General features: G+C 42.8%; 59 protein-coding genes and 2 pseudogenes (1 of these 61 running past the window's edge). 21 read left to right on the top strand and 40 right to left on the bottom strand.

From position 1 onward, the window contains the following. From AC6R05_RS24555 to AC6R05_RS24465, 19 genes and pseudogenes are all read right to left on the bottom strand, one after another. A pseudogene (locus AC6R05_RS24555) lies at positions 1-272 on the bottom strand (D-2-hydroxyacid dehydrogenase family protein); the annotation flags it as partial. Positions 273-288: 16 nt separating this feature from the next. Further along, positions 289-1,083, bottom strand: a complete 795-nt coding sequence (locus tag AC6R05_RS24550) for a phosphotransferase family protein (protein WP_500649024.1) — start codon at positions 1,081-1,083, stop codon at positions 289-291. 61 nt (positions 1,084-1,144) lie between these two features. Further along, entirely contained in the window at positions 1,145-1,570 is a 426-nt protein-coding gene (locus tag AC6R05_RS24545; RefSeq protein ID WP_500649023.1) for a bifunctional diaminohydroxyphosphoribosylaminopyrimidine deaminase/5-amino-6-(5-phosphoribosylamino)uracil reductase RibD, read from the bottom strand. A gap of 115 nt (positions 1,571-1,685) precedes the next feature. Next, positions 1,686-2,183, bottom strand: coding sequence for a GNAT family N-acetyltransferase (locus AC6R05_RS24540; RefSeq protein ID WP_500649022.1), 498 nt, complete (start codon positions 2,181-2,183; stop codon positions 1,686-1,688). Positions 2,184-2,252: 69 nt separating this feature from the next. Next, a complete protein-coding gene (locus AC6R05_RS24535; protein ID WP_500649021.1) occupies positions 2,253-2,624 on the bottom strand; it encodes a VOC family protein in 372 nt (123 codons plus the stop codon). A gap of 81 nt (positions 2,625-2,705) precedes the next feature. Then, positions 2,706-3,242, bottom strand: a complete 537-nt coding sequence (locus tag AC6R05_RS24530; protein ID WP_500649020.1) for a GNAT family N-acetyltransferase — start codon at positions 3,240-3,242, stop codon at positions 2,706-2,708. Then, entirely contained in the window at positions 3,235-3,798 is a 564-nt protein-coding gene (locus AC6R05_RS24525; RefSeq protein WP_500649035.1) for a nucleotidyltransferase family protein, read from the bottom strand. The genes AC6R05_RS24530 and AC6R05_RS24525 overlap by 8 nt, the downstream gene beginning before the upstream one ends. Before the next feature lie 39 nt (positions 3,799-3,837). Continuing rightward, positions 3,838-4,431 carry a class I SAM-dependent methyltransferase gene (locus AC6R05_RS24520; protein WP_500649019.1) on the bottom strand — a complete coding sequence of 198 codons (594 nt, stop codon included), beginning with the start codon at positions 4,429-4,431 and terminating at the stop codon, positions 3,838-3,840. A 5-nt stretch (positions 4,432-4,436) separates the two neighbouring features. Then, positions 4,437-4,835, bottom strand: coding sequence for an ACT domain-containing protein (locus AC6R05_RS24515; RefSeq protein WP_500649018.1), 399 nt, complete (start codon positions 4,833-4,835; stop codon positions 4,437-4,439). Between the two features lie 28 nt (positions 4,836-4,863). Beyond that, the gene (gene cutA / locus AC6R05_RS24510) at positions 4,864-5,187 is read right to left on the bottom strand and encodes a divalent cation tolerance protein CutA (RefSeq protein WP_500649017.1); all 324 of its coding nucleotides are present in this window, start codon (positions 5,185-5,187) and stop codon (positions 4,864-4,866) included. A gap of 64 nt (positions 5,188-5,251) precedes the next feature. Next, positions 5,252-5,767 carry a P-loop NTPase family protein gene (locus AC6R05_RS24505; protein WP_500649016.1) on the bottom strand — a complete coding sequence of 172 codons (516 nt, stop codon included), beginning with the start codon at positions 5,765-5,767 and terminating at the stop codon, positions 5,252-5,254. A 241-nt stretch (positions 5,768-6,008) separates the two neighbouring features. Continuing rightward, positions 6,009-6,458: a YHS domain-containing (seleno)protein gene (locus AC6R05_RS24500; RefSeq protein ID WP_500649015.1), complete on the bottom strand. Its 450-nt coding sequence runs from the start codon at positions 6,456-6,458 to the stop codon at positions 6,009-6,011. Positions 6,459-6,533: 75 nt separating this feature from the next. Beyond that, on the bottom strand, positions 6,534-6,956 hold the full coding sequence (locus tag AC6R05_RS24495; protein ID WP_500649014.1) for a lysozyme inhibitor LprI family protein: 423 nt from the start codon (positions 6,954-6,956) through the stop codon (positions 6,534-6,536). An 18-nt stretch (positions 6,957-6,974) separates the two neighbouring features. Continuing rightward, positions 6,975-7,454: a GNAT family N-acetyltransferase gene (locus tag AC6R05_RS24490; protein WP_500649013.1), complete on the bottom strand. Its 480-nt coding sequence runs from the start codon at positions 7,452-7,454 to the stop codon at positions 6,975-6,977. 35 nt (positions 7,455-7,489) lie between these two features. Further along, positions 7,490-7,903: a VOC family protein gene (locus AC6R05_RS24485; protein WP_152471061.1), complete on the bottom strand. Its 414-nt coding sequence runs from the start codon at positions 7,901-7,903 to the stop codon at positions 7,490-7,492. A 112-nt stretch (positions 7,904-8,015) separates the two neighbouring features. Continuing rightward, complete coding sequence (locus tag AC6R05_RS24480; protein WP_500649034.1) at positions 8,016-8,597, bottom strand: HD domain-containing protein; 582 nt, start codon at positions 8,595-8,597, stop codon at positions 8,016-8,018. A gap of 71 nt (positions 8,598-8,668) precedes the next feature. After that, complete coding sequence (locus AC6R05_RS24475; protein WP_500649012.1) at positions 8,669-9,433, bottom strand: carbon-nitrogen hydrolase family protein; 765 nt, start codon at positions 9,431-9,433, stop codon at positions 8,669-8,671. 69 nt (positions 9,434-9,502) lie between these two features. Next, positions 9,503-9,898, bottom strand: a complete 396-nt coding sequence (locus AC6R05_RS24470; RefSeq protein WP_500649011.1) for a DUF3465 domain-containing protein — start codon at positions 9,896-9,898, stop codon at positions 9,503-9,505. A gap of 127 nt (positions 9,899-10,025) precedes the next feature. Then, positions 10,026-10,793 carry a nucleotidyltransferase domain-containing protein gene (locus AC6R05_RS24465; protein WP_500649010.1) on the bottom strand — a complete coding sequence of 256 codons (768 nt, stop codon included), beginning with the start codon at positions 10,791-10,793 and terminating at the stop codon, positions 10,026-10,028. A gap of 216 nt (positions 10,794-11,009) precedes the next feature. Between AC6R05_RS24465 and AC6R05_RS24460 the strand changes: the two genes are divergently transcribed. From AC6R05_RS24460 to AC6R05_RS24435, 6 genes and pseudogenes are all read left to right on the top strand, one after another. Continuing rightward, complete coding sequence (locus tag AC6R05_RS24460; protein ID WP_500649009.1) at positions 11,010-11,393, top strand: LysR family transcriptional regulator; 384 nt, start codon at positions 11,010-11,012, stop codon at positions 11,391-11,393. Positions 11,394-11,486: 93 nt separating this feature from the next. Then, positions 11,487-11,660: a hypothetical protein gene (locus AC6R05_RS24455; RefSeq protein WP_500649008.1), complete on the top strand. Its 174-nt coding sequence runs from the start codon at positions 11,487-11,489 to the stop codon at positions 11,658-11,660. 12 nt (positions 11,661-11,672) lie between these two features. After that, positions 11,673-11,909, top strand: a pseudogene (locus tag AC6R05_RS24450) (LysR substrate-binding domain-containing protein); the annotation flags it as partial. A 306-nt stretch (positions 11,910-12,215) separates the two neighbouring features. After that, positions 12,216-12,962, top strand: a complete 747-nt coding sequence (locus AC6R05_RS24445) for a DUF4272 domain-containing protein (protein ID WP_500649007.1) — start codon at positions 12,216-12,218, stop codon at positions 12,960-12,962. Between the two features lie 400 nt (positions 12,963-13,362). Next, positions 13,363-13,779 (top strand): Imm70 family immunity protein, encoded by a 417-nt coding sequence (locus AC6R05_RS24440; RefSeq protein ID WP_500649006.1) that lies wholly within the window; start codon positions 13,363-13,365, stop codon positions 13,777-13,779. A 107-nt stretch (positions 13,780-13,886) separates the two neighbouring features. After that, positions 13,887-14,831, top strand: coding sequence for a hypothetical protein (locus tag AC6R05_RS24435; RefSeq protein WP_500649005.1), 945 nt, complete (start codon positions 13,887-13,889; stop codon positions 14,829-14,831). 566 nt (positions 14,832-15,397) lie between these two features. Here the strand turns inward: AC6R05_RS24435 and AC6R05_RS24430 are convergent. Beyond that, a complete protein-coding gene (locus AC6R05_RS24430; RefSeq protein ID WP_500649004.1) occupies positions 15,398-16,210 on the bottom strand; it encodes a tetratricopeptide repeat protein in 813 nt (270 codons plus the stop codon). Positions 16,211-17,475: 1,265 nt separating this feature from the next. Between AC6R05_RS24430 and AC6R05_RS24425 the strand changes: the two genes are divergently transcribed. From AC6R05_RS24425 to AC6R05_RS24415, 3 genes are all read left to right on the top strand, one after another. Continuing rightward, on the top strand, positions 17,476-17,700 hold the full coding sequence (locus AC6R05_RS24425; RefSeq protein ID WP_500649003.1) for a hypothetical protein: 225 nt from the start codon (positions 17,476-17,478) through the stop codon (positions 17,698-17,700). 78 nt (positions 17,701-17,778) lie between these two features. Further along, positions 17,779-18,651, top strand: a complete 873-nt coding sequence (locus AC6R05_RS24420) for a protein-ADP-ribose hydrolase (protein WP_500649002.1) — start codon at positions 17,779-17,781, stop codon at positions 18,649-18,651. After that, positions 18,648-19,136 (top strand): SIR2 family NAD-dependent protein deacylase, encoded by a 489-nt coding sequence (locus tag AC6R05_RS24415; RefSeq protein WP_500649001.1) that lies wholly within the window; start codon positions 18,648-18,650, stop codon positions 19,134-19,136. The genes AC6R05_RS24420 and AC6R05_RS24415 overlap by 4 nt, the downstream gene beginning before the upstream one ends. 190 nt (positions 19,137-19,326) lie before the next feature. On the opposite strand, the gene AC6R05_RS24410 is transcribed toward AC6R05_RS24415, so the two are convergent. Both AC6R05_RS24410 and AC6R05_RS24405 read right to left on the bottom strand, forming a co-directional pair. Next, a complete protein-coding gene (locus tag AC6R05_RS24410) occupies positions 19,327-19,764 on the bottom strand; it encodes a hypothetical protein (RefSeq protein WP_500649000.1) in 438 nt (145 codons plus the stop codon). A gap of 342 nt (positions 19,765-20,106) precedes the next feature. Next, complete coding sequence (locus AC6R05_RS24405) at positions 20,107-21,012, bottom strand: LysR family transcriptional regulator (protein ID WP_500648999.1); 906 nt, start codon at positions 21,010-21,012, stop codon at positions 20,107-20,109. A gap of 140 nt (positions 21,013-21,152) precedes the next feature. Here AC6R05_RS24405 and AC6R05_RS24400 point away from each other — a divergent pair, with 140 nt between their 5' ends. From AC6R05_RS24400 to AC6R05_RS24380, 5 genes are all read left to right on the top strand, one after another. Next, on the top strand, positions 21,153-21,449 hold the full coding sequence (locus AC6R05_RS24400) for a putative quinol monooxygenase (RefSeq protein WP_500648998.1): 297 nt from the start codon (positions 21,153-21,155) through the stop codon (positions 21,447-21,449). A gap of 8 nt (positions 21,450-21,457) precedes the next feature. Beyond that, positions 21,458-21,889, top strand: a complete 432-nt coding sequence (locus AC6R05_RS24395) for a lipocalin-like domain-containing protein (RefSeq protein WP_500648997.1) — start codon at positions 21,458-21,460, stop codon at positions 21,887-21,889. A 429-nt stretch (positions 21,890-22,318) separates the two neighbouring features. Continuing rightward, positions 22,319-24,205: a methyl-accepting chemotaxis protein gene (locus AC6R05_RS24390; protein ID WP_500648996.1), complete on the top strand. Its 1,887-nt coding sequence runs from the start codon at positions 22,319-22,321 to the stop codon at positions 24,203-24,205. A 390-nt stretch (positions 24,206-24,595) separates the two neighbouring features. After that, positions 24,596-24,745 carry a hypothetical protein gene (locus tag AC6R05_RS24385; RefSeq protein WP_500648995.1) on the top strand — a complete coding sequence of 50 codons (150 nt, stop codon included), beginning with the start codon at positions 24,596-24,598 and terminating at the stop codon, positions 24,743-24,745. A gap of 223 nt (positions 24,746-24,968) precedes the next feature. Next, positions 24,969-25,337 carry a Cif family virulence factor gene (locus AC6R05_RS24380; RefSeq protein WP_500648994.1) on the top strand — a complete coding sequence of 123 codons (369 nt, stop codon included), beginning with the start codon at positions 24,969-24,971 and terminating at the stop codon, positions 25,335-25,337. 153 nt (positions 25,338-25,490) lie between these two features. Here AC6R05_RS24380 and AC6R05_RS24375 read toward each other — a convergent pair whose 3' ends face one another. Together AC6R05_RS24375 and AC6R05_RS24370 are read right to left on the bottom strand one after the other, a co-directional pair. Beyond that, positions 25,491-26,183, bottom strand: a complete 693-nt coding sequence (locus tag AC6R05_RS24375; RefSeq protein WP_500648993.1) for an SDR family NAD(P)-dependent oxidoreductase — start codon at positions 26,181-26,183, stop codon at positions 25,491-25,493. 94 nt (positions 26,184-26,277) lie between these two features. After that, the gene (locus AC6R05_RS24370; protein WP_500648992.1) at positions 26,278-26,844 is read right to left on the bottom strand and encodes a nuclear transport factor 2 family protein; all 567 of its coding nucleotides are present in this window, start codon (positions 26,842-26,844) and stop codon (positions 26,278-26,280) included. Between the two features lie 263 nt (positions 26,845-27,107). On the opposite strand from AC6R05_RS24370, the gene AC6R05_RS24365 reads away from it, so the two are divergent. Then, the gene (locus AC6R05_RS24365; RefSeq protein ID WP_500648991.1) at positions 27,108-28,022 is read left to right on the top strand and encodes a LysR substrate-binding domain-containing protein; all 915 of its coding nucleotides are present in this window, start codon (positions 27,108-27,110) and stop codon (positions 28,020-28,022) included. A gap of 76 nt (positions 28,023-28,098) precedes the next feature. On the opposite strand, the gene AC6R05_RS24360 is transcribed toward AC6R05_RS24365, so the two are convergent. From AC6R05_RS24360 to AC6R05_RS24345, 4 genes are read right to left on the bottom strand one after another with little or no spacing between them, the layout of a single operon-like run. Next, positions 28,099-28,686 carry a nucleotidyltransferase family protein gene (locus tag AC6R05_RS24360; RefSeq protein ID WP_500648990.1) on the bottom strand — a complete coding sequence of 196 codons (588 nt, stop codon included), beginning with the start codon at positions 28,684-28,686 and terminating at the stop codon, positions 28,099-28,101. Between the two features lie 3 nt (positions 28,687-28,689). Further along, complete coding sequence (locus AC6R05_RS24355; protein WP_500648989.1) at positions 28,690-29,730, bottom strand: XdhC family protein; 1,041 nt, start codon at positions 29,728-29,730, stop codon at positions 28,690-28,692. A gap of 47 nt (positions 29,731-29,777) precedes the next feature. Beyond that, positions 29,778-31,967, bottom strand: a complete 2,190-nt coding sequence (locus tag AC6R05_RS24350) for a xanthine dehydrogenase family protein molybdopterin-binding subunit (protein WP_500648988.1) — start codon at positions 31,965-31,967, stop codon at positions 29,778-29,780. A 16-nt stretch (positions 31,968-31,983) separates the two neighbouring features. Continuing rightward, positions 31,984-32,442, bottom strand: coding sequence for a (2Fe-2S)-binding protein (locus AC6R05_RS24345; protein WP_150873198.1), 459 nt, complete (start codon positions 32,440-32,442; stop codon positions 31,984-31,986). Between the two features lie 222 nt (positions 32,443-32,664). On the opposite strand from AC6R05_RS24345, the gene AC6R05_RS24340 reads away from it, so the two are divergent. Next, positions 32,665-33,831, top strand: coding sequence for a hypothetical protein (locus AC6R05_RS24340; protein ID WP_500648987.1), 1,167 nt, complete (start codon positions 32,665-32,667; stop codon positions 33,829-33,831). A gap of 33 nt (positions 33,832-33,864) precedes the next feature. Here AC6R05_RS24340 and zigA read toward each other — a convergent pair whose 3' ends face one another. After that, complete coding sequence (zigA, locus tag AC6R05_RS24335) at positions 33,865-35,073, bottom strand: zinc metallochaperone GTPase ZigA (RefSeq protein ID WP_500648986.1); 1,209 nt, start codon at positions 35,071-35,073, stop codon at positions 33,865-33,867. A gap of 122 nt (positions 35,074-35,195) precedes the next feature. Between zigA and AC6R05_RS24330 the strand changes: the two genes are divergently transcribed. Continuing rightward, a complete protein-coding gene (locus AC6R05_RS24330; RefSeq protein ID WP_500648985.1) occupies positions 35,196-35,621 on the top strand; it encodes a TraR/DksA C4-type zinc finger protein in 426 nt (141 codons plus the stop codon). A 62-nt stretch (positions 35,622-35,683) separates the two neighbouring features. On the opposite strand, the gene AC6R05_RS24325 is transcribed toward AC6R05_RS24330, so the two are convergent. Next, entirely contained in the window at positions 35,684-36,529 is an 846-nt protein-coding gene (locus AC6R05_RS24325) for an enoyl-CoA hydratase/isomerase family protein (protein ID WP_500648984.1), read from the bottom strand. Between the two features lie 213 nt (positions 36,530-36,742). Here AC6R05_RS24325 and AC6R05_RS24320 point away from each other — a divergent pair, with 213 nt between their 5' ends. Continuing rightward, positions 36,743-37,633, top strand: coding sequence for a LysR family transcriptional regulator (locus tag AC6R05_RS24320; protein WP_500648983.1), 891 nt, complete (start codon positions 36,743-36,745; stop codon positions 37,631-37,633). A 122-nt stretch (positions 37,634-37,755) separates the two neighbouring features. Here the strand turns inward: AC6R05_RS24320 and AC6R05_RS24315 are convergent, their stop codons facing one another. Then, the gene (locus AC6R05_RS24315) at positions 37,756-38,979 is read right to left on the bottom strand and encodes a low temperature requirement protein A (protein WP_285401242.1); all 1,224 of its coding nucleotides are present in this window, start codon (positions 38,977-38,979) and stop codon (positions 37,756-37,758) included. Between the two features lie 295 nt (positions 38,980-39,274). Here AC6R05_RS24315 and AC6R05_RS24310 point away from each other — a divergent pair, with 295 nt between their 5' ends. Then, positions 39,275-40,303 carry a metal-dependent hydrolase gene (locus AC6R05_RS24310; RefSeq protein ID WP_500648982.1) on the top strand — a complete coding sequence of 343 codons (1,029 nt, stop codon included), beginning with the start codon at positions 39,275-39,277 and terminating at the stop codon, positions 40,301-40,303. Between the two features lie 81 nt (positions 40,304-40,384). Here the strand turns inward: AC6R05_RS24310 and AC6R05_RS24305 are convergent, their stop codons facing one another. The 3 genes from AC6R05_RS24305 to AC6R05_RS24295 form a co-directional block, all read right to left on the bottom strand. Beyond that, a complete protein-coding gene (locus tag AC6R05_RS24305) occupies positions 40,385-41,023 on the bottom strand; it encodes a LysE family translocator (protein ID WP_285466258.1) in 639 nt (212 codons plus the stop codon). A 51-nt stretch (positions 41,024-41,074) separates the two neighbouring features. After that, positions 41,075-41,905 carry a helix-turn-helix domain-containing protein gene (locus AC6R05_RS24300; RefSeq protein ID WP_500648981.1) on the bottom strand — a complete coding sequence of 277 codons (831 nt, stop codon included), beginning with the start codon at positions 41,903-41,905 and terminating at the stop codon, positions 41,075-41,077. A gap of 95 nt (positions 41,906-42,000) precedes the next feature. After that, the gene (locus AC6R05_RS24295; RefSeq protein ID WP_500648980.1) at positions 42,001-42,525 is read right to left on the bottom strand and encodes a GNAT family N-acetyltransferase; all 525 of its coding nucleotides are present in this window, start codon (positions 42,523-42,525) and stop codon (positions 42,001-42,003) included. Positions 42,526-42,654: 129 nt separating this feature from the next. On the opposite strand from AC6R05_RS24295, the gene AC6R05_RS24290 reads away from it, so the two are divergent. Both AC6R05_RS24290 and AC6R05_RS24285 read left to right on the top strand, forming a co-directional pair. Then, positions 42,655-44,205 (top strand): glutamate synthase-related protein, encoded by a 1,551-nt coding sequence (locus tag AC6R05_RS24290; RefSeq protein WP_500648979.1) that lies wholly within the window; start codon positions 42,655-42,657, stop codon positions 44,203-44,205. Between the two features lie 178 nt (positions 44,206-44,383). Next, positions 44,384-44,752: a VOC family protein gene (locus AC6R05_RS24285; RefSeq protein WP_500648978.1), complete on the top strand. Its 369-nt coding sequence runs from the start codon at positions 44,384-44,386 to the stop codon at positions 44,750-44,752. A gap of 214 nt (positions 44,753-44,966) precedes the next feature. On the opposite strand, the gene AC6R05_RS24280 is transcribed toward AC6R05_RS24285, so the two are convergent. From AC6R05_RS24280 to AC6R05_RS24255, 6 genes are all read right to left on the bottom strand, one after another. Continuing rightward, on the bottom strand, positions 44,967-45,515 hold the full coding sequence (locus tag AC6R05_RS24280) for a DUF3332 family protein (RefSeq protein ID WP_500648977.1): 549 nt from the start codon (positions 45,513-45,515) through the stop codon (positions 44,967-44,969). A gap of 16 nt (positions 45,516-45,531) precedes the next feature. Then, positions 45,532-46,203 carry a hypothetical protein gene (locus AC6R05_RS24275; RefSeq protein ID WP_500648976.1) on the bottom strand — a complete coding sequence of 224 codons (672 nt, stop codon included), beginning with the start codon at positions 46,201-46,203 and terminating at the stop codon, positions 45,532-45,534. A 180-nt stretch (positions 46,204-46,383) separates the two neighbouring features. Beyond that, the gene (locus tag AC6R05_RS24270) at positions 46,384-47,250 is read right to left on the bottom strand and encodes a DUF302 domain-containing protein (RefSeq protein ID WP_500648975.1); all 867 of its coding nucleotides are present in this window, start codon (positions 47,248-47,250) and stop codon (positions 46,384-46,386) included. Positions 47,251-47,301: 51 nt separating this feature from the next. Further along, positions 47,302-47,796, bottom strand: a complete 495-nt coding sequence (locus tag AC6R05_RS24265) for a hypothetical protein (RefSeq protein WP_500648974.1) — start codon at positions 47,794-47,796, stop codon at positions 47,302-47,304. A gap of 82 nt (positions 47,797-47,878) precedes the next feature. Beyond that, positions 47,879-48,385 (bottom strand): chalcone isomerase family protein, encoded by a 507-nt coding sequence (locus AC6R05_RS24260; RefSeq protein WP_500648973.1) that lies wholly within the window; start codon positions 48,383-48,385, stop codon positions 47,879-47,881. Between the two features lie 63 nt (positions 48,386-48,448). Then, positions 48,449-48,786, bottom strand: the 3' portion of a protein-coding gene (locus tag AC6R05_RS24255; protein WP_500648972.1) for an NAD(P)H-binding protein. The gene runs 328 nt beyond the window's last position; 338 of the gene's 666 nt are visible here — the last part of the coding sequence; its start codon lies off the right edge, out of view; its stop codon occupies positions 48,449-48,451.

Below are 48,786 nucleotides of genomic sequence, written 5' to 3'. Positions count from 1 at the left end.
CCGTATTTTTCGCAAAGCTGCACATCGATATGATTGCTCACCTTGCCCGTTTGACTGATCACTTCAAGGTTCGGGAGTTTAGATAAGAGCGATTCCGTTATCTGGGTACGTTCTCGAATCAGAACTAGAGCTTGGACATTCGCCAACTTCTCAACCAATTCTTGTTCTGAGTAAGTCTCATTAAAGACTGTGACATCCAGCCCTTCTAACAAACCAAAACAATCAAGATCTCGAACTGCGTTTTGGTAATCATCCAATACTGCTATTTTCACGGTTTTCTCCTTGTCGTTATAATTCTTTTTCTACTAACGCTAGCCACTGAGGGATGTGGTTTTGATACCACTGTATATATTTTGATGCTTGAGCACTGTTTCTAGGAGTTGGACTACTTTTTGAGGTTAGGATGTTTACCACGTCTACGATGATCCAACACTTAGCAATAATCAGGTGCCTTACAAGCTCCGGTTGAGGAATAGCCGCACTGTGTTGGCAATAGCGCTCCACCAGCGCTTGATAAGACTGCGGGGTTCCTAGCCCTTTAACTAAAGGCGCCAAGTCAATCGCAGGGCTGCCAAAACCAAACCTTTCCCAATCGAACAACACCAAATCGCCGTTAGTTCTGACGCCCCAGTTGCCGTCATTGGTGTCACCGGAAATCAAACCTGAACGTTCGAACACAACGCCTGATTTTGCTTGTATAGCTAAAATTGAAGATTCGACAATATTAGGCAGCTGCAAACTTTCGAAAGCTTGTTCCGTTGCACTAACAGTCCAGGCATGCTCTTTTAAATCAAAAGTGGGGATGTAAGTCGAGTTATGAATGGAAGCTAACTGCTTAAACGTTTGATCGTGAGCGACGAGTTCATCAAGGGAAATGCTGTGAGGGATGTACTCAATGAGAAGATCATTATCAGATATCCCCAGCAGCTTTGGGGCGTTCACTCCCGATAAAAAGTGAGAGGCAGTTTGATAAAAGTTCACCTCCACTTGAGAGGCTTGCTGTTTACGGATGCATTGAACACCATCAAGGCATTCCAAGGAAACTTTAGCCGCTCCCATCTGTGCTAGATCTTGTTTGGTCATCTTTGCTTAGCACTCCCTGCTAATCGATCATATTTGAACAGTCTCTATTGATATTGATGCCCTAAGACTGATTGAGATAAGGCCCGAGATGAGCAGCAACCTGTTGTGTGCACACACCGATGACAACATCGACACCAGCCTGTTTCAATATCTCAATTCCACGTCCGTTATTTCGAGGATCTGGGTCCAACATACCCACGACGACTTTCTTTATTCCAAACTGCGCTAAAGTGCGCGCGCAAGCAGGTGTGCGACCTACGAATGAGCATGGTTCTAATGTAACATAGGCAGTCACACCTTCTGCCGAACCTTGATAAGCGTTTAGAGCTTCAACTTCGGCATGATTACCACCCACGGCTTGTGTGTAACCTTCAGCAACAATCTTGTCATTTTTAACTAGAACGCAACCTACAGGCGGGTTAGGGATACACATCGGCAAGGCTTGCTTAGAAATCTCAAGCGCTCTTAGCATGAATGTTTCGTCCATTAGATTCTGCACCTCTCAGTATTCAAATCACTCTCGATGAAAGCTAATCTAACACATTGAGTTGCAATTAAAATCTCGACTTTCCCTTTTTAACCAACTTCGAATCGACATCGAATTATTCGTTAAATATCTTTTCTAACCACATCGAGCTTATGTACTCACCGTTCTTCTTTGCATATTCATTAAAGACGCCCACTTCTCTAAAACCAAAACGCTTATGTAGCGCTATTGAAGCCTCATTCGGCAAAGCGACACCTGACAAAACCCGATGAACACCATGAGCTTGGATAGCGCTGAATAGCTTCTCATAAAGCTTGGAACCAACCCCTTTCCCTTGAATGAACGGCGCCAGATAAACCGTCACCTCTGCAGTTTCATCAAAGGCAGCCATTGCTCTGTATGGCTGGGAGCAAGCGAACCCTATAAGTTTACCGTTATCGATCGCTACATAGATTTGATGCCTGCTATCTGGCTTAAACTGGGAGAACCACTCCAATCGATTGTCTAGTGACAGCGGGGACTCCTCAAAGCGAGCATTAGAATGTTCAATGTAATAATTGAAAATATCCGTAATGCTCGAAACATCAGCTAACTGCCCTGTTCTGATTTCCATTGTCGCTACTTCTTACTTTTTAATTTATGGTGCTTATTTTGAAACTATGTCCATGGCGAAGTTTCTTTATTACTGCATGAATACAGCCTCTAACTTGTTCCCATCAGGATCTCGCACAAACGCCGCATAGTAAGTTTCACCATATTCGGGTCTGGGGCCAGGCTGTCCTTCACATTGCCCTCCTAGCTCAAGAGCAGTTTTATAGAAACGCATAACTGCGTCTTTGGATGGTGCATTCAATGCGACATGCACACCATTACCCGACGTCGCCTTACCTTCAATTGGATACCCTATCCAAAACTCAAAACGTTCACCGTAAGCGGCGGCGGCATTCTCAATATAATGCGTTCGATTTATAGAGAGAGTCTCAAGAACAGCATCGTAGAAGGAAACGGCTTTCTCGAGGTCTGAAATACCGATAGAGATATGATTTAAGATCATCGTGTACTACTCCTTTTTTAGGATAGGATACACAACAACACTGTATATAAAAACAGTATCAGTAAATTATCTGAACTTTAGTTAAAAATCACACCACTCACTGTGCAGCACAGCCATAATAACAGTGTCCCACCACTGCCCTTTAAAGAAACGATGTTCGTTTAAGTGCGCCTCTTTACGCATGCCTAAACGACGGCAAAGGTTTATCGCAGCCAAGTTTCGGCTGATAGTCTCAGCATAAATACGATGAACACCCAATTCTTTAAAACCGAAGTCAGCGAGCTTAAATGCCGCTTCTTGAGCGAACTGACTTCCTTGTGAAGCTCGAGAGAAAGCACAACCCATAGACGCTTGTCGATTTTGTTCTAATCGCAAACAAACCGTACCTATAAACTCATTGGTACTCTTAAGTTCAACAGCGAGTTGATAAGCTTGCCTTGGGCTTTCAGTTGACTGAGCCACAAATAGTTCAGTGAGCTGCCTATATTTGTTTGGATCACAATCATTTTCATCATAGAAACGTTGATACTTGACATCTTGAGACATAGCAACAAAAGCATCTTGATCATCGAGTGTCATGTCTCTCAGAATTAGTCGCTCTGTTTCCAATTTAAACATTTTGCGACTCCTTTGCATTGCCATAAACCACTTTGAGCGAGGGCCATAAGACGAGCCAATTCTTCGCGTATACGCGTTGATCAAATAACGAACGCGGTCTTTTCGGATTGTAAGTGATGCGTCCATTGAATAGAGATTCAAAACCGAAGGCGGACACACATTCGTAATCGTTGTCTTCCGTGACTCTAACACCTACAGCCGTTTCTTTTTCAGGCCAGTAGCTCATAGCATCGAGGGTGCTTTGGTATGGTTGGTCGTTATTTCTGTGATGCATCAAAGCTTGGTTGCGAACCTGCCAATTAAGCTGTGGCATTTGTGTCTTGAGCCAAGCCTCATGCTTAAAACAGGCATTGAGGTCCACTTCATCATCATCGAAATAAACAACGTCAATATCATTCAAAGGTGTTGGCTTAGTCTTGTTGTGCAGGGAGTCCCAAACCAAATTTCGTAGAAATCCCGCAGCAATGTAGCACTGAGGCAGTTCTAACCTCTTAACACAGTGCAAAGCTTCTACTCGCATTGGATCTTGTTTCAAAAGGTGAACGATTTTATTCATATCTTTTAAGTTATTTAAACTCATAAACCTATGTTTAAATTAGCGTTTCACCGCGACAACTGAATAGGTGTGCCAGTGTTTCATTCGTCCCAATGCAGTTGTTGCCATCTCATCCCTTTCATGAAACCTCAGAACTTCAAAACTGGAGAATAAATCGCGCACTTCGGATTCTGTAAAAGAAGACGTTGGGCTTCGGTAGTGGGTTGCCCAAGTATCTTTAACGCCCATGAAATCGCCGGCAAAAACACCGCCAATTTCAATACACGCGACGATCTTATGCCACACAGATTCAAACTGAGAAGGGTCAGCGAAAAACAAGCTAGAGTTCGCGATTACAATCCCAGCTTTCGGATATTGGAATTGTTCGAATGAAGCGTTAGTAACCTCGACTAAAGGGTTATCAGCAAATCGCTCTTCACATATCTCAATCGAGTCAGAATTAACATCAAAGCCATATACTCGGTAGCCATGCTGACTCAAAAAATCCATATCACTGCCCACGCCACAACCGCAATCAATTACTACCTTTAATGTCGATTGATTAAGTGAACAGACAAATTCAGTCCGCTTTAAGTGTGGTTTAGCGAGTGCTTTCTCATAATAGCTGCGCCAAATCTCGGTGTTAGTATCCATGCCCATCACTCAGCAGAAAACTCTTCCAGTGCCAATAGCGCAGCAGTGGCTTTATCCTGTTGTACAAAAATATGGTCGTGATAGTACGCTGCAATCACGTTAGCGCTGATCCCTTTAGACGCGAGCTTAGAGGCGACAGCTGCAGTAAGCCCAACCGCATCCAGACTGGAATGAACGGTTAAGGTGATCTGCTGGTAGATACCTTCAAATGCCAAACCTGCTTCCTCGGCTCGAGACTTTTCAAGGACCAGAGTAAGTCCTTCTGATTCGATGAACGTGGCTACAGGCGCTAAATTGACATAATCCGCTAAAGCGCCAGAAGTCGTGCAGAACACAAACTCTGTTGGCATTAACTTAGGGCGCATAGAGCGCAAAAGTTCATCTAGATCGGTGATTCCTGACATAAATACAGTCCTTGTTTCAGTATCGAGTCTAATTAAATTCGTGATTGTAGAGTGGGAGAATATTAATAGCGGGCTCTTCATAAGGGTGCACCGCTCGCACAGCATCGAGTGCCGCTTGAACGCGCTCCTTTTTACAGCGAACGTCTATACGAACCTCTTCGCCAAAGTTGATTTCACCTTTTGAGCCCGTGACTGGCTTAGCTTTTGAATTTGGGCGCCAAAATCCCGATATTTTCACAATCGAGATGACACTGTCATAGTTGCCCACAACCCCAGCGCCCGCAGAGTTCAGAGCATCACGAATTGCAATAATCTCTGAATCTGGGGCGTATATTTCAAGTTTGAATTCCATCTTTACTCCATTGACAGACAGTTCAAAGTATCAATCTATTCAACCAATTAACACCAGCCCATCGTTATTGTGAGAGTTGAGTAAGTAGATTATCGAGTTCGGCTGTGCTCTTAACAACATGCAGTTGTTTACCTTCTGAGATATGAGACAGTCGAGACATAAACTCATCATTCCAAAACCCAGGGCAGAGTTTAAGCATCTTGTAGCTATTGAGCGTACCTTTGATGACTGAGCTGCCATCTGGCCACCCTTCTGGTTTTACGAACAACCCTTTCAGACAGCGCTTAGTAACGAACCAGTAGCTGACAAAATAAGGCAAATCGATATAGATAAGGGTATCTGCAGACTCTAAGCGCTGATGGAATGCACCAAGAGGGCCAAGTCCATCGATGATCCACGTGTCTTCATTCAAGATCTTGTCATGAGCTTGGTTAAAAACGTCTTTGGAAACTGGCTCGCCATTCGCTTGATAAACGATAGAATCCAGTTGATGTAACGGTACACCTGCTGATCGGCTTAATGCTTTGCTGAAGGTAGATTTGCCACTACCGGGCTTACCAAAAACGGCGACTTTTTTCATGTGAGTTCCTCCAAGAACACGGCCCGGAAGATAGAAAAAGAAAACCCACCTTACCGGGTGGGTTAGCTTTTCTCAGTACAACAAAATCCCCACCATTCCTATAGAATGATGATAATTCGTTGGTTGAGTGTTGTTCGATTACATTTCATACAGCCAATGTCATATAAATCTGAGCAAGTGTCAATTGAATTTATAAACTCAGGTGATGATTAGTTGTTTCAGAAATCGAAATTGGGTTCATTTACTCATTCAGCAATCTTGGCCAATTGGCGTCGGCGTTTGCAATGTTGCCAGCGATATCACCCTGCCAAGTTTGTTGTACCGATTTACTGTAATTTAGGTAAAGCTTGCCATCGACGATATTCCAAGCTCGCGGGTCTATTTTGGCGGTATAACCTTTACTCACCGCCCAAGCACAGTATCCGCCGTATTGAGGGGCGTATTGTTCAGGGTCCGCTTTGAATAAATCGAGATGTCGTTGTGAGGAAAATCGCCATTCAGCACCATTCCATTCGTAGCGGTAATTATCGCTTCCTTCCACAGCTTTACTTTGAGTGAAGTACGCTACGGGATCGTAACCTCGGATCGCTTTGCCGAAAAAGTCACTGTATACCGGTTCAAGAGCAAAAGACGGGGCGGCAATCCCCAACCCAAAGACAAGTGTTAGAACAATTTTGGCAAGATACTTCATAACGTTTCTCCTCATGTTATCTATAAAGAGAGGGGAAACACGGCAAAAATTTCAGATGCACAAACCAAGAATGCACTAATCGTTGCTAACCTTTGGCTCAGGTAAAACGGGCGGTGTGCTGTCCATATAAGTTAAGAAATTGGCCCAGACTTGATGTGTTCGCTCTTTGGTTAGCTCAGTTTTACAAGAAAGCGCCATAACCCCACGAATAGAGCCATCTCGCCATTGCGTGTAGACAGCGTCACAATGAGAGTTCATATAAGTCGACCAATCTGTCTGCGCTCGCTTAATTGCTTCCACCAAGGTTGGATCTTCAGCATTATGTTCAAAGCTTGCTTGAAGATAAGTCTCTAATTGCTCTTCAGCGGTTCGTAACTCTATCGCTGCACATTGATTGATCTCTAAGGTATTCATTGCGTTCTCACAATCGATTTCATCTTGTTGAGCGAGCGCAGCAATCGGTAACATCGCCAAAGCGACGAGTAACACAGCTTTCATTTGATGTTCCTAAAGTTATTAATTGTAGTGTTTTTCCATTAGCAACAAATCCCACAACTCACCATCAAAACTGCGTGTTCCAGACTCACGAGATGTCACCACGAAACCAAGAGATTCATAGCACCCTTTAGCAACGACATTTCGCTCAAACACAGCCAGCGTTAAGATCTGTGCCTTGTATTCGACTCGAGCTTTGTCGATGAGCTGTTTAAGCATGATCTTCGCCAACCCCTGTCCGCGAAAATCATTCGAGACAAATACACGGCAAATACGATATTGAGAATCTGACACTTTGAACAACTCAACATAACCTGCTTCCTCTCCATTTGAAATGAAGATAAATGGCAGCACCTCGGGTTTCACGCAATGGTGTTCGAGTTGATTTTGGTCTAATGGAAAATCAAAATTCGGACCGCCCCACTGATAGTTGAGCCGTTCTGAATCTATCCAAAGAATCAGGGTATCGTAGTCTTCCTGTCTAAATTTTCTAAGTTCCATCTCTACCTCCTGATTGCGGTCGACGGTTATGCCCGCTAGTTTCCGCTTCGATTTAGCTGCAGCAAATCCCACTTATTTCCGTACAGATCCTGAAACACAACCACAGTTCCATACTCTTCAACTCTAGGCTCTTCGTTAAACCTCACACCCTTGGCTTTCATGGATTCATAATCACGCCAAAAGTCGTTGGTTTGAAGAAACAAAAACACGCGACCACCCGTTTGGTTACCGATGGCTTGTGTTTGAGATTCGGTACTCGCTTGAGCAAGCAAAAGGTTGGTACCGTTAGAATTGGGCGGAGCGACCTGTACCCAGCGTTTACCACCGCCTAAATCGGTATCTTCAACTAACGTAAATTGAAGTTTCTGCGTATAGAACTCAATGGCGTCGTCATAGTTTTCGACAACAAGGGCGATGTTTCCGATTTGCTGTTGCACTGGTTTCATCATGGCGGCCTCTAAACTTAAAACACCGATTCTACATGACTCAACCCCTTAGGAAAGCTCACAATGACATTCATAGGAGAATGGTTGTGCTTAACCGAAGAACTAACTGGGATGATTAGGTTAGAATTCCATCGACGATAGCTTGTTGTAGTTTAGCTTCGACGCCTTTCCATATCTTCTCTCCACCAGCTGATATTCTTTGCTGGTTGAAGTTGAGAACCTTCTCTTTGGGAATATGATGCTTCTTCCAACCGTAGCCATCATCATTGATGTTGTGGAGAAGCGGAGGGATACGATCGATGGCTTTTGCATATTTTGCATCGGCACTTTCACCAAGTTCAAATTCTTCCCACAGTGCCAAATATTCTTCACCTTGTCGGTTTGGCAGCATATCGAGCACTCGTTTGACGCCATTCCACTCTTTATTCTTTTGCTCTACAGTTTCTGACTCATAAACGATTTTGTCGCCAGCATCGATCTCGCCTAGATCGTGAATCAACAGCATTTTGATCACGCGATCGATGTTAATGGCCTCGTCAGCGTAGTCTTTTAACATCAGAGCACTAATACACACATGCCAACTGTGCTCGCCAGAGTTCTCATGCCGCTTCAAGCCAACCGGTCTCGATTTTCTCAATACTCCTTTTAGCTTTTCAATTTCGACCATGAAATCGAGGATTTGGGTAACTTCTTTCAACATGTGACTCCTATCTTCTAGAGAATAAACCCTATATTCAACAACGGATGCGCACCAAACCAATTTGCGAGTTACGCCAAAGCAGTGTCCTTAACGCAACGAGCTTCAATGTTGTCGTTATCAATTGTACATAGAACCAAGCACTCCTCTTTAGAGTTCGCCAAAGTTGCACGATTACCGCTAGCTCCCCATATCGAGTTTTTGCCACATGTATCCCAGCCTCCAGTCACCGATATATGGTTACTTAGCAGCACAGGTAGGTTATGTGTAGAAGCAATATCAGACAATAATTTAGAATCTGGTTCGAAACCCATTTCAGAGATGAGTGCACTCACCAAATACACGTCAGCACCCATTGTTTTGGCTCTTGTAGAGTGTAGCGGCTCAATAAAATCAGCACAGATAGCCAGCGCAATCTGATTACCCTTTAGTTTAAAATGATAATCTCGCTCTCCTCGTGAGCAATATATCTCTTCACCAGAATGCAGATATTGCTTGGAGTAATACTCAACCTTACCATCGGGGAAACAAATCGCAGAGCCAATGGTTGGTTTGGAAGATCCTGAAGTGTTCAGAGGGCAGCCAGCAATCACAACAATCTCGTGTGTTACCGCAGCTTGTGACAGCTCTGTGAACGCAGAAGGTTGTGGGTCAAACGCCAAATCAGAAGCAAGTTCAAGCTCATAGCCAGTAAGAGAAAGCTCAGGGAATACCACAACATCTGCGCTCTGCTGAGAAGATCGCTCAATAGCACTGATGTGGTGCTTCAAGTTCGTCGATACGTCGCCTTTGGTAACAGGTATCTGTGGTAAGCTGATAGTAATACTACTTTTCAAGTTTTCTCCTCCCATATCATTTAAGAACAATCCATTTAAGCTGCCTTTGTCGGCATCAATCTAGCGAATTTACTCGTAAATCTTGCCTTGGTGTTTGAGCCATCCGTGGGCATGTCGATTTCCAGGATCTCGATGTGTCCAGTGAATCACGCCACCCTTCTCGTTCCATTCATACTCGCCATAAAACTGAACGGCATCACCAACTTTTAAATTTGGAATACGTGGTGCCAAATCGATATTGTGCGCGACCAGCAATGTCTGTCGACTGTCCAAACGTAGTATGAACTTCTGATGTCTAGAGCCGATATTATCGTCAGGAAGTACTCTTGATACGGTCCCTGAACCTTGGAGCTGAAAGTCGCTTTGGTGGTTTTGGTATGCTTGCTTGAGTTGCTGATCGTTCGCTTGAACATTGATGGAGCAAGCTGCCAATAGCGCTAACAGTAAAGCAGAAATCCTTTTCATAATGTTCTCTCCTAAATCAATATCGCTGAAGAGTATAGAAAACCATCAATGAGCTCCAGAATGGGCACTTCACGTTTTGATTTAGCGCACAATGAAATTGCCAAGAGTCATGATTCAGATGAAGCGCTTAAGTCGCCACTTCATTAATCTTGCCACTTAATCGCTGGTAGAGTTCTAACGCATCTGCTTTGGATGTGAGCTTTCCCCGTGCAAATAAGTACGCGAGTTCAATATCGTCTTGTTGGTCTTGGTAATGCTCTTTCGCCGCTTGAGCGCATTGAGCTAAATCGACACACCAACTCCCGTCTTTTTCTGCGATAAAATAGTACGCTGCCCTTACTAACTTCTTGCCGATGATCTTCGCAACCGCTTTGTCGTCCATTTTAGAGAAGCTATCAGCCATTTGACCTAAGAACGCGGGTAGATCCCCATTTAGAGCAAGAGCTATCTCTAACTTAGGCTGATGCTTAACGAATGAAATCGCTCTGTCATTACCCCATACACAGCAACAACAATGTTTAAGCCAAAACTGCCAATGGTAAAGCTCTTCTGGTTTTTGAATGGTATTGAGATAACCCGGATCGATATCGATCTTACTGATCTCAGGGTGACGATTGGGAATTGCAGTGCTTAGCTCTTGGAATATCCGCTTTGCTGATTCTGTGATTAGTGTATTGAGAATAATAGAGACATCAAGATCTGAACGACCTACGACAGCCGTACCTCTTGGGACGCTTCCATACAAATAAATTCCATCAATTTGCTCTGGAAATCGTTGAGTCAGTTGCTGCACCACACTGTCGACGACGGGTTTAAACTCGGGTTGAATCTTATCAACCGAATAATCATTGCGGATAAAGCCCAACTCATCGAGCCCTGTATCTTCGTTATGCATAAATTCCTTATCATTCAACGATGTGTATGGTGCGATAAGCATACTCTACAAATCACCAAATTCGGACACTAGTTTGTACATCACTGAGCTTTTTTTAAATTGCCAAACGACATAAAGATAAAAATTAAAAGTGGCACCACTTATAACCATAAGTTTAAAATTGTTCTATACAGTTACTCTTATCGTCAGTATGTCGACATGCTTAGGAGCCTATCTATGTTGCCTTCTCAACTCCCCTTATTTATTTGTTCAGCCCAAGAAGGAAGCTTTTCTGCGGCTGGGCGTAAGCTAGGTATCTCTGCTGCAGCGGTAAGTAAGGGCGTCGCTGCACTTGAAAAACACGCGGGCGTTCGACTTTTCCATCGTAATACACGTCAGTTTTCATTAACTGAAGATGGCGCTGCTCTGCACCATCGAGTTGAGCCATTGATTTCAGAAATCGAAGAGAGCATGGATAGCTTAACGGAGCAGAATCGAAACCCATCAGGCGAGTTACGAGTTAATCTGCCAGACAGTTTTGGCCGCAAGTTCATCATGCCTCATATTGCCGAGTTCATGACTCTTTATCCGGATAATCGAATTAGATATTGTACTGAGTGACAACGTTCTTGATGTAGTCGATAAGGGTTTTGATGTGAGTGTTGGTAACCACATCAATGAAGACAGTCGTCTAGTAGCAAGAACAATCTATCGATGCAAAGTGGGCTTTTTGCGAGCAAAGGTTACGTTGAGAAGTTCGGTGAACCAAAATCGATTGAAGAACTGAAGCAACACAACGCCATCATCTACCACCCGCTGTCCAGCGGTAGGCTTTTTACTTGGCCACTACGCGAAACATCGTCAAATAAGGACGATGAACACATCTAATTCACGCCACAAGGAAAGCTATCTCTATCTAATATCAGCGCTGCAAAAGTCGTGATGATGCAAGATCTAGGTATCGTCTATATGGGCAAATGGCACGTAAAAGAAGAGCTCGAAAAACAAGAAGTTGTTCCGATATTAGAGTCGGCTTGGCCTGGTGCTAAACCAGTTTGGATTTACTATTCATCCAGAGAGAATCTTCCCAAGCCGACACGCCTATTCATCGACTTCATTGTTGATAAACTCAGGTAGCGAAGTAGCTACACAGGTTGCTCTAGCCAGTGTGGCCTAAAAACAAGCTCCCCACCCTTCTCGGCTTTAGTTGCTAGTGAGTCCCTGTCTATGACTATAAAAACCACCACCATCACCTATTCACTTGTTTTATAGCTGTAGATCACTGTTTATAAACCATAATTTTTATAAATATTGTCTCAAGAAGGAACTAGACATACAGTCCCCGCAACTAGATATAAAGACTATCTATCTAAGGTTGCGTTTTGAGCATTCAAACGAGCCAGCCTGTTTCAAATATTAAGTGAAGAGAATTCAAGACCTCCTATGAAAAAGTTACTACTGATGCTCGCGCTTGGTTGTGTAATGGATGTAAATGCCTCTGATATAAATGAAAGAAGAGAGCACATTGAACAGATGGAATCTAAAATATCCATCTCATCTGCAAAGAGAAAAGTTAGATCTGAGCAAATCCTGAGCAAATACGACGTCCCAATTAATAAAAACCTTCCATATATCGAGGATGAACACGAGGCTTTAGTAAGGAGTACAGAAGAGATTGCCAAAAGAGCTATCGCTTTACTTACAGTAGCCGTGAAAGCACATGGAGTGAATCAAGAAGGCATAGATGGAATAGTTGAAACTTATGATCTAGAGAGTGTGCTGTCGCCAAATGAAGTCAAATTTATTAACGATGAGTCGCCTTCCGAATATGATACAACCCAATTTATCTGGAGATATGAAGCAGCTTGGGTTCTTCTATGGGCTTTAGGCTATGTTGAAGAGTTATCCTATCCAAGCACTATCTGTGATGTGAATGCAGCTATTGCGTTTGTTGACCAAAGGTCTACAGAACAGTTCATCTCCGACGCTAAATTAAGACCAATTAGCGAAATCCTCGATGAGACCGATCTTATCTACCGTTATCACTGGGCAGTAGTAGACGCTCGTATCAATGGACGGCCAACTCCCTCAGAGATTAATTCAAGTGTCGTCTTAGAAAGGCACTACACCTTGAATTGGCTCGTCGGTTATATGGGCCAAAAATGGGATGATGTATCAACAGACACGTAACAGGTTGCGGTGTTTGACACGTTAAGCTGACACTTTTAGTGCAACGATTTGTTGCACTAATTGGTCAAAGTCGAAAAGGCCCTAAACCTCGTTAGATAAAATGCCCTACACGGTTTATTAAGTTTGTATGTCTTTTAAGTATGGAAAGTGGCATGTTTTATTGAGTTTTTGGTTTCGTTTAGTCGATGGCTAGTTTTTTAAGTTGTGGTTTCTTAATGGTTCTATGACTTTCATACCTTGGATAACACGCTTGCGGTTTTTTTATCTAAGGGCAGCATGCACATCTCGTTGTATTTTCTTTAATTTTTAGTGATTTAGGATAAGTTAGTCGAAAATTGGGTAGATGGAAAAACGCGACTGCCCATGACTAAAGAATGTTAACACCCTATAGGGATCAAGAATGTCAGTAGGAATCAAAGTAGGGAGTATTACTGATGAAATCGGCACATCTGATTTCTTCCATGCTTTCTTCAGTACTATAGGTAGCAATCTAGAGAGTGAAGGCTGGGCTAGCCGGTTTCCTGTTTTACTGGGCAAGCTGTATCAAGGTAATCTTGACGCAAGTTTAGCTAAATCAGCTCTATTAGAGTTGTATCAAATTCAAAGTGAATTGGCTACCTTTAAGCCTGAGAAAGCAGTTTGGGACATCGAAAACCCAAAGAAGCATCCTCCGTGGGGTAGTAATATCTCTTTGGAAATCAATTCATTAGCAAATTACTTTGTCACACCCACGGGGCGCGACTTAATTTCCACTCTAATAGAGGCACTTGAAGATGCGGCATCAAGTAATAAGCCAGTTGCAATCGTTCAGTGCTAGCGAGTCAAAAGCACGCGGATTTGGTATTGCTGCCACCTTTTTCGCTTACGCAAAAAGCCACCAACCTCACCAAGTCGGTGTTTAGACGTTAGGCATTCGGAGGTGAGATGAAATCAATAAATGAAAAGCAAGTAATATACTTTATTATTCCTTATATTTTCCTCAATACAACGATAATATCATTGTGTTCTTTTTTACTGTATTTAGTTGGTGAATTTAGGAACCCTATCGGTCTGAGCTTTGCTATATATATGAGCGCAGTTTTTATCGTTTACTTCACCCTTTTTAAATTAACTGTATCTAGGTTGCCAGATGTTTCAGAAAAACAAACTAGCGAAGGGATTAAGAAAAGACCTCAAGCATTATTCCCGATAATGGTTGGGGTTGTTTGTTCGTTGTTAGCCACAGATGCCATTGAATTGTATACACAGTACCCAATAAGGATAACCCAGATATCTGACATTGAGAAATATCCAAACGAAGAGTACTTTTACGTCGACAGTATCAAACGCTTACCGAGCAATATGGAAGTTTTTTACTATCTGACGACAAAACAGTCGAATAGAGGACCATTACAATACAATATAAAGTACTTTCGGGGTGGAAATTTGGAAGGTATGCCTGATACCTACTTTTTTTCGTCAGATGTATACTCTGTTGGTACGGAGTATACATCAAGTAGTATTCTTGAAAGGTCTAAATTTGCACTCTCTAAAGAGAATGAGAAATTTAGTAATTTCCTTGAGCAAGGTGGCTATATAAAGCGTATATCTAGTTTTCAAAGAGAACTAATTAATAGCAAGGTCCATGACATATCGAAATCTAATTGGTTTAAGGCAGCCAGTCACTTTGGCGTAGTACAGGACCCCAATACTGAATCAAAAGAAAATGGGTTATATATATTAGCTCTTGCATTATTGTCATCAATCACCTCTATTTCAACAATATTTCTCCCTACGTGCTCCAATTCTTTACGATTAATAGAGCAAGAAAAAGGGTATTTCAATAGGATATTTAAACATAAATTATACAAACACATCACTCGGAGTTAAGTGTGTATAAAATATTCGAGCATTTTGGCAAATCGCAATTTACACATAACAAGCATTTAAGGTTTCAAAGTATTTTTCTAATCTGATCGAAAGGCGCAGGGCAATAAATCTAAAACATTTTTGTCCAGAACCTTCACAGGTGGCACTTCGTAAATCGTGCTTTTGTTCTAAATGATTTTTGCCCCAAAGTTCGTTAGAACAAATGCTCTGCACAGTTTATTAAGTTTAAATGTTGTTTAAGTATAGAAAGTGGCATGTCTTATTGAGTGCTTGGTCTCACTTTATCGATGGTTGATTTTTTAAAATTTTGTTTATTAATGATTTTATTCTTTCCCCATCTTGGAACTTCAAACATTAGCCATATCGCCCTGTGGATTCATGGGGCATTTATGTCAAATCCACCTTAGCACATCCAAAGAGTAATTCTGTAGTAGGCAGTAAAAGAGACGCTTTTATTCAAAAAGCTAATTTAGGTAGAAAAGAAAGGTTCTATTTAATCTGGCAGTGTCAAGCTAAAAACTTGAAGGCTACCAGATTAGATTCGTGTTGATAAAATTGATTGTTACTTATTTACCTCTAAACCCATCAACTATCGAATCGAAAACTGCCTGATATGTTTCTGTGCCAATTAAGTCAGGTCGTGTTTTCGATAATAACGATAATGTGATTTTTGCATTTTCATAGTCTTTTAGTGCTACATTAGACATCGCTAGTACGTACATTGCGCTTTCATCCTCAGCGACTTTTTTATCCATTTCAAAAGCTATATATATCGATTTTCTCGCTTCTTCGTACCTATCTAAATTGAAGTATGATTTTCCTAGCAAAGAAAATGCTAACGATGTTTGTTGTAAGTTAATTGAATTTTCAAGGTGCAATATTGCGTCGGGATAATCTTCCAAAATAAAGTATATAGAGCCTAAATTGAGATATACAGAATAATTCACATTACCAACTTCAACCACCTCTTTTAAAATGCTCATAGCCTTAGTTAACAGGTCAAATTCAACTTCTCTATTTTCTACATATTGAGACTGAGTCATGTACAGTTGAGATAAATCATTAAGATATTCCGGATTCATCTTGGATGCATTTCTAAACGCAATCTCCGCCTTGGCGAAATCCCGGCTCGCAAGATAAATATAGCCCAACTGCCTTTCGTAATATCCGTCGTGTGCGCTGCAATTGTTTTTAAGCTCTTTCCACTCAATCAAATAGTCAGTCGGGTTGTTTTCTAAGTCACTTAAACTAACTTCTTCCCAAAATGAAGCACAACTACTATTGGCAGTCTCTCCGGATCCAGCCATCCCATCGAAGGAAAACAATGAAAATATAAAAACTCCAGTTACTAATGAATTTGATAATAAATGACTTCCCACTGCCACGCTTCCCAATAATTATTTACGTTATTTATCGTCTTCTGTATCCAATCTACACTAGGTTTCAGAATCGTTGTATTGTTGTACCATTTTTCAGGTGATGTATATAGTTGGTTGATACTTTGATAGTTCGGTGTTAGATCGAAGTTGACCTTTGTTCTTGTACCAACACCAAGCGTCGTACCCAACTCAATAGCCCACGTATATCCAACTTTGTCAAAGTGAAGCCAGCGCCAGCTTGAGCGCCAATGCCCCCATGAGCATCGATTCCACTTCGACTCTGAACTTTCGTAGACACGTGCCAGAAGGCAATATAGTTTGATCGAGTCCAATAATGTCTGTTATGCATCCTTGAAAGTGTAACATCTGTGTAAATAGTTAATATCTACGGTTGTAAGGGTGAACTGAACTAAAGCATAGCTCTTATAGAGGTATTGCTTTCTATGCTGATTGGAATTTAACAGAGGCGATGTTGCCAAACTCATTTCTGCCCAAAACTTGCTAGACGGATAGCAAAAGAGACTGATTTTTCAGAACTCGCCTTCGTTTCTCATCACCAGCAAAGTCTGACCATTGATAATAATAAGTGGTTGCAAATCAACCATTGCTTTGTTTGTGAAATTGGAGAAAGATGACAATACAGCGATTTATAGGAGGTGGTGTTATGACTTTAGTTCTTACCGTTCTTATTTTCCTAAGTTGTATTGCGATGCTCGCAATTGGTGTGATGTTTTCACGTAGGCCGATCAAAGGCGGAGGTTGTTGCAAAGCGTCCGATGTTGCGGATGTGGGCGCACGTAAAAGGCCGCCCCGCAAGGATACATAGAATTCCAGCACAAGAAAGTCCAGACAGCGGCTTAGCCTTGGCGTAAGCACTCTACGCATGGGTAAAGCACCAAACTTCTTATGTCACCGCCTTAAGGGCACAGTGCATACTCACCTTGCTTCTCAACATTTTCAATACAGGCTTTTCCTTAGACGAAATGCCTGTTCTCCCTATATTCTTTCAACGTCTATGATTTTTGAAAAGCCGCTAACAAACTTTTGTCCAAAACCTTTCTAGAGCCCAACAATTCCCACCATTTCCACCACATACCAAACCTTCCACTCCAGTTTCATGACATTAATCAGTTTTCTTATTAAATACTCGCTGTCAGCTTTTACATTCGGTTGAAAGACAAATAACCACACTCCTTCTACTGTCTTTTGGCGAAATCAAGATAATTACTCTTAGAGATTTCAACAATTCATCGAAAGTATGTTCTATGAAAAAAGCGACCGTTATCTTAGCTCATCCACGAATGAGCAGTTCTTATGCAAATAAAGAGATCATTCGCCAAATTGATCGACAAATGCCCGAAGTCGAGGTGCGTGATATCGCCTCTCTGTATCCCGACTTTCAGGTTGATGTGCAAGCCGCGCTGTTCAATTGCGCGGCTTTCACTCCCTCACCCTTTCGAACACTTTTTTTATTGTTTTGGTTTAAATAGATTCAACTCATTACCCACTACTAGGTTAAAAGTGCAGAGTTAGAATAGAACCTAAGCAATCAATACTGTGGATGTGATATGCACTTAAAACATTACTCTAAGCAGATCAATCTCTTTGAGCTTTGGTCACCAGAATATAAAGAAACCATCAAGCTTGATCAGGTCATTGAGCAGCTGTCTAATGACCAAGCTTTGGCGGCTTACGTAAAAGCTCACCCAGCCCCAATCGTTTCTGTTGATCAGAAAGAAGAGTGGGTAAAAACCATGCTTACACTGCGCCCGGCCGGTTACCATAACGAGTCTCTTTTTAGAGCAATCGATAGTTGGTGTATTCAGAAAAACAGTGCTAAGCCAAGTGTCGACGTATCTGACTTACCTGTAACTAAACGCCACAGTTGCGGGACCAAACTAATCACATGGCAGGGCGATATCACAATCTTGCAAGCCGAAGCCATCGTCAATGCCGCTAACTCACAGATGCAAGGGTGTTTTCAGCCGTTTCATGCGTGCATCGACAATGCTATACACACCGCTGCAGGTCCAAGACTTCGAGAAGATTGCCATACCATTATCCAACTCCAGGGTGAGGATGAGATAACGGGGACAGCCAAACTCACTCGTGGTTACAACCTACCAAGCCGTTATGTTTTACACACTGTGGGACCCATCATCCATCGAGGTGCTCCATTGACCAATGGTGACAGACAAGCTTTGGCTGATTGCTATAACAGTTGTTTGGATCTTGCTTTAGAGCATGGTGAGATTGAGTCAGTGGCGTTTTGTGCGATTTCTACGGGCGTATTTGGCTTCCCAAAGGAGGAAGCTGCAGAAATTGCCATCAACACGATTAACGCGTGTCTAAGTCGCCATAACCACAAGATTAAACACATTGTTTTCAACACATTTGATGAGCAGACAACAGAACTTTATCAGAAAGGATTGGCATTATGATTGTGGATACTCAGTTAATCCAGATGCGTAGTCTTATTGATGAGTCAGACGCAATTCTAGTTGGTGCTGGTGCGGGAATGTCGATCCCTGCTGGCATTGACCTTGATGATCGTGAAGCGTTCAAGAAGAACTATCCTGCGATGACTCAGTACGGTTTTGAGTATGGATATCAATTATTGGGATATCCCTATCAAGATGACAAACTTAGATGGGGATACCTCTCTGCAAGTTTAATGGATAGTGCGCGCTTGGGGCGTAATGAGACTTACCAGAACCTTAAGACCGTCTTAGCTGATAAAAACCATTTCATTATGACAACGAATGTCGATCGTCTGTTCTACAAAAATGGCTTTGATGGCGACAAGATTTATACGCCTCAGGGTGACTCTTTCTTGTTCCAGTGCAAAACGCCTTGTTCTCAAGACGTATGGGATACTTCGCCATTGCTTGAAGAGATGGAACAGCAGATAGACCCAGAAGAATAGAACTTCAATTGGTGATCAAAAAATTGAATAAGCGCACTAGAATTGGCTGATAATTAACGGAGATTAGTGAGCCTGATTCGAAAAGAATTAGTACAAGTTTGACAACAAAGCTCTGGGGATTTTCATACAACCTCAAGGTATTCAAATTCCTTAAACAGCCATGTTAAGTTCTACAGCGTGGTCTCCTTGTTTACGAATTATCAACAAATCCTCTCATTGTCACAGAGCAACGTGTAGATAAATCAACTTTCTCTGCCTTAACGCGATAGCTGCCCTGTGAAATCTTATCCCAAAGCAGGTAGCTGTGCACCTCTCCATTCAGCGCATTCAATGTAATATAATGCTCATCACTGGCCCCCCAAATTCTTAATTTAAATGTGTTGCTAGTTGCAGTCGGAATCCGATTTTGTTGTTTATAGGACGATAGACAGGCCATTCCTACATCGCCTAAATACCCAGAATATATCAAGTCTTTAGATTCTGTAATTTCAATCATTGATCGGGGGGTTATGTCTTTGATAAGCACTTCATAGTAATGGGGAGTATATGGGTTGTAAAATAACGTTGCTAACACAAGACTAACTATTCCCGTTAGTATAATTATTGAGTGGTTTTTGGGGTTCTTCATCCTGTATATATCTTATTAACCGTTCAAACATTTCTCTTGGTGTGCATGAAAGTTCCGCAGTTTAAATTGAAGGTTAAATTAATTTTCCGTGGCCAACATGATTAAGATGATGTTACTTGTCGCACCAATTTTTTACAACTATATTCTCCTTTATACTTTTTTGTTATTGATGACTTGCTGATTTAGAAAAGACAATGGTAAACAATTATTTAAGAACATATCAGGTTTAATTTCTACTTTTGGCTATTTCAAGTTTAAACTGCCCACAGCCTTCCATCACGAGCTGTACCTAATTTAATTTTTAAATATCGGAAGTTATTAGAAAGCCAGGCTGTAGGCATTTTATGAAAATGAAATCTGCCGTTTTAGTTCATCGATAACCAACTCAACCGCTTTAGTTTTTGTCTTCGTCGGGTACACCAAGTAAATCCCTTCATCACTCGCAATTTCAATCTCAGGTAAAAGCTCAATGAGCTCTCCACTTTCTAAGTGTTCTTGAATCATAAACGTTGGGAAGATGCCGTACCTACTGCCCCTTAATACACTTTGTACGATCAACTCAGCGTCACTTAGCAGTAAGTTGCTTTCCAAGCGGTGCGACCGAATCACGCCTTCCGAATCGTAATAAGAGAACTGCTTATTGGAGTGTTCTTGTCGTGCGTAGAGCACCGAAGGTAGCGAGGAAAGATCATCAAGAAACTGTGGCACACCGTGTTGAGCAATAAAGCTTGGCGTGGCGACGAGCTTAAAGCTAAAACTGTGTAGCTTCTGCGCAACAAGATTGGTATCTCTTGGTTTCCATACCCTAAGCGACAAATCAAAGCGTTGCTTAATCAAATCGACCTGATCATCGTTAAGCTCAAATTCGATTGTCAGTTTGCTAAATTGGTCACTTATCTTCTCTAACACAGGAAACACATATCGCCTGCCGAGGTAATAACCGCAAGTGACTCGAACTGTACCCTGTATCGTCTCTTGTTCGAGATTGGCCGATTCAACAATATTTTGAGACAACGCTTTGATTTTACATGCATCTTGATACGTCGCGTTACCCAATGAGGTTAATGATAGCGAGCGCGTTGAACGATTAAACAGCACGCTCCCCAACCCTTGTTCTAACTTTTTTATCTGGCGACTGATGTATGCAACATCTGTATCTCTCATGTTCGCAGCTGCGGTGAAACTGCCAGCGTCAACAACATCGACAAACACCATCAGTAGTTTCAAGTCTAGGTTTGTTTCACTCATCACTTTGCCTATTGCCTATATGTACAAAAGTATTTTGTGTGTTGTTGTATTTATTGTCAAAAGATTCACCCGTAAATTCGTTTGTATCCATTGGAGCAAAGCAATGCTCACTTAAAGCAACTGTCTACTGGGAGAACCTCATGATTGTCAATACAGTAAAAGGCCAAGTAAAACCTGAATTCAAAGAAAAGTTCATCGCTCACATGGCAGAACTTGCTGAAACAGTCAGAGCAGAAAAGGGGTGTATTGCCTACGACTTGAACGTCGATACAGAAAACGAATTAGTGCTCTTTCTTTTTGAAAAGTGGGAAAGCAAAGAAGATATTCTTGCACACCTAGCAACAGAACACATGCAGTCTCACCTTGCTGAAGCGCAGCCATGGTTCGACTCACTAGAGATGGAAACATTTGAAGCAACCAAGTTTGATCTGTTTTGAGGTAGACAATGGACAAAGCACTTATCGGTACATGGGCATTAAAAAGGTTTACGCTCACCAGTGACAATGGTGACGATGTCTTATTGCCATTTGGTGAGAAACCCAGCGGCCAGCTTATTTACACCGAAGACGGTTTTATGAGTGTGGCTCTGCACACTAGTGAGCGCGAAGCTTTTTCGTCCGATGACATTTTATCTGGTAGCGAGCAGGAATTCGTCTTAGCGATGAAAACATACAGTTCCTATGCGGGCCGGGTGGTTGTCAAAGAGAAAGGTAAGCTACAACACGTGATTGAGCATTCCCTATTTCCTAACTGGGTTGGCCATTCAGAAGAACGAGAATACAGCGTAGAAGGTAACGAACTCACGCTGAAGACACCTCCATTCTTCATTGCGGGAGCAGAGAGAGTTGGCGTCGTAATCTTCGAAAAGCGGAATTGATATGAGGTGAATAATTAGTATCGAGGGCATTAAAGCATGGCCCGCGTCTAGCCAAATAACTTAACCTTTCAAATTTGTCTAAGGGAAGCAAACACCCGCTTCCCTTGAGTATCCCAAATACGTGTCATGGATACGCTGAAGCACCGATTTTATTTTCCTATTGATATACAGAATTGGCCTTCCCCCTTCTTCGACTCGTCCATCAAATGGCACTTCATGAGCAGAGATCTATAGCAAGTCATTGTAAACATAAACAACATAGATATTGTGAATTCATTACAAGCTACAGACAATTTTATGGATATTTGAGCTCGGTAACCTAGAAAAGCTAGACTTCGAAGATTATTTAATTCACGCTTAGAAATAAATAGTTACATAATTTTCGCTTGTTCCGAATGGAACTGAATCTAACACTTAAGAAGGTTTACAATGCTTAAGAAACTCTCATTGAAAAACAAACTCGCGATTTCAGCGAGTACGGCCATCATAGTCGGGGGACTACTCGTAGAAGCTTTGTCATTCAATGCTTCACTAAATCGCATGGATGTAGAAGTTGAGCAGCGCCTTGAGAGTACAACGGCATCTTATAATCAATACGTAACTGATTGGTTGCTATCGAAGGAGCGAGCCTTGACTTCGCTGTCTCAAGAAGTCAATAAATCCGCTATCGTGACGCACCTGAAGCAAGTTAGCCACTCTGCAGATTTCGATAACGTATTCTTGGCTTATCAAGATGGTAGTCAAGATAACGCAAATGGCGTTGTGCTGCCGCCAGGAAACGATGACCCGCGTCAATGGGGTTGGTATATCAACGCCGTCGCCAATCCTAGCAAAGTATTTATGGACAACCCAACCGTTGCCGCCGCTACCGGTGCCAATGTTGTCTCTTTAGGTAAAGCGCTCAATCTGCATGGCCAACAGGTCGTGTTAGGTGCTGATGTAGAAATCACTGACATTCTGAACAGCATGGATAAAGTGATCCTTCCTGGCGACGGCTATATGTTCATCGCTAATGAGAAAGGCAATATCTTTACTCATAAAGACACCAAGCTTCTTAATCAGCCGGTGACACAACTGGGCTTAGACTTCGATACCATTCAAAACGCATCACGCAGTGGGCAGGACCAATCAATTTCAATCTCTGGGGAAGAGTACGTATTATACGCTCAGCAGATTGATGGAACGTCACTAACAACCGTTACCGTCATAAACTACGGTTCTTTGGTCGCACCTTTATTTGAGGCTGTGTGGGGTCAAGTATTAGCAACAGCCATCGTAGTAGTTATTTGTACACTGCTATTCAACCTACTTTGTAGCATCCTATTTAGGCCTTTAAACAACGTTTCGCAAGCACTTGAGCAAATTGCCAATGGTAGTGGTGATCTTACTCAGCGAATTGATGTCGAAAGCGAAGATGAAGTGGGTCGTCTCGCCCATAACTTCAATACTTTTGTGAACAGTCTACAAAAGCTAATTGGCCATATCCGAGAGCAAGCGCATCTCATCAATGCACAGTCAGATAACAATACACAGCGTTCCAACCATGCCGTTTCTGAGATTCACCACCAGCAGCAAGAGATCACCATGGTTGCAACGGCGGTAACTGAGCTTGCAAGCGCGACACGCGAAATCGCCTCCAACGCAGAGCAAACGGCCAATGCAGCGCAAGGCTCAACCCAGAGCACCAATAATGGCCAATCTTTAGTACAAAGAACAAAAGGATCAATCAATAACCTTGCGATTGAACTAAATGAAGCAAGTTCTGTTATCAGTGATTTGGATCGTCACGCTCAAGAGATTTCGACTGTACTTTCTACCATTCAAGGCATTGCTGAACAAACCAACTTATTGGCACTTAACGCTGCAATTGAGGCAGCACGCGCGGGTGAGCAAGGTCGAGGTTTCGCTGTGGTAGCTGATGAAGTTCGCGTCCTGTCACAACGAACTCATGCATCCACAGAAGAAATTAAAACAACGATTGATACACTCCAGCAAACCACGACCCGTGCAGTTAGTTTAATGGATAGCAGTTCAGGTTTGGCAAACAAGTCAGTATCAGATGCGGATCAAGCAACCAATGCCCTGAGTGAAATCCATGATGCAGTTTCGTTAATCAGCGACATGGCAACACAAATTGCAACAGCAGCGGAAGAACAAACACACGTCACTGGTGAGATCACACAGAACATTACCTCTATAAAAGACGTTGCCGACGAGCTTGTCATAAGTACTCAAGATAGCTCACGAGAATCAACGAAGTTGAAGCAGCAAGCGCAAGAGCTAACAGACAAAGTAGCTACCTTTAAACTCTCGTAGTTTTTGCAAAAACAGCTCACATTGAAAACGGCCAGGCTAAATACCTGGCCGTTTTTTATACGTAAATTACCCAAAGATCATAAATAACGTTGTAACCTAACGATTAGTTGGCCATTAACCAACACTCTAAAATCAAGCCTTACAGTTTGAATGGTTAGAGTAGCACCTTAAATAATATTGATAATCAACCCCAACAAGTGATTTTAATATTTAAATAGGAAATCAAAAAAAATAGGTACTTATTTTAATCACCAGTGTTAGCTTCTTCCTAACAAACTAATAGCGAACCCTTGCCTTACATTCCATTAGCGTTAACCGATATTATTACTATGTTTATTCAACCTCGTAGATATCGAGATTTAAACGTCATTATCAAATAAGGAAATAAATATGAATGTATCAGGTTCAGCACCAGCACAGGTGCCACAACAAGTTAGCACTCCACCACCTCAACAAGCAGCCCCTCAGCCTGCACCACCTGTTGCTTCTCACAGCTCTGGTGGTGGTTGTAGTGGTCATGGCATTTCTATCTATGTATAGAGTTTAAACAATACTCATCGTGTAAATTACTTCTTGCCTCTGCAAGAAGTAATTTACGGATTTTAACCCTGTTAATGACAAAAAATGCTCAGAATACTTAACCATTGTAATTTAATAAACCAAGCAAGAAAGTACTACGGATAAAGCATTTTTCTTCAATAACTAATATCAAGCAATGTTTAAAGTTATCCCTACTGTTAAATACCAAAAAGAGGGAAAGTGAATGAGATCCTTACTACTTGCTTTAGCTCTATCACCAAGCTTGACCTACGCGCAGCCGCTTCCAACAGCCATTGATTGTTATCAGACTAATACTCAATCAGAAGATATTGATGCCTATATGTCTTGCTTCGCGGAAAATTCTGTCATGACTGATGTTTCACGTAATTTCGAGGGTAAAAATGCCATTAGACGTTGGGCAATCAGAGAGGTAATTCCTTACGGGCGAAGCTTTTCACATGTGAGAATACTAGAGAAAAATGATTCATACGCCAAAACAGAAGTAGCGTGGAGTACTTGGATTGCACATTACCATTATTGGTGGAACAACGACGGGAAGATCACTCGTATGTCTCTTCAATATGCGGAATAACTCGTCTTTATCAGTCCATATACTGCTTTGCGCCTAAATGTCGGTTCCAAGTTCGACCTAAGCGCAGGCCACCCAAATGTTTTGGGTGGCCTTTTTATTTGCGTTCAATTGCCACATTCATAACTATTTCTTTGGTTTTATATATTCCATTAACTACCAATCAATCTGTTTTTTATCTCTGAAAAACTGTCCTGTCGGCCCTTTATCATCCAACGTTGCTAGCCAAACTGCCGTCTCAGCCCCCATTTCAGGAGACCTTGTCGCTGACGCTCCTCCCATACGAGTTCTCACCCAACCAGGGCACAATGCGTTGATTTTGACGCTATCAGGATAGTTGTTTGCAGCAACTTTAGTAATCGCATTTAGTGTCGCTTTACTAATCGAGTACGCGGCAGGGCCAGTGAGTCCATCAGAAAACGCGCCCCACCCGGAAGATACGTTAACAATACGACCATAACCATTGTTTGCCATGCGATTTCCAAAGAACTGGATGAGCTCGAATGCTGCGAGTGCATTAACTTGCATTGAATACATCAAATCTGAACTGCTTAGGTTTGAAAAACCTCTGTCTTCAAGTACGCCTGCATTATTAACAAGGACATCTATCTGAGAATACTCTGCATCAATTTGACGTATTTGTTTACTGAGCTTCTTAGGGTCAGAAAGTTCAAGCAGCACGACTGACACATCTCCGTTAATTTCTCGTGCGACTTTAAGTCCGTCTTCTTTATCACGACAGGCAAGCAGTACTTTCACTCCCTTCGCTGCCAATGATTCGACGATCGCTTTTCCGATACCTCGATTACCGCCCGTAACCAAGGCTATTTTCTGGCTTGTTTGTTTCATATTCCACCTCAAGCTAAACAGCCTGTTACTAAGGTAACAGGCTGATTTAATATTCAATAACACGACACAATATCGATTGGCTGAATCATGGTTTTTACTTCATGGATTGAGCGAATTTTTCGAAGAACTTGTCAGACTCATAGAGATTTCCTGAGAAGTTTTGAACGCGTTTGATTTTGCCGTCTTCAATTTGATAGAGAAGGATCCAGTTCAAATCAACGTTCTCATCTGCATTTGAGCTCCAGCCTCGGTGCGCATCAATAACGTAAGTATCGTTCGCCGCAAGAATCATTACCTCGGCAGCAAAGCCAGCTTTGCCAAGTTGATTAAAGAAAGCGACAAACTCATCAATACCACGTTTAGTGCCCGCAAGTTGGTGGCGGCCAGGTATATGCCACTCTACATCTTCCGATACAAACTGCTTCAGACCTTCCATGTCACCTTCACCGTAAGCACCAAAAAAACCTTGTACAACTTTAAGCGCATCGCTGTTTTCCGAGCCAGAGGCCACAGGGTTGGCTGGCTTTGGCCACAGTGCTGGATCGTTTATCTCAACCGCATCCTGAGCAGCTTGTGGGTTGTTCATTGGCATTTCACCAGCGAATGCAGTTGTAGAAAAAAGCCCTGCAAGTAACAGCGAGCGAGTAAATACATTTTTCATGTTGTTTGTCCTCTGTTGTAAGGTTACGTTGTTCAGACGGTTGCCACCGAGTAGAACAATATTTCAGAGCTACCTGGAGCATCAACAGTGACAATTTCACGCTAAAGATGTTGGGTCGCCTAAGTCACTTAAAATAAGAGCAAACTAGAAAATTACTCATCTGTTGATGAATCTATTCTAGGTTATGGATTGATAAATTAAAGATGACACAAGACTACTAGACTGTTAGGCTTTTCCTTACGAAAAGCAAAATGGATTTAGCGATGAAAGGTGCAGGAGCAAGTTATAATCAAATCGTAATTTTTCACAGTATTGCGAAGGAAGGCAGTATTCGAGGAGCTGCTCGTAAGCTAGAAATGGCCGCGCCTTCTGTCAGCCAATCGCTCAAGCTACTAGAGAAAAAATTAGGACTGCCTTTATTCAGTCGCTCAACGCGACAAATGAGCCTAACCGAAGCGGGGAAATTTTTACTGGAAAATACCACCGATGCGATCGCTTCTCTCGATTATGCATTAGAAGGTGTCCATGACTTATCCCACGCCCCTTCAGGAAAAGTAAGGATGACGGTCCCTCGGTTTGTTTATCAAAGCGTTATTCGCCCTATCTTCCCCGAGTTTTGCAAGTTATACCCAGATATCGAACTCGAAATCTCAGTATCAGACACGTCAGTGAATATTATTAAGGAAGGGATAGACGTTGGCATTCGCTTCGGAGATCGAATTGAAGAAGGCCTTGTCGCCAGAAAACTGACCGACCCAGTGAAAGAAGCCCTTTTTATATCACCAGACTACAAGCAGCAATATGGCATTCCTAAAGTTCCGCAGGATCTACAGCAACATAAACTGATTCAATATCGTTTTGGTGCCTCAAACAAGCTGGCCCCACTTCTACTCGATCAAGATGGAAGCTCTATTACTGTCGAGATGCCCCTAGCCATGATAGTGAACGATACCAATATCAGTATCGACGCAGCGAAAGCTGGGATTGGTATTGGTCGGTTCTTAGCAACGTTGACAGAGAAGCACTTCAAAGACGGTACTTTAATACCGATTCTTGAAGACTACTGGCATGAAATCCCTGGGCTTTACGTTTATTTTTCTCAAAATAGTCAGAAAGCGAGAAAAACGCGCGTGCTTATCGATTTCTTGATTGAGAAAGCGAAACTCAATGAGATCTAGATGATAGGTTTCCTCCATCAATCACGAGTGAAGAGCACTTTAATGATGGGATGCTCTAGGTTCTAAGTGTTAAGTGTTAGGCGTTTAGGCTATTCCAGCGGTCAAGGTCGGCTTTGGTATCAATGTCGACCTCAGCACTCTTTATCTGTATCGCTTTTACTGCGTCTTCAGTACAAAGGATTTTTTTGGCTCCACTATCGCCACTCAACGACATCAATTTCGAAAAATATCGCTTAGGAAAAAGTGCAGGCACGCCACATTGACCAGCGTATTGAGCACAGACAATCTGACTCCCGTCGTATTCGGAAACAAGCAATTTGAACGTTTCGGATGTCAATGCCACTTGGTCTGCGAGAGTCACCAATATTGCGTCATAATCATCTGCTAAGCAGCCAACACCGAATGCGATAGAGTGACCAATGCCAAGACTCCATTCAGAACAATAAAGTAGCTCGCATGGTGGAATTAACGCCTGGCGTTTTTCATGTTCAATATCGTCGTGCCAGCGACCCGTAACAACGTAAACATCGCCAACCTCGCTTGTTGTGGCGTTCACAATAGAGTGAGATAAAAGGCTGTCCCCTGAACTCATTTGAGCTAGCAGTTTACAGCCATTAAACCTTTGGCTTTGTCCTGCCGCTAAAATCATGATTGCTAACTTCATCTTTTAGCTGGCTGCTCGTTTTAGGCTTTCGTTTTCGGGTAGCACGCCACTCAATGACGCAGCCGTTGTTTGGCTCATTGCCGCTTGGCACTCAGCAAGAATGGATAAAGCGATGGTTTCCGGTAACTCCGCTCCAATATCCAACCCAGCAGGCCCTGCGATTGGAACACTCAATTCATCGACCGCTAAGCCTGAGTGTGACAATACGCGATCTCGTCGGTTGATGGGCCCGAGTAAAGCGATGTAGCTCAGCGATACACTCTTCAAAGCGAACAATGCTTTACTATCTAATTCTACATTGTGTGTCATCAGAATTGCCGCTTGCACCGTATGTTCTTTGCAATAGCGTGTTAGTTCCTCTTCACTGCAGGCCAACCGCTGTTTCACTTCAGGGAAGTACTCTGGTCTTGCATTGGCGGGTCTCGGATCCCATATCGTGACTTCCCACCCTAACTGGAGAGCAATATTAGCCACAGGTCGTGCATCAATCCCACCGCCAGCAATAAGCAAGTGAGTTGGAGCCTCTACTTGCGTCGAAAGCCACAAACCCTGATCATCTTTGATCAATTGAGTGTTTGATGTCGTACTTCTGAGCCGAACCGCACCTGTACTAAAGTTCACATAAACTTCATCAATCGCTATTTTTTGAAGATACTCGCCCTTACGACGTTCTTTCATCGCAGCGAACAAATCGGGCAGGCAAAGATAATTGTTCTCACTAGAGATGGGCTGAAGCAATACATGAACCGTACCACCACACCCAATTCCTAACTGGAACGCAAGATCGTCCTCGTCACTCCCATCATAGGTTAAGGTTTTTGGCTTTTTAGTCAGCATGACCTTACGTGCTTGCAAATGGATATCCGACTCTAAGCAGCCGCCACTTAACATACCAAGCTGTTCACCCGAATCACTAAAGAGCATCATTGCGCCTGCTTTTCGGTAAGCAGGCCCTTCCGTTTTGAATACAGTCCCCAATACCCAATTAGATTGGTCTTTTTTTGGAAGCCATTGCGACAGAATATGAAATAAGTGATTCGACATATTACTTCCCATTCCCTTGTCTGTTATTCGACGTGTACTGCCTTACCCTAGCCTTTAAGGTTAAGGGGCAATACATGCTGTCTTTTGCCAGTAAGGGCAGCAAACGCGTTTGCTACAGCGGGCGCAACAGGTGGAACACCCGGCTCGCCAACCCCTGTAGGTGCCTCTACCGATGGTACGATATGAACTTCGACTTCCGGCATCTGGTTGATGCGTAGTACTTGATAGTCATGGAAGTTTGACTGATTTACCTCGCCACCATTACCCAAAGTAATCGTACTCATTAGGGTTGGAGACAAACCAAAACCAACACTGCCTTCCATTTGTGCTTTGATGACATCTGGGTTTATTGCAACGCCACAATCGACCGCACACACCACTCTATCGACACTCAACATGCCATTTTTCATCGAAACTTGAGCGACCTGCGCGACATAGGTAGCAAACGACTCATGAACAGCAACACCAAAGGCACTTCCTTCTGGTAGTGACTTACCCCAGCCAGCTTTTTCTGCTGCGAGTTTAAGGACACCTTGCCAACGAGGGTGTTTCTGTAACAGCTTCATTCGATACTCAACCGGATCTTTGCCTGCCTTCACGGCCAGCTCATCGATCATCGTTTCAACGGCAAATGCTGTGTGCGTACTACCAACAGATCGCCACCATTGCACCGTAGGGCCCTCTTTAACCGTTGTTAATTCGAGAGAGAGGTTGGCAATGTCATAAGGGTTATTCGACGCGCCCTCGACCGAAGTCGCGTCAATGCCATCTTTGACCATAAAGGCTTCGAAAGCGGTGCCCTGCAGAATAGATTGACCAACGATATGTTGCTGCCAAGCATTGATATGGCCATCAGCATCTAAACCAGCTTTGACTCGATGGACATAAGCCGGTCTGAAGTAACCTGCGCGGGTGTCATCTTCTCTACTCCAAACAAGCTTTATCGGCGTGCCCTTTTTCTGTTTTGCAATTTCGACGGTCTCTAATAAGTAATCCGATCTTGGGTTGGCTCTTCGTCCGAAACTACCACCAGCTAACAACATATTGATGGTGACTTGCTCCGGCTTAATACCCAGTAAGTTTGCAATGTTCATCTGGTCGACTGTCTGAAGTTGCTCACCATTCCAAACAGTACAAACATCATCAGAAACTTGCGCGACACAGTTCATCGGCTCCATGGTTGCATGCGCCAAGAAAGGAAACTCATAGGTGTTATCAATCACAACGTCTGACGACTCGAGAGCTTTAACAGCATCACCATCAATTCGAGCTGGCAGTCCCGGTTTCTTTGAGAGTTCCGTGTACTCTTCCATTATCTGAACGGAGCTTTTTTTGAAGGCCTTACTCTCATCCCAAGATGCAACGAGTAGGTCTCGTCCCTTTTTTGCGCTCCAATAATCAGTAGCTAATACAGCAACCCCAGTTGGAATGGTAATGACGTCAACAACACCCGGAGAAGCTTTCGCGCTTTTAGAATCGACCGATTCCAGTGTCGCGCCGAATTTAGGCGCATGAAGCACCATAGCAGTCAGCATGTCAGGTAATTTGAAATCTTGAGTAAATATCGCCGTGCCATTGTTTTTCCCTGTATCTTTTCGACTGAGCTTGGTTCTACCAATCAAAGTAAAATCTTCTGGCGATTTAAGTGGGACGGTACTTGGGTCGGGAACTGGCATTTTGGCAGCCTCTTCGGCCAAGTCACCAAAACTGGCTTGTTTACTCCCATGGCTAACCACGCCCGAAGAGACAACAATTTCATCGGAACTTACGCCCCACTTTTTCGCAGCAGCAGCCACCAACATAGACTTGGCCACAGCACCGGCAGTTCGTAATTGCATGTAAGAGTTGGCGATTGCGGTACTACCGCCCGTTCCTTGCATAGGGCCCCACAACGTGTTGTTATAACGCGAAGCATCCGCCGGTGCACCCTCAGGCACCATTTGTTCCCATGCCGCATCTAATTCTTCAGCAACAAGTGTCGTTAACCCTGTGTAAGTTCCTTGACCCATTTCAACGTGTTTGATCATCACAGTCACGGTGTTATCACTGCCAATACGAACGAACGCATTTGGTTCAAACGATACATCTGATGCCGACTGTTCGGATGCAAAGGCCTTTTGATTGGTTATCGAAACACCTAGAGTTAACCCTGCTCCAACACCACCGATCAATTTAAGAAAGTCACGGCGACTAGTAGCAACTTCTTGTGTTGCCATTGATAAAGACATTAAGCGCATAATCGTTCACTCCATCTCACGACAACTTTGTTGAAGCTTGTTTGATTGCATTGCGAATACGAACATAGGTAGCGCATCTGCACACATTACCCGCCATAGCAGCATCAATATCATCGTCCGTCGGGTTTGGGTTTTGCTCTAAAAGCGCAACTGCCGACATCACCTGACCTGATTGGCAATAACCGCATTGCGGGACCTGAAGTTCGTCCCACGCTTCTTGAACTACTTTTGCTGCAGGGCTCTCCACCCCTTCAATCGTAGTGATTTTTTGCCCAACCGCAGCTTGAACAGGTGTAATGCAAGAGCGAATAGCCTGCCCATTCAGGTGAACAGTACATGCACCACACAATGACATGCCACAACCAAACTTAGTGCCGGTCATAGAGAGGTGATCTCGAATCACCCATAGGATTGGAGTATCTGGAGTTGCATCGACACTTACATCGACACCATTTACGTTAAGAGTTAATGCCATGGAGCTTCTCCTGCTCGCCGAAATTTACGTATACACAGTCATAACCTAAGGCGAAAACCGCTGTGTATACTCCCTTCGATGTGGCTGACCTAAAAGAGCCATAGTGCAAATTATAGACAAGACTGGACACTGTGCTTAAAGATGGAACAGGTTAATATCTAATTGTAAACGATTTACATTATCGATAAAGTAAAGCCTTTAAATACTAATAAGTTATGGATAATGACAAACGTTAAAAAGGCTCTACGTATCATATTCGCAGTCGGTGTTGGCTATGCCTCAGGTGCCTACTTTCATCACACACCGTCAACAAACATCAAGCCTGCAGAGGTTTTCACTGCAAAAACACAGACACAACCCGTCAAGAGAATAGAAAGTAATGACGGCACTTCAGACAATGGGGAAAGATTACCCAAACCTCCTGAAACGTTTCCAAAATTTGTCAAAGAAACCCTCGATGACTATGGTTTTGATTTGGCCAATCTTACGGAGCAGCAGTGGTCAGAATTCATAAGCTTATCGGCCATTGATTACTTTTCAGAGCAACTTAGTCCAGAAGTCGTGCTTTACATTGCAATGACTCTCAACGACCAAGAACTGATAAGCAAACTTATTGATCAAGGTGTCGATATCGATAAGCGTGTAAAAATACAAAATTTTAGCTATCCGTTACGTTTTGCAGCAGTAAACTCAAACATCGAGTTATTTTCGCAACTGGTTGATGCTTCACAAGACATCAACGCAAAGATCTACAGTCCGCTGATTCGAATGATCAGTCGCTCCAATCAAGAAGTGAGTGTTCAGCGTGAGAAAATTGATTATCTACTCGCATCTGGTTACGAGCTCATCGATACCTATAAACACATCATCCCGTTAGTCACTTTTGGTGATGCAAATAATAACCCCTATATTGCGGAACAACTCAGCAGGTTTGACCCAAACCGAAAGGGAAATGGTGGTCTGGCTTTAGTAAACTTGATTGCTTCAGGTGCTAGTGACGATATAGTGATGACAATGATAAACAAGCTTGATCGTAACTTAGATGAGGATGATGCTAGCAGTCTTATATTTGCGGCTCTACGTTCAAACGATATAAAACAGGGCAATACTATCACGGCACTTTTCAACACTGGTATCAACCCAAACCTAAATGGTCCCACTGAAGTGCCCTTCGCTGCAACAGCATTTATGCAAGCCGTTACAGCAAAAAATGATAAGAGCTTTGACCAAGCTATAGAGAAACTTGACGCCGTGGTGGCTGCTGGTGGGAAGCTAACCAACGATAGAGTAACAATAGAACTCGTCAACCAAGCCATCGACTCTTTCAAAAAGTCGAGCGAAGAGGCATACCCTGATAAATATCGAATTCTAGAAGCATACATCAAATAGTTGAGAGTTAGGCACAGCACCTAACTCTCAACATCACTCTCCCCATTTTGGAAACGGGTCTTCGAAGGTCAGCCAGTACTGCTGGCCTTCATCCATTTCTTTATCAGTTAACAAACAATCATTCAGTGCCTGTGTTAACCCGTCTTGATCAAGCCCTTGACCAATGAATACAAGCTCTTGTCGTTTATCACCAAATGGTTCTTGCCAGTGCTGATAGATTGCTTCTAAATAATCGGGATCAGTTGGCCATTGATCTTTCGGGACTGATTGCCAAAACATACCGGCTAAACCATGGCGTGCGATACCACCCGCCTGGCTCCATTGCCCAACGAGTTCCGGCCTTGTTGCCAACCAAAAATACCCTTTCGACCGTATTAAGTTTCCGAAAGGACGCATCTCATGAAGTAGTCGATAGAACTTTTCTGGATGGAACGGTCGCCGCGCAACGAAATTAAAACTCGATATACCATACTCTTCTGTTTCAGGTATGTGCTCACCACGCATCTCCTTTAACCAGCCTGGAGCTTGTTGAGCACGTTCGAAATTGAACAAGCCTGTGTCGAGCACTGCGTCTAACGTAATTTCACCATTTGAGATAGGAATGATTTGAGCATGGGTATTAAGTGTTTTAAGGATAGCCTTCAGTCTTTCGACTTCATCTTCACCTGCGAGATCGGTTTTACTAATTAATATTACATCGGCAAATTCAACTTGATCGACAAGCAAATCAGATACACTTCTTTCGTCCTCTTCACCCAAAGATTCGCCCGCTTCACTTAACTGCTTTGCTTCATCATAGTCTTTTAGAAAATTGACGGCATCAACCACGGTAACCATTGTATCTAGACGAGCGACATCCGATAGTGACAGGCCATTATCATCAGCAAACGTAAATGTCTCGGCAACAGGTAACGGCTCAGAGATGCCCGTGGATTCAATTACTAGGTAATCAAACCTACCGTTTTGAGCAAGCTTCCCCACTTCTTCTAAAAGATCCTCTCTCAGTGTGCAGCAGATACACCCGTTACTCATCTCGATCAGTTTCTCTTCACTTCTATTTAAAGAGACTTCATCTTTAACAATCGCAGCGTCAATGTTTATTTCACTCATATCATTAACGATGACCGCGACTTTTCTATTCTGTCGATTATTAAGGATATGACTAAGTACTGTTGTCTTCCCCGCACCAAGAAAACCTGACAGTACGGTCACTGGCAGTCGATTTTTATTTAGTGTATCCATGTGCTAGCCTTACATTGTTACGTTATAACATAACTCATTATAGTTTAAGCTCTATAGTTTTACAGCCATAGAAATATCCTTGTAGCAACACTGATGGACCCAATAGATACTGGAGTAAGACAATGGAAGACGAGAAACAACTCCTATTAACGGAAGAACAAGTTCTGGCTGCTCCAGATTCGGATTATATGAACAGAGACCAACTCCGTTTCTTTGAACGTAAACTTCAAGAGTTGCATGAGACAACAAGGCTGCATATCGAAAAGGCTAAGGAAAGCATCGTATCGCCGATGGAATTCAGTGATGATAACGATAGAGCCTCGAGCGAGGAGCAGTCGGCAATCGCGTTAAGAATTATAGACAGGGAACAGAAACTCTTGCCTAAAATTCAGCAATCAATAGAACGAATTCATACTGGTGAATATGGTTATTGCCTCGAATCGGGAGAGCCGATCGGAATACCTAGGTTGCTCGCGCGACCCACCGCTGAGTATTGTGCAGAAGTGAAGGCACAAAAAGAGACTAAGGAGCATCAATTTAGGGGTTAGCACCAAAATAAAAAAGCTCCTGAATATCAGCAGCTTTTCTTGGACTGGTGATCCATGTTGAACTAGTTGATGTCTTGAACCTTCATCACTAGGTCTTCCCAGTTGCGCTGGTTTTCCATGTCGTGCTCTAGACCTTGGTCGTCCGCAATCTGAAAACGCTTAACGGCTGCTGTTTTACTTGTCGCTTGGTATAGCCAGTATGCTTCCGCTTTCAATGCTTCATCAATAGGCTTATCAATTGATTCATACACCATTTGTTTACAAACATTGATAGATTCCGCAGGGAACTTAGATATACGCTGTGCTAGCGCATCAACATAAGGACCAATCTCGTCTGGTTCCAGTGCCTTGTTGATTGTGCCGTAGGCCTCTGCTTCGTCCGCATCGAAATCACGGGCACTAAGCACTATCTCAAGTGCACGACCAAGGCCCACTTGACGAGCCATACGTGATGCGCCCCCGCCACAAGGCAGAATACCCATACCGACTTCCATCTGCATGAATTTAAATTTACCACGTGCTGCGAAGCGCATATCTAACGCGAGAGCTAACTCATGACCGCCTCCACGAGCAAAACCTTCTAGCTTGGCGATTGTAGCTTGCGGAACTTTACTGATTCGCTCACAAACGGCCTGCAGATCCAGAAGCTGTGCATCTTCACGTGAAACCGCTTCAGTCGACATGTCTTTGAGTAACTCAGTATCGTAGTGACAAACCCACACTTCAGGGTTTGCTGATTGGAAGACAACCACCTTCGTCTCACGGTCACGCTCCAATCTCATTGCCAGACTATTTAAGTCTGCGAGCATCTCTTGCCCTTGAACATTTACCGTACCAAAATCGAACGTAACAGTTAGAATTCCGTCTTTCTGGTCTGTTGTAAATGTCTGAAATCCTGAATATTTCATAATTTACTCTCCATTGATTGTCTTTAATATGAATGGCAAAAAGTGTGTCACCCAATAAATCCTATGGCGTTACTTCTCCCACAACAATCAACAAGAATTACAATCTGTATTAACGATAATTAAATAATCTATTTATCGTTTTAGGCTTAGTATATAAACAACTGAGCGCTAACCTCACTCGCTCGCATCATTGAAATATAAGGATTGTAGTGAATGAATTTAGAGCACCTACGGTTATTTGTGCGTATTGCCAGTACTCACAATATCAGCCAAGCGGGCAAAGAGTTGGGCTTATCTGCACCAGTAGCAAGCATGCACATCAATAAACTTGAGGAGAGCATTGGAGCTAGACTTATTCATCGCACCACACGTAAGGTTTCGCTCACGGAAGAGGGAGAAGCCCTTTTGCCCTATGCGGAAGAGATCATCAGTAGTGTGGATGCAGCTAAAGCCAATGTAGGTACAGGAAAGGCCTGCCCGAAAGGCACGCTCAGAATCACAGCCCCAGCTTCGTTTGGCCGTATGCACTTGATGCCAGCTTTGAAAGGCTTTTTAGCACAATACCCTGACCTATCTGTTGATATACGACTAACGGATTCTATGGTCGATCTGATTGAAGGTGGCTTTGACGTTGCAATTCGAAATGCGGATTTAAAAGACTCAACCCTAATAGCCAAAAAGCTCGCCACAGACAAACGAATCATGGTCGCTTCTCCTGACTATATCGCCACACATGGTAAACCTAAACACCCATCAGAACTCAAGCATCATCAGTGTATAAACCAAACTGGTCTCGAGTCTTGGACCTTCGATACCCTAGAGGGTGTGATACATATTAAGGTAAAAGGAAAAATCAAAGTCGATCACGGTGAGGCGGTCCGAGATGCAGCGATTGATGGCATGGGTATCGCTATGTGCGCCACTTGGATTGCCTACCAACAATTACTTGATGGTAGCCTAATCGAATTGCTAGAAGACTATACCTTGATGGACGACTCAGATGTTTGGGCGGTTTATCCAAGCTCTAGGCTTCTCGCTCCAAAAGTCCGTGCCTTCGTCGACTACTTTTCTGAATATTACGGTACGCCGCCCTACTGGGACTAATCCCGAGCAAGTAGAGCCTTAGCGCATTAGTTTCAGAATTTGGCTACAACCAGATTAACCTTTGCTCCCGAGATGTTCATTGAACCGTAAAACGAGTGCTCTTACGGTTCAAACTAAAGAGCTTATTCAAGTTCACCTTTGGCTTCTTGCTCTGCTTCTCGAGTTAGCGTTTTGAATGCGGTTCTGACAGGGATAAAGATTTGTGAAAACAATGCTAAGCCCCAAAACGCATTCCCAATAAACGAAGGGACAAATGACACAATAGCAAGAGTCACAAAACAAAGAGCGATACCGATATATCGAACCTTCGCAGTTGCGAAACGGTGGGCAGTTCGAAGTTCAATCACCTCTTGGATCTTAAGCAAACAATAAAGATAGGTCGCTAAGCCCAAACATCCAATCAATGCATATTTGAATGGGTATTGATCCATAAAACCTATTTTCACTTCCGCAGATAGGGCAACGCCAATCGTTACCGAAGAGAGCATCAAGAACAGATGTGCGACCGTCCATTTCACCAATGTTTTCGGCTTTGTATCACGAGGTTTTCCATTGCCAACAAAATCAAAGTAGATCCAGCACAATAGGAAAATAGAGAGGCCACCAAAGGCGTAGTTTACAAACACATCACCCACGACATTATCAATGCCCTTGTCAGCAAGAGTAATGACCAGCTTGAAAAAACCTTCCCCGGCGACGATGAGTAGCAACAGTGCAAAACGCTCCGCCATATGACCGAAACGCGGCAAGAAGCGCTCATTGTAGAGGACACCCACCTTTGGTGCGACGTAGAGTGCAGCTAACACCAACATACCCACACCAAACGCTAGATAGTTATATGGCGCAGGAAGAAAAGCACTCACAAAGAAGATAGCGGAACCAATGGCAAAGTTGCGAGACATACGGCCTGGCAGACAAGTTTCACTGTCTCCCACCGCTTTAGCTCGGTAGTAAAGCAGAGACATGATCGCTCGATTTATCGCATAGCCTATCGCGAAGTACGCCCACCCAGCGCCATCAATATGTACGATAGAAGAAGACATGATCATAATAGTGACGATCTGCGCAGCCATAATATAGCGATGCTGAACATCGGTACTAACATAAATGGAGTTAAAAAGGCTTAAATCAAACCACGCAAACCAGATCACAGTGAACAGTGCAGCGAAAATAGCGAACCCGGTAAAACCGAGGTGATGACTTAAAAAGTTACCAAGGACGAATATAGACACCACATGAGCTAAATCGTAAAAAAGCTCAATCCAATGTACATGATCATTACTACTATCGGCATCAAGATGATGCTTTGGCTTACGCCACAACGGATGCTTCTTGGCTAAATCCATACATTCATACCCTAGATATCAGTATTTAGTTCTGTTTATGGGATTTATTATGGTAACCACCTAAAATATTTCAAGAAGTATATTTCCGGTAACTTGCTGATTCACACTCCTCTTTTTCATTATTGGAAGTATCTTGAAGATTGAAAAGTCGGCCAATGTTCAGAGTGTCCGGTCGGCAGCTATGTAAAAGTAGGTAAATATAGAGGCCAGAGCGCACTAGATATTTGACTCGACGACCGGTTCAACTTACTTTTTGAACCACTGTTACTTTTAACGATATTCAAATACGGTCGATATGGATTCTGTTACTCAAGCTGCGCTCGGTGCGACGGTCGCGGGCGCTATTGCTGGAAAACGCTGTAATGCGAAGGTTCTACTCGCTGGAGCCGCCTTAGGAACGTTGCCTGATTTAGATGTTGTTCTGGATTATGGCGATGCGGTTCAAAATACCATTAAGCACAGAGGCTTTAGCCATTCTTTACTAACACTCCCACCATTAGCATTTCTGATTTCATGGTTGTATTGTGTCCGTTACTCAGATTCTTTCTGGACACTAGCGAGAGTGTTCTTCTTGACGGTGAGTGTCTTAGTAACACACACCTTGTTAGACGCGATGACAACCTATGGCACACAGCTTATTTGGCCGTTTGAAGGGTATTTCGAGCTTCGCAACGTGTTCATCATAGATCCTTTGTATACATTGCCATTGTTGTTTGCCATTGGTGTAGCTTTGATTTTTAAACACAAAGGCGGACGATGGTGCCAAGGTGTTGTATTGCTCTCCACTCTTTATCTGGGTTGGGGTTACGCGTCACAACAAGTGATTGCCGATCGAGTTGAACAAAACTTAGCCGCGCAGAACCTCCCTAACCAACAGGTTCTCATTACGCCAACAGCATTTAATACTTTCCTGTGGCGTGTTGTAGTTATGGATGATGGGCAATACTGGGAGGGGTTGGCGTCGGTTCTTGATAGCGACAATAAGATTGATTTCATCTCTCGTCCACTCGGCAACTGGCCTCTAGAAGAGAAACCAAATACGCTAGAAGGACTAAAAGCATTTTCCCACAACTACTTGAACTATCGCGTTGAAGACGACACGTTAATTGTTTCTGATTTACGCCTAGGGATGGCAAACAACCTTTCATTTGAGTTCGTATTTGCGGAGAAAGATAGCGATGGCGAATGGAAATTACTTGAAGCGACTCAACGCTACCCAAGTGAACGAGGCCTAGATATGCTCGCTCCGCTTTGGCAACGTTTGAAAGGCGATCAGACTATTGATGCGAACTTACAGACAATGGAAGTGAGCTATCAGAGATAAGATGCGGTGATTGCTCGATAGATTGGTCTATTGAGCAATCATAACTGAGAAGTGAACTGCGCAAAGTCAGTCAGGTATGGCTTACCTTAAAAAAGGGGAAACAAACAAAGCCATGCCAAACAAAGCCAACGTTAGCCCTGCACCACGTTCGATAATGTAAATATAACGGCTAAGCGACTGATGAACGCTAGGGTGACTGATGGTCGCTGCAATAAGCAGGTCCCAAAATAAAACCGCAAAGAACATCCAAATCCCACAAGAGACCTGTTGAATCAGCGTTACCTCACTACCTAATATGACCGTCAATAAGCTCATATAAAACAGAGCGTTCTTAGGATTAAGTAACGCTGAGTTTAACCCCATTACAAGCTGCTTCAGAGGTGATGGTATGGCCTGCTCGTCAGAAGAAAGCTTTGTTTCACCCTTTTTGCTTCTTAGTAGAACTGTTCCTAACCACAATAGATAGATCGCCCCTAAGATTTCGAACACCGTATAAATCAATTCATTATCACGGATGCTTGTCCAGCCAAAAATAGCCACACCAATATAGATCGCGTTACCGAGTGCAACGCCAAGGCAAATAAACCGGCTGCCCTTTAATTTGTGTCGAATCGAATGAGCAACTATTAAGAAAAAATCTTGCCCCGGGCTTAATAAAGCAACGAAATGTGCCAATGCTAAGGCAGGAAAAGCAGCAGGTAGAAATGAAGAAAACAACATAATAAATATCCATAGTAAAAACCTACCAGTCACTATGAATATTTTGGACTACTAATTATTGTCGAAAATTGATCTAACCTGTTGATATTGTCTTGGCGTAGAGGCCGTATAATTGACAAACGCTTTATGCAATTGACTCTGGTCAGAAAACCCTACCTCCACGGCAACATCAACAATCGACTTACCACTTTTCAGTAAGAACTTAGCTTTTTCTATTCGATGATTGTTCAGAAATGCTTTAGGCGTGATACCAAAATAACGCTTAAAACGTCTGATCAGAGTTTCTTTCGTTTGACCAAACTCGCTAGAAAGTGTGTCTAATGACGGTGGAGACTCCACATCTTGCAGCAATCGTTCCCTGACCTCTAGAGCTAAGGTATCTTCAATAGATTGCGCTCGTATAGGTGAACTATATCGACTAAGTATGTCGAATAATATGTTCTCAACCGTCGAAGCATTCTCCACTGAGTCATGTTCAAGTAACTCATCCATAGCGCTTTCAAGTGGGCAATCGAACAGCTGCAATGTATCTTGGTCAACAACAAAATCTACTACGTCATAGCCATATAAAGTTGATAAGGTTTCGCAACACCAGTTGCTATCTATATAGAGCATATAGTAGCTGCGAGGGCTTTTGTTGAGTGGGTTACACGCGTGAACTAAATTAGGTTCAATCAATATCACTTCACCTTTGTTAAGAACCAAATCTTGTTCTGGCAAAGAGAGGCACGTCGACCCAGTTTTTATTATTCCGATGGAAAGTTCAGAGTGATAGTGATCTTTATAGCTTTGAGTACTCTTTTGGGTTGTGCGAACAGTCAGGTAAGGCGCATACTCACTTACCCAATAACGTTGACTAATATCCTTTGTCGTATTGTCCATCTGATTGCCTTGGTCGTGAAAAGATTTCTTACTTACGAAAATCGGGGCTGACTTTTAGGTCCTCAACCCAAAGCCTTCCTCAAGAGAAAGTATCATTATTCTTCCCACTCTGAGCGCAAGACACCGTATTTAATTGAGTCATAATATTCGCCCTCAAAGTAGCGGACTTTGCGCAGCCTCGCTTCTTGTTGAAAGCCCAGTTTAGAGGCAAGTGACATCATTCGTGGGTTACCCGACCAAGTTGTTAGGCCAACCCTCTCAATTTCTTTGGTGGCAAATAGGTAAGAAACCCAAAGTGAGACAGCGAGTGCTGCAATACCCTTGCCCCAGTAATCGGCATCATAAATGACCACGCCCGCTTCTAACCAACGCGTCTCCTCACACTCCCAATAACAGTTAACTGTTCCAATCGGGATATCATTCGCGGTAATAAGTTGTATTTCTGTGCCCGCTAGTAACCGCCGAAAAAACGATGCTTCAAACTGCTCAAGCGTTGGGTGTGAGTATGAGAAATAAGGGCCATTGTATTTCGTCCACTCATTATTTGAGGTCACTAAAGCATGTACCTCAGTCAGTTCTCTGGCTTTGGCTGGTCTTATATTTATCCGTTTCTGTTCCACTCTATATCCCTATTCTGTTATCCAATCTATGGAGCCCTTCCACCGAGCTTAATTGCAATATTCGCGATGTCCAACTTTACTTTAGCCTGATAGCAAACCATAAAAAATAAATAATATATGGATGTGATGATGAGCAAACCAATAGTCGCGAGTAACAAACCTATCAAGGTTGAACTGAAGGCTAACCAAGAGTACTACTTTTGTACTTGTGGACGGTCAAAAAGCCAACCTTTCTGTGATGGTTCTCATGCGGGAACTGACTTCAAACCCAAAGCTTTTACGGCTGAAGAGAGTGGTGACAGCTACCTCTGCCAATGTAAACACTCCCAAAACCTCCCCTTCTGTGATGGCTCACATAAGCAATTTTCTGATTCTGATATAGGAGCTGAAGGCCCGGGCGTACAAATTCAAACTGTTGATGCTATGCCTGTAGCAACAGCGACCAAGGTTGAACCTACGGTGGAATTTATCCACCAGCTGGCTCGGGAAGGCTTATCTAAGATGGGGCATCACGGCCCTATGACTTCCATGGGCGTGCCAAGACACTTGCTTCCCCATTGGGACGATATTCAAGTTATGGTCGCTCAAATGGCAACTAAACCGCTGATGGAAGACGTTCCCGTTTCCACAGAATTAGTCATCGGCCCTCAGGCGAAAAAGCCGCTGAAACTCAAAATACCGCTGTTCGTATCTGACATGAGCTTCGGCTCACTTTCTGAAGAGGCAAAAGTATCTTTAGCAACCGGTGCGGAGCTGGCTGGAACAGGCATTTGTTCCGGAGAAGGTGGCATGCTCCCCGAGGAACAAGCGGCCAATAGCCGATATTTCTACGAATTAGCCAGTGCCGGATTTGGATTTGAAGAGTCTAAGTTGAAAAACGTCCAAGCCTTTCACTTCAAAGGAGGACAAGGTGCAAAAACAGGAACGGGAGGCCACCTACCCGGAGCCAAAAACATCGGTAAAATAGCGGAAGTGCGAGGCATTGAAGCGGGGACCTCCGCAATTTCGCCACCGACATTCAAAGACCTAAATACCGTTGAGGACTTTAAGAAATTTGCCAACCGCGTACGAGAGGTCACTGGTGGAATACCAATAGGTTTTAAACTGAGTGCCAATCATATTGAGGAAGACATCCAGTTCGCACTTGATGCAACGGCAGACTATATCATTCTTGATGGTCGCGGCGGTGGTACAGGGGCCGCCCCAGAGATGTTTAGAGACCACATTAGTGTACCCACAATCCCCGCTTTAGCGAGGGCTCGAGCTTATCTTGACAAGGTTGGCGCATCAGGCCGCGTGACACTCATTATCACTGGCGGTCTTCGTGTACCAATGGACTTTGTGAAGGCTATGGCATTAGGAGCAGATGGTGTCGCGATTTCCAACAGTGCCATGCAATCTATCGGCTGTGTCGCGGCAAGAATGTGTAACACCAATAATTGCCCAGCAGGCATTGCAACCCAAAAAGCCGATTTAAGGCAACGTCTTAATGTAGAAAAAGCCTCGAATCAATTGAAGAATTTCTTCGAAGCATCGACCGAGTTGATGACGGTAATGGCGAGAGCCTGTGGTCACAATCATCTCAATCAATTTAACCCCAACGATCTCGCGACTTGGAACCGTGAAATGGCACACCTCTCTGGTATCAAATACTCTGGCTACACTTTAACTGGTCAGTAAGCTTATCGGGCAGTTTCACGCTGCCCTTTCTCTCAAATTGTAATTACTCAAACCTATCGTTTTTTCTAACCACTTCACTCTCCTCACTGCCCACTTCTCATAAATTAGATAAGTCTTTGTTTACTTGTGGTCGGTCTGATTAAAATGGCATCAATATACATCGCAAAAGGGTCTAAAAATGATTAGCCATTTCGATCATATTGTTCTCACAGTTTCTGATATAGAGAGAGCCGTCGAGTTCTACACGCGTGTGTTATGCATGGAGGAAGTGACTTTTGCCAACGGTCGCAAAGCTGTTAGATTTGGAAACCAAAAGATTAACTTTCAATTGTTAGGACAAGAACCACGAAACATCGCCAATGTGGGTTCTGGTGATCTCTGTTTAATTGCCAATTGGCCATTGGAACGAGTTATTGCTCACTTGGATAAAGAAAACATCGAGATCATTGAAGGTCCGGTCGCAAAATCTGGTGCCGTTGGCGCAATCCAATCCGTGTACTTTTCAGATCCCGATAAAAACTTAGTCGAAGTGAGTGTCTACCCTTAGTATTCCCGTTAACTCGCCGTCCTGGCAAATCATTCGAAGTTTAGAACTGCGAGCTAAGTACATCATTATGAAGTGCGTCTGTTCAAAAGTCCCACCAATAGCGACCAAGGAATCTGTGGTTCGCTGTCGCCCACTAGAATGAGTAACAGCACTTAAAAAGGACGCATAGTTAACGCGTCCTTTTTCGCAAACGTTAGCCTAAAGTGGCGATTTATTATGAGTTGACTTCAAACGCTTCTGACAATGCTTCCACTGTTGTTTCAGAGACAAGTTCGCCATCCATAAAATACTTAACGTTAGAGCCCTCTTTCACACCGGTAACCGTTGAAGAAGTACTATCTAAATAAGTGACTTCCATTTCAATGGTGTTTTCATCAAGAGTTCTTATCTGGCTATCTTCGATATTTTGGTAAGTCAAAGGATCGATAGGCGCATCACGTAACGAAGGGTCAAGGTCGCCATTTACTTCAATCATTGTCTCGACTTTACTGTCAAAGATATGCGGCGTTCCATCAAATGGATTTGATCCCGTCCAAAACTCAATAGAGTTAACAACAAAATAATCTGCGAGTGTTGTAAAACCATAAACAGGCGCTAATAAGAAGTTAACACCACCACGAGCATAACGGTTATCGACAACCTTAACGTTGAACTCCATTAGTTTCTTAGTCGTGAAATTACTACCGACACAACCAGAAAGGACTGGAGCCAATAGTAAAATGCCGGTTAGCCTAAATGTATTATTTTTACTTAAAAATTTCATTTCATCTACCTACAGATTAAAATAAGTAACCAAATTCAATACCCACAGAGGTATCGTCAAATTCATACATGGTAACGGATGCATTCACATCGATATTGCCGTTAGTCCAACCCAAAGCATTTTCAAATACGCTGTCATAGTCAGAATCCAAGAAGTAGGTAAAATCACCGCGATAATACATATTACCAAAAGGAACTAACACACCCGCTTCTAAATCAAAACCATCACTGTAGTCACCGCTAGAATAATTCGCACCCACATTCCAAATGCCAAATCCTGCATCAGCCACATAGTTACCACCAACCGTCAGGTTGTCGTAATCTCCAGAGACATTCCACTCACCGTCTAAAACAATGTTATTCGATAAGTTATATTGGCCTGACAGTGTCACGGCATCATAGTCAAAAGCACTGTGATAATCAGAACTAAATGTACTGTAGCCCAGACTTACACTGGCTTTATCATTGATACCATATGTCCCTTCCAGCGACAGTTGGTCGCCGTTTTCAAAACTGTCGTAACCGGAAGTAATATTACTCTGAACATTTCTAATATCTTGGCTATGATAGTTTTTACTATCTTGCGCTACTTGCTTAATATTTTCATTCGTTGCTTGGTCATTTGCAGATACTGCGCCAGAAAAAGAAAGAATAAATAGCGAAGATAGTGTTACTAATTGTGTTTTCATGGTTTTCCAAAAATTAAATTTCGATGCCGATACTGGCAATATTAATATTGACCTATTAATCCATTAAATTAGCCATTGGTTTTTAAGTAATAAGAAGCCACACCATCCTTTCGTCAAGCATGGCTTCTTATTTAGGGGGATATTTAAATGTTATTTACAGCAATAAACGTGAGGGATTGATTATTTTTCTATCGCTCCACTAAGTGTTTTTGCTAGTCGATAGTTGATGATTTTATGGGGAATAGCATTGTCTCTATAATGAAGTTCAGACATATCGACAATATTATTGTAAGAAACCAGCACTTGATCATTCTCTTCTGTCACCAATACTTTTTGGCCAAAAGCATCCAGTCCAATGCTTGGAAAGTCCGTCATTGCTTTTGCGCCAGGTGCTGGCCCACCAAACACCAACAAAGTCGAGTTTGGTAATGATTCACCAATTGATTGTGCTCTAGCCTTAAAGTCCCAGTTCATGAACCAAACGGTATCATCTTGAGCAAGCACGTCTCGTTTAATATTTGCTAACGTGGTGTCGAAATCATACTCTGAAACTATTGTTTCAATGCCGTAGTTCTTTGTTAAACCGTCATTCTCAACGGGTACCACTTTATTTAATCCACTGGTTAGTTCTGCCGTATGTTGTGCATATCTCTCAAGTAAGTCTTTATCCTTAATGCCATGGCGCTTCTGAATAAACTGTTCGTCGGTATAGACTGCTTTCTGTTGACCGTCTTCAACGTAGTTCAACACACGAAATGGAAGATCCAAACCTACTTGCAAATCCTCTTTTAACAATTGAGTATTCAGTTCATCATCGCTATAAAAGTCCACTCTACTTGGCGCTAAATACTCACCAGCTTGTTCAGCTAGTCGAGAGTGATCAATAGTAAGAACTTTCTCTAACTCTAGCTTTTCAGCATTACGATCAACCATCAAAACACTCTCATCAACAGAGTTCAGTTTGTTTTGATAATTAACAGGATCAACGGTCGTTTCACAGCCCAGAAGCGGAAGAACAGATAACATAACGAAAGATAATTTTTTCATGTCTGGCCTCTCTTAAGTTCGACAAGTGATAAAAATAAATAACAGCCTCGACTACTGAATATCATGGTCTATAACAAAATCCTTTAGCACCGAATAAGCTCGGTTTCGTTCACCATTGTTTAGATGAACAAGGTATCCATACAGCGCTCTTTCATGCTCAACCATATAGGTCATTTCCTCTTCATAACCCCTAGGACTAAAAGCTTGAATTTCTTCCAATTGGCGAACAAATCGCTCAGCACTTCCTTCTAGGTACCGTGAACCTAGGTACGGCATCATTCTCAATGAAAGTATGACCGTTTTTGCAAATAGCTTATCTTTACAACCAATAGAGCTATCAACATTAAATTGCTGCCGAACTGGGCTCATCACCTTGGTATTGTGATGCTCCATTTTACTCAAAAGGTCCAAACTATCGGCGGTCATGCTACCTGGAGGGTTTTTCTTTAATTCAGAAAACACCTGCTTACCCAAGTTTCGAAATAGCAATTCATACTTAAGTCCTTTCGAAAAGGTTTGGTACTCTTTTTGATTAATGCTGATCATCGTATTATCCCCACTCATTGCTTTGAAGGGTTGTAGTATTAAAACCATGAGAGTTAGGTGTTTTACCCAAATTGACTTCTCTTTATAACAAATCATCAACTGGGTTCTCACCAAGCCAAATGTTACTCAATGCAATGCTCTGTTTAGACGTTGAGTGAGTCTGATAAATAACGTTACTATTATGTTGAACCTGCATAGTTTGCCCATTATAAATAATGGCGATCTCGTCTTTTTCTAAAAGTGATACTGACAAGCTATTCACTAATTTTTGAATGCTAGGATCATTAATATTGATCCCTGAGTTCGAGTCTTCTAACGCGTCAATGGCTGCTGTTCTTACTTTCTCTTGCGTTAATTTTTCGGGTATAAACGTCAATATTAGTGCCGAGTCACCTCGTTCATTTTGTCGATGACTAATATCGTAATAATCGACAAACCATAACGTTCTAGTATTGTTTTTTACCACATGATAATGATCGTATGACCACGATTCGTATTGGTTATGCAAAGGGTCAGTTGCTAACTCTTCTGCAAACGTTTCTTTTACCAACATCAAAGCTATCAATAAAAACGTAATCTTGTATCTCATTACTATCGCTTCCTAAATTCAGGTTAAATATGGGAAATATCAATCGATTCACGGAAAGTGGTACTAATACGCTAGGTTCATCATGTCTATAGAATCTAATCGCTCTACCTTACTCGGGGTCGGGAATGTCGAATGCACAACAATGCTTTTCGCGATACTTGTAGCTTGAATAGGTAGATATTTTTTCATACTCCCCAACATCAACGGCCTAAACACTTTAAGGGCACCTTGAAGTAATTTTTCATCAGGCCTGCTCTCCTGACGATTGCCAGCTAGTGGCCCTGGGTGTAAGAAAGTCGTTTTCTCAAAATTCAGAAGTTCAACTTTGGTTTCCATTTGCCCTTTACAGCGAAGGTAGTGCGAGCGTGCGTTATTATCAGCCCCCAAGCAGGACACAACGA

Source organism: Vibrio sp. R11-SG3-ISO9 (assembly GCF_059834255.1).
The sequence above is the reverse complement of the archived record's forward strand: the minus strand, read 5'-3'. Positions and strand labels throughout refer to the sequence as shown.

Excerpts from the sequence above, each read along its gene's own strand:
- cutA (WP_500649017.1), bottom strand. The coding sequence starts at position 5,187 with ATGGAATTCAAACTTGAAATATACGCCCCAGATTCAGAGATTATTGCA.
- AC6R05_RS24530 (WP_500649020.1), bottom strand. The coding sequence starts at position 3,242 with ATGTTTAAATTGGAAACAGAGCGACTAATTCTGAGAGACATGACACTC.
- AC6R05_RS24290 (WP_500648979.1), top strand. The coding sequence starts at position 42,655 with ATGAGCAAACCAATAGTCGCGAGTAACAAACCTATCAAGGTTGAACTG.
- AC6R05_RS24440 (WP_500649006.1), top strand. The coding sequence starts at position 13,363 with ATGTCAGTAGGAATCAAAGTAGGGAGTATTACTGATGAAATCGGCACA.
- AC6R05_RS24285 (WP_500648978.1), top strand. The coding sequence starts at position 44,384 with ATGATTAGCCATTTCGATCATATTGTTCTCACAGTTTCTGATATAGAG.
- AC6R05_RS24360 (WP_500648990.1), bottom strand. The coding sequence starts at position 28,686 with ATGAAGTTAGCAATCATGATTTTAGCGGCAGGACAAAGCCAAAGGTTT.
- AC6R05_RS24395 (WP_500648997.1), top strand. The coding sequence starts at position 21,458 with ATGGACAAAGCACTTATCGGTACATGGGCATTAAAAAGGTTTACGCTC.
- AC6R05_RS24370 (WP_500648992.1), bottom strand. The coding sequence starts at position 26,844 with ATGAAAAATGTATTTACTCGCTCGCTGTTACTTGCAGGGCTTTTTTCT.
- AC6R05_RS24445 (WP_500649007.1), top strand. The coding sequence starts at position 12,216 with ATGAAAAAGTTACTACTGATGCTCGCGCTTGGTTGTGTAATGGATGTA.
- AC6R05_RS24350 (WP_500648988.1), bottom strand. The coding sequence starts at position 31,967 with ATGCGCTTAATGTCTTTATCAATGGCAACACAAGAAGTTGCTACTAGT.
- AC6R05_RS24320 (WP_500648983.1), top strand. The coding sequence starts at position 36,743 with ATGAATTTAGAGCACCTACGGTTATTTGTGCGTATTGCCAGTACTCAC.
- AC6R05_RS24345 (WP_150873198.1), bottom strand. The coding sequence starts at position 32,442 with ATGGCATTAACTCTTAACGTAAATGGTGTCGATGTAAGTGTCGATGCA.
- AC6R05_RS24330 (WP_500648985.1), top strand. The coding sequence starts at position 35,196 with ATGGAAGACGAGAAACAACTCCTATTAACGGAAGAACAAGTTCTGGCT.
- AC6R05_RS24535 (WP_500649021.1), bottom strand. The coding sequence starts at position 2,624 with ATGATCTTAAATCATATCTCTATCGGTATTTCAGACCTCGAGAAAGCC.
- AC6R05_RS24505 (WP_500649016.1), bottom strand. The coding sequence starts at position 5,767 with ATGAAAAAAGTCGCCGTTTTTGGTAAGCCCGGTAGTGGCAAATCTACC.
- AC6R05_RS24355 (WP_500648989.1), bottom strand. The coding sequence starts at position 29,730 with ATGTCGAATCACTTATTTCATATTCTGTCGCAATGGCTTCCAAAAAAA.
- AC6R05_RS24455 (WP_500649008.1), top strand. The coding sequence starts at position 11,487 with ATGCAAAGTGGGCTTTTTGCGAGCAAAGGTTACGTTGAGAAGTTCGGT.
- AC6R05_RS24265 (WP_500648974.1), bottom strand. The coding sequence starts at position 47,796 with ATGATCAGCATTAATCAAAAAGAGTACCAAACCTTTTCGAAAGGACTT.
- AC6R05_RS24470 (WP_500649011.1), bottom strand. The coding sequence starts at position 9,898 with ATGAAAAGGATTTCTGCTTTACTGTTAGCGCTATTGGCAGCTTGCTCC.
- AC6R05_RS24550 (WP_500649024.1), bottom strand. The coding sequence starts at position 1,083 with ATGACCAAACAAGATCTAGCACAGATGGGAGCGGCTAAAGTTTCCTTG.
- AC6R05_RS24420 (WP_500649002.1), top strand. The coding sequence starts at position 17,779 with ATGCACTTAAAACATTACTCTAAGCAGATCAATCTCTTTGAGCTTTGG.
- AC6R05_RS24315 (WP_285401242.1), bottom strand. The coding sequence starts at position 38,979 with ATGGATTTAGCCAAGAAGCATCCGTTGTGGCGTAAGCCAAAGCATCAT.
- AC6R05_RS24400 (WP_500648998.1), top strand. The coding sequence starts at position 21,153 with ATGATTGTCAATACAGTAAAAGGCCAAGTAAAACCTGAATTCAAAGAA.
- AC6R05_RS24540 (WP_500649022.1), bottom strand. The coding sequence starts at position 2,183 with ATGGAAATCAGAACAGGGCAGTTAGCTGATGTTTCGAGCATTACGGAT.
- AC6R05_RS24300 (WP_500648981.1), bottom strand. The coding sequence starts at position 41,905 with ATGGACAATACGACAAAGGATATTAGTCAACGTTATTGGGTAAGTGAG.
- AC6R05_RS24280 (WP_500648977.1), bottom strand. The coding sequence starts at position 45,515 with ATGAAATTTTTAAGTAAAAATAATACATTTAGGCTAACCGGCATTTTA.
- AC6R05_RS24460 (WP_500649009.1), top strand. The coding sequence starts at position 11,010 with ATGTTGCCTTCTCAACTCCCCTTATTTATTTGTTCAGCCCAAGAAGGA.
- AC6R05_RS24435 (WP_500649005.1), top strand. The coding sequence starts at position 13,887 with ATGAAATCAATAAATGAAAAGCAAGTAATATACTTTATTATTCCTTAT.
- AC6R05_RS24260 (WP_500648973.1), bottom strand. The coding sequence starts at position 48,385 with ATGAGATACAAGATTACGTTTTTATTGATAGCTTTGATGTTGGTAAAA.
- AC6R05_RS24305 (WP_285466258.1), bottom strand. The coding sequence starts at position 41,023 with ATGTTGTTTTCTTCATTTCTACCTGCTGCTTTTCCTGCCTTAGCATTG.
- AC6R05_RS24485 (WP_152471061.1), bottom strand. The coding sequence starts at position 7,903 with ATGATGAAACCAGTGCAACAGCAAATCGGAAACATCGCCCTTGTTGTC.
- AC6R05_RS24490 (WP_500649013.1), bottom strand. The coding sequence starts at position 7,454 with ATGGAACTTAGAAAATTTAGACAGGAAGACTACGATACCCTGATTCTT.
- AC6R05_RS24525 (WP_500649035.1), bottom strand. The coding sequence starts at position 3,798 with ATGAATAAAATCGTTCACCTTTTGAAACAAGATCCAATGCGAGTAGAA.
- AC6R05_RS24325 (WP_500648984.1), bottom strand. The coding sequence starts at position 36,529 with ATGAAATATTCAGGATTTCAGACATTTACAACAGACCAGAAAGACGGA.
- AC6R05_RS24270 (WP_500648975.1), bottom strand. The coding sequence starts at position 47,250 with ATGAAAAAATTATCTTTCGTTATGTTATCTGTTCTTCCGCTTCTGGGC.
- AC6R05_RS24545 (WP_500649023.1), bottom strand. The coding sequence starts at position 1,570 with ATGGACGAAACATTCATGCTAAGAGCGCTTGAGATTTCTAAGCAAGCC.
- AC6R05_RS24375 (WP_500648993.1), bottom strand. The coding sequence starts at position 26,183 with ATGAAACAAACAAGCCAGAAAATAGCCTTGGTTACGGGCGGTAATCGA.
- AC6R05_RS24380 (WP_500648994.1), top strand. The coding sequence starts at position 24,969 with ATGAGATCCTTACTACTTGCTTTAGCTCTATCACCAAGCTTGACCTAC.
- AC6R05_RS24415 (WP_500649001.1), top strand. The coding sequence starts at position 18,648 with ATGATTGTGGATACTCAGTTAATCCAGATGCGTAGTCTTATTGATGAG.
- AC6R05_RS24515 (WP_500649018.1), bottom strand. The coding sequence starts at position 4,835 with ATGTCAGGAATCACCGATCTAGATGAACTTTTGCGCTCTATGCGCCCT.
- AC6R05_RS24465 (WP_500649010.1), bottom strand. The coding sequence starts at position 10,793 with ATGCATAACGAAGATACAGGGCTCGATGAGTTGGGCTTTATCCGCAAT.
- AC6R05_RS24500 (WP_500649015.1), bottom strand. The coding sequence starts at position 6,458 with ATGAAGTATCTTGCCAAAATTGTTCTAACACTTGTCTTTGGGTTGGGG.
- AC6R05_RS24425 (WP_500649003.1), top strand. The coding sequence starts at position 17,476 with ATGAAAAAAGCGACCGTTATCTTAGCTCATCCACGAATGAGCAGTTCT.
- AC6R05_RS24410 (WP_500649000.1), bottom strand. The coding sequence starts at position 19,764 with ATGAAGAACCCCAAAAACCACTCAATAATTATACTAACGGGAATAGTT.
- AC6R05_RS24275 (WP_500648976.1), bottom strand. The coding sequence starts at position 46,203 with ATGAAAACACAATTAGTAACACTATCTTCGCTATTTATTCTTTCTTTT.
- AC6R05_RS24495 (WP_500649014.1), bottom strand. The coding sequence starts at position 6,956 with ATGAAAGCTGTGTTACTCGTCGCTTTGGCGATGTTACCGATTGCTGCG.
- AC6R05_RS24310 (WP_500648982.1), top strand. The coding sequence starts at position 39,275 with ATGGATTCTGTTACTCAAGCTGCGCTCGGTGCGACGGTCGCGGGCGCT.
- AC6R05_RS24340 (WP_500648987.1), top strand. The coding sequence starts at position 32,665 with ATGACAAACGTTAAAAAGGCTCTACGTATCATATTCGCAGTCGGTGTT.
- AC6R05_RS24365 (WP_500648991.1), top strand. The coding sequence starts at position 27,108 with ATGAAAGGTGCAGGAGCAAGTTATAATCAAATCGTAATTTTTCACAGT.
- AC6R05_RS24405 (WP_500648999.1), bottom strand. The coding sequence starts at position 21,012 with ATGAGTGAAACAAACCTAGACTTGAAACTACTGATGGTGTTTGTCGAT.
- AC6R05_RS24390 (WP_500648996.1), top strand. The coding sequence starts at position 22,319 with ATGCTTAAGAAACTCTCATTGAAAAACAAACTCGCGATTTCAGCGAGT.
- AC6R05_RS24520 (WP_500649019.1), bottom strand. The coding sequence starts at position 4,431 with ATGGATACTAACACCGAGATTTGGCGCAGCTATTATGAGAAAGCACTC.
- zigA (WP_500648986.1), bottom strand. The coding sequence starts at position 35,073 with ATGGATACACTAAATAAAAATCGACTGCCAGTGACCGTACTGTCAGGT.
- AC6R05_RS24385 (WP_500648995.1), top strand. The coding sequence starts at position 24,596 with ATGAATGTATCAGGTTCAGCACCAGCACAGGTGCCACAACAAGTTAGC.